Below are 56,374 nucleotides of genomic sequence, written 5' to 3' on the forward strand. Positions count from 1 at the left end.
CCACCCGAGACTCAGTGAAATCGAATTCGCCGTGAAGATGCGGTGTACCCGCGGCTAGACGGAAAGACCCCGTGAACCTTTACTACAGCTTGGCACTGAACATTGAACCTACATGTGTAGGATAGGTGGGAGGCTTTGAAGGCGTGACGCCAGTTGCGCTGGAGCCGTCCTTGAAATACCACCCTTGTATGTTTGATGTTCTAACGCAGGCCCCTGAATCGGGGTCGCGGACAGTGCCTGGTGGGTAGTTTGACTGGGGCGGTCTCCTCCCAAAGAGTAACGGAGGAGCACGAAGGTTGGCTAATCCTGGTCGGACATCAGGAGGTTAGTGCAATGGCATAAGCCAGCTTAACTGCGAGACGGACAGGTCGAGCAGGTACGAAAGTAGGTCATAGTGATCCGGTGGTTCTGAATGGAAGGGCCATCGCTCAACGGATAAAAGGTACTCCGGGGATAACAGGCTGATACCGCCCAAGAGTTCATATCGACGGCGGTGTTTGGCACCTCGATGTCGGCTCATCACATCCTGGGGCTGAAGTCGGTCCCAAGGGTATGGCTGTTCGCCATTTAAAGTGGTACGCGAGCTGGGTTCAGAACGTCGTGAGACAGTTCGGTCCCTATCTGCCGTGGGCGTTGGATGATTGAAGGGAGTTGCTCCTAGTACGAGAGGACCGGAGTGAACGAACCTCTGGTGTTCGGGTTGTCACGCCAGTGGCACTGCCCGGTAGCTAAGTTCGGAATCGATAACCGCTGAAAGCATCTAAGCGGGAAGCGAGCCCTGAGATGAGTCATCCCTGACCCCTTGAGGGTCCTGAAGGGCCGTTGGAGACCACAACGTTGATAGGCGGGGTGTGTAAGTGCAGCGATGCATTGAGCTAACCCGTACTAATTACCCGTGAGGCTTAACCATACAACACCCAAGAAGTGTTTCTGGCCTTGTAGCAAGTGCATGAACTACTTATAAATTCAGTGATAATGACAAAGCAAACTAGCTAGGTCGTTATTCACGTCAGCTTTCTGGATTGAAGAATTTGCCTGGCGGCCATAGCGTCGTGGAACCACCTGATCCCATGCCGAACTCAGAAGTGAAACGCGGTAGCGCCGATGGTAGTGTGGCATTCGCCATGCGAGAGTAGGACACTGCCAGGCACCCAATTAAACAGTGATGTGCAAAATCACGTTACTGGCTGCGAGGATGACACCTCATCAAGAAGCAGCAAAAGATTTAGCGAAAGCTAACCGAATGCGGAGCGGTAGTTCAGTCGGTTAGAATACCGGCCTGTCACGCCGGGGGTCGCGGGTTCGAGTCCCGTCCGCTCCGCCACTAACAAGAAGCCCAGTCTAACGACTGGGCTTTTTTTTTGTTTTTAAGGCCTTCCCTGATGGGAAGGCTTTTTTGCTTTCTGGCATTTGCGAACGGGAATAAGGCGGGAATAAGGAAAGAAGAGACAACGGCAGGGCTGCGACTTGCTACTGGCAACACCGTCCCGACCTGCAGTCTCTTATGCTTGAGCCGGACGGTGTCCGTCCAGTCAGAGAGTTGCTTGCCGCTGGCTTCTCAAACCCTGACCTCAGGGAGGCATCGACTTTTCCCTATTCCTCTGCAGCCGTAAAAAAGCCTTCCCGATGGAAGGCTTTTTATCTTCATTTTGTACTGGTTAATACAGATATTCTGTTCTTTCAGGCTTTCTCTTTCTTGCCAAAGCTCAGGCCCAGCTTGATGGAAAGGGCGGCCAATAGCAGCAACATCATGATCAGAGAGAAGAAATTGCTGCCCATTTCCGGGTATTGCACCTTGAGCAGGGCGGAATGACCAAATACACCGATAAAGAAGCAAAGCAGGGTGCATACCGGGGTATTGCCCACCATGGGCTCCTGTCGATAGTGCAGGAACAGTTGGTAAGCCGCCAGGAAGAAGGCGATGAGAGGATAGAGGGAGAAGGGGACTTGCGAGTTGGTCAGCACAGCCAGCGATGCATCTCCGCAGATGCCAGTGAGCAGCGCCAGTATGAGAGGCTTTTTCGGGATCATTAGCTGTTCATGCATATCGTTCTCCATCCAATGGTTATGAGTGAGGGGCATGGCGTTTCTGGTTTTGAACCTCGGCACCCATGGCGATCATTCGCAGCTGGCGAATCGTACGCTCGGAGAGCGCACGGCACTCTTCGCTGGTCATGTCGAGGGCATCTGCCCCGGCGCTGAATACGATGGTGACCATGGCTTCGGCCTGAATATAGGCGTCTTCTCGCGGGGCCTGAGTGGTGGCCTCAAGGTAGTCGGTCAGCTCGGCAATGAAGTGCTGGATCTCGCGTGCTACGGCTTGGCGAAATGCGGCCGAGGTGCCTGAGCGTTCCCGCAACAGTAGCCGGAAAATGTTGGGGTTGTTCTCGACGAACTCCATAAAGGTCTGCACCGAGGTGCTGATGACGCTGCCGCCACCGGCAATGCGTTGACGGGCCTGGCGCATCAGCTGACGCAGAGTCAGGCCTCCTTCGTCCACCAGGGTCAATCCCAGCTCCTCCATATCACGGAAGTGGCGATAAAAAGAGGTCGGGGCTATGCCGGCCTCTCGGGCGACCTCCCGCAGGCTGAGATTGGAGAAACTACGGTTGGCGCACAGTTGGCTGAATGCAGCATCGATCAATGTACGCCGGGTTTTTTCTTTTTGTTGAGCGCGAATACCCACGAAATCTGTCACCTTCAGCTTGTCGAGGCCAGATGATAACCCGAAGGCGCCTCAGGATCAGGTTTGTATCCTATTTTTTTGCCAGCGAGCGTATCCTCTTGTTGGCGTCGGGGAGTATGAGTCATGGTCGCCGCGATGAGGGATTCGGTGCGGCATTTTCTGGCGAAACTTGCCCTTGAGCCTGATATGTCCGTTCTGGCAGGGCTTGGTTGCAAGAGGCAATCAGTAAAAGAGAAAGCCACCAGTTCGGCGGCTTTCTCTTTACGTGATATGTGCCGTTTACCTTGCCTGAAGGTGGATTATTCCGGCATATCCTGCTCTTGCAGTGCGCTCAGGGTCTGTTGTTCCAGCTGGCTGAGGCCCAGTTGCTCACAAGCCTGCTCAAAACTGATCCCCAAATGGCACATCATGATATCGATCGCAGGCAGATAGTTTTTCATAGCTTCTTCCATGGTGATCCTCCGAACCCGTCTCTTATGCCCTGAGTGACTCGGGGCTGCAATTAGACTTTAGGCTTAGTCCGCTCGTTTGATAACCCCCTGCCACAGCGGACGACTATTTGTTAATCTACTCAATGAGATAGAATGGTTTCCGTATGGCAGCGAGCATCAGGTAAGGGGCAGGGCATGTTATTGAGTTTCTTGATCATCGCATCCGGTTGGTGGCATATCCGCGCCGCCTATGGTGCTGATTATCGCCAGTTTTATCTCAGCAAGCCGCTGACCATGCTGTTTATCATCGCGCTGGCATTCGGTTATCAGGGTTATGATCACGATGGATCCCACGCCTGGATCCTGCTTGGGCTCTGTCTCTCGCTGGCGGGTGATGTGTTGCTGATGCTACCGGCAGACCGTTTTATCGCCGGGTTGGCGGCATTTCTTGTCGCGCATCTCTGTTACATCGTCGGTTTTGCCCAGGGTCCCTTGTTGCTCAATCTGGTAGATGGGCTTTTGCTGTTGTTGGTCGCCGGCATGGTATTTGGCGTCTTGTGGAGCAAGCTGGGGGAGATGCGGATCCCTGTCTTCTGCTACATGTTGGTGATCATCTGCATGGCCTGGGTGGCAGCCGGTGCCTGGCATGCTTCTCTGACAGCAGGCAGTGCCGCAGCTCTGGTGGGGGCACTGATGTTCCTCTTCTCAGATACTATGCTGGCACTCGATCGTTTTCGTCGTCCCTTCCCCCAGGCCCGCGCCTGGATCATGAGCAGCTATTTTGCGGCGCAATTCCTGATAGCCGGGTCGTTGGCGGGCTGAGTATTACCGCTAACACAAAACGGGCCCTTGGGCCCGTTTCTGATTAGGGCATCATGCTTCTATCGGTTCGGCGTCAGCTTCCCTGGTGGCTGGTTGCTTGAGTAGCAACATCAGGCCGCTGGCGATCAGCAGGAAGATGCCCATCACATAGAACACCTGGTTGTAGGCCATGATGGCCGCCTCGCGGCTGATGGTATTCGACAGCATGGTCTGGGCTTGTTGCCTGGCCAGCTCCGGGCCAGAACCTTGTACCATCATGCTCTGGGTCAGCTGCAGCAGGTAGTTCTGTCCCTCTATGCTGCTGGCGGCCAGGGTGCTGCTGATCTGGCTGACATGGACCCGGGTATCGTTGTCGATCATGGTCGCTATAATGGCGATGCCAAAGGCACCCCCCAGGTTGCGCAATACGTTGAGCAGGGTAGAAGAGGAGGGGATTTCGTCATGGGTCAGGCTGGCGGTCGCCACCAGCGAGAGCGGCACCATGATGAAGGGCTGGCCCAGCGCCCGCACGATGAGCGACTGGATCAGCTGGGGGCCGGCATAGTCGGCGCTCATGTTGACGTTCATAAAGCAACTGGCGGCGAACACCAGAAAGCCGAAGCTCACCAGATAGCGCGGGTCTATCTTGTGGGTCAGCCTGGGCACCAGCGGCAGCACCAGCAGTTGTGGCAGGCCCATCCACATTAACACTTCCCCTATCTCCAGCGCGTTGTAGTTGTGGATCTGGGTCATGTAGAGCGGCAGCACATAGATGGAGCCCATCAGTGCCATGCCAAGCACCAGATAGGCAAAGCAGGCCAGGGCGAAACGCGGGTTGTGCAGCAGTCTCAGGTTGACCAGCGGATGTCGTCTGAGTAGTTGACTGATGACGAAGAACACCAGAGCGACCACAGAGATGACGGTGAGCCGCACGATGAAGCTGGAACCGAACCAGTCCTCCCTGTTGCCCTCTTCCAGCACCACTTCCAGCAGACCCAGCCCCACCGCCATGGTGACGATGCCGACGAGATCCACTCGCTTGATCACCCCCCAGTCCACCGGCTGCTTGTCCAGTCCGTGAGCCAGCATGGCCAGCACCAGCAGTCCGGGCGGCACGTTGAGGTAGAAGATGTAGTGCCAGGACATCTGTTCCGTCAGCCAGCCACCCAGGGTCGGGCCGATGGCGGGGGCGAAGGTGGCGCACAGGCCGAACAGCGCCATGCCGGTGGCTCTCTTCTGCAGGGGCAGCAGAGTCACGATGAGCGAGAAGGCCATGGGGATCAGCGCCCCTCCGGTGAAGCCCTGCAGCGCACGGAAGACGATCATGCTGGTGAGGTTCCAGCTGAACGAGCAGAGCACGGAGGCGACGATGAAGGCCCCCGTGGTCCACAGCAGGTAGCGCCGCACGCTCAGCCCCCGGCTCAGCCAGCCGCTCAGGGGAATGGCGATCATCTCCGCCACCAGGTAGGAGGTGGAGATCCAGGAACTCTCGCTCAGGGTGGCCGACAGGGCCCCCTGAATGTCTTTCAAAGAGGCATTGGTGATCTGGATGTCGAGGATGGCCATGAAGGCACCGATAAGGCCCCCCATGACCGCGATCCAGTGGCGGCGTGGAATGGGTTCCATCAGTTGGCCGCAACCAGAGGCTCGGGAGTGCGGGTATCCACTATGACCTCGGTGGAGAGGCCCGGGCGCAGCTTGCCTGCTAAGGGGCCCGGCTCGGGGATGCGGATCTTGACCGGCACCCGCTGCACGATTTTGGTGAAGTTGCCGGTGGCGTTTTCCGGCGGCAGCAGCGCGAACTTGGCGCCGGTAGCGGGTGCCAGGCTGTCGATGATCCCCTCGACCGGCTGATCCGGATAGGCATCCAGGATCACTTCCACTTTTTGTCCGGGTTGCATGTGAGCGAGCTGGGTCTCCTTGAAGTTGGCCTCGACCCACACTTGCTGCAGCGGCACCAGGCTGGCTACCTGCATGCCGGACTGGACGTAGAGCCCTTCCCGCAGGCTGCGTTTGCCGATGATGCCGTCGGCAGGGGCACGCAGTTCGGTGTAGCCAAGCTCCAGTCTGGCTTGTGCCAGTTTGGCTTCGCTCAGGGCCAGCTTGGCCTGATTTTGTTTGGCTTCAGCATCCAGCACCAGCAGCCGCTCCCGAGCCGCCTGCAGAACGGCCTTGGCTTCCTGCATCTGTGCCTGCGTGACCTGCAGGCTGGCGCGCACTTCGTCCAGACTATCTTGCGAGCTGTAGTGGCGCTGGTTGAGCTGACCTATTCGCTGTACTTGCTGCCGGGCACGCAGTTGCTCGGCTTCGGCGGAGGCGACCCTGGCTTCGGCCTGCTGGATCAGGCTCAACTGTTGGACACGGGTCGCGGCCAGGTTCTCGATCGTGGCCTGAATAAGGTGAAGATCGGCCTGCGCCTCTGCTACCTGGCTTTGGAACTCGCGATCATCGAGGCGGGCGATCAGCTGACCCGCCTTGACCGACTGGTTGTCGGTCACCAGCACCTCGCTGATGTAACCGGACAACTTGGAGCTGATCCCGGTCACTTCACTTTGCAAATAGGCGTTGTCGGTGCTTTCGAAATAGCGGCCATGAAGATACCAGTAACCGGCAAACAGCAGGCCAAGCAGGGCCAGCACCATGGCGGCCAGCAGGGGAATTTTCTTGTGTTGACTCATCGGGGGGGATTCCTGAACTTAAGAGACGCAGGCTAACACCGGCCAACTGTTTCGATTAGTATCAGGTTATGAGAATAACTGTCTCATTGGTGAAACAATGGATCTCAATGCTGCATTAATCCTGGTTCGTATCGTCGACAAGGGATCTTTTACTGCCGCTGCCCAGGAGCTGGGGATGACCAAGGCGATGGTAAGCCGACGCATTGCCGAGCTGGAGCGTCGGCTCGGCGTGCGCCTGCTCTATCGCTCTACCCGCCAGCTCACGCTGACGGAAGAGGGAGAGCAATATTACCAGCGCTGCAGCAAGGCGGTGGATGCCCTGACGGAGGCCGAGCTGATGCTGAGCGCTCGCCAACAGGAGGTGACCGGCACCCTCAAGCTGGCCGTGCCCATCGAGACCGGGCAACTGGTAGTCGGCCGCATGGTCGCCAAATTTCTGCAGCGCTATCCCGCCATGCAGGTGGAGCTGGAGCTGACCAACCGGATCCTGGACCCCATCAGCGAGGGACTCGACGCCGTGGTGCGGGTGGGGGACATGAGCAATTCTAACCTGGCAGCGCGTCGGCTCTGGAGTACCGAGCGGCTGCTCTGTGCCAGTCCGGACTATCTGGCTCGCAGTCCGGCGATCGCCCGGCCGGAGGACTTGCTCCGCCATGAGCGGGTGGCAGTCAGCAGCGGTTTTCTGGCGTCCCACTGGTGTTTTGAACAGGATGGCAGAGAGGTTCTGGTTGACCCCCCATCCCGTTTTCGGGTTAATAATATTACCTGCGCCAGGGAGGCCGCAAAGGCGGGACTGGGGCTCGCTTCGTTACCCGCTATGCTCTGTCTGGAGGAGCTGAAACGCGGTGAACTGGTCTCCCTGCTGCCTGAGTGGCAACAGCCGAGAGTACCCATCTATCTGTTGTTTCCGGAGCGGCGCCTGATGCCGCGCAAGTTGCGGGCGTTTATCGATTTCATGGTGGAGAACGGTGTCGAGTTCGGCATCGACAAGCTGCTGTAAGGGGGACCTATGGAAAACTGGATCAACCTCTATCGCGCCTCTCATTCGCTGGAAGCCCATGCGCTCAAGGGGGCGCTGGAAGTGGAGGGGGTCATGGTGCGCCTCAGTGGCGAGGGGCTGTCAGGAATATTGGGCGAGTTGCCAGTCGATCTGCTTCAGGTCACCCTGATGGTGCGAGCCGAGGATCGCAGCAAGGCCGGCAGAGTCATCGAGCGTTACCAGCAGCGTCAGGGCAACGGCTGGCTCTGTGGCCAATGCGGGGAGGAAAACGGCGCCAACTTCGATGTCTGCTGGCGTTGTCATCACGATCCCCATGAGGGTTGAACGGGCTAGCGCAGGGGGAAGTCGATATCTTCCCCTGCGTGTTCGTCATGATAGGTCGCCATATCCAGTTCGTTCTCGCTGCGCGCAATCAGCACTGAAACCAGTATATCCCCCGAGACGTTGACGGCGGTGCGCGCCATGTCGAGGATCCTGTCGATCCCTGCGATGAGCGCCACTCCCTCCAGCGGCAGGCCGACGGCGGTCAGGGTCAGGGTCAGCAACATCAGGCCGGTGCCCGGGGTGCCAGCGGTGCCGATGCTGGCCAGGGTCGCGATGCTGATGATGGTCAGGTAATCCACTACGTGCAGATCGACACCAAAGGCCTGGGCCACGAACAGGGCGGTGACGCCCTGATAGAGAGCCGTACCATCCATGTTGATGGTGGCACCGATGGGCAGTACTTTGGCGGTGATGGCGGAAGAGACTCCCAGCCGTTTCTCGGCACAGGCCAGGCTGATGGGCAGGGTGCTTGAGCTGGAGCTGCTGGTGAAGGCCACGGCCTGGGCATCGACGATGCTCTTGAAGTAGTGCAGCGGATTGAGCCGCGCCAGCAGGATCAGCAGGGCGCTGTAAACCCCCAGCACATGCAGCAGGCAGCCGAGGTAGACGGCACCGATCACCTTGAACAGCGGCAACAGCAGGTCGATGCCATATTTGCCGATCATCCAGGCCATCAGGGCACAGACGCCGTAGGGCGCCAATGCCATCACCATCTGGGTCAGCTTGAACATCCCCTCCGACAACGAAGTAAAGAAGCGGATGGCGGGACGACCGCGGCGGCCGCTGGCGTTGAGTGCCACTGCGAGGGCCAGGGCGAAGACAAGCACCTGCAGGATCTTGCCATCAACCATGGCCTGGATGGGATTGCTGGGGACCAGCTGGCTGAGCACTGTGCCCAGGGTCGGTTGCTGCACCATCCCGACCCGTTCATAAGGGCCCATGTCGGCACCCATGCCGGGTTCCAGCAGCCAGCCCATCATCAGGCCGATGCAGATGGCGATGGCAGTGGAGCCCAGATAGAGGCCGATAGCCTTGCTGCTGATGGCATCCAGTTTCTTGCCCTTGAGCAGGGCGGTGAGGCCGGCGATGACAGAGCAGAAGATGAGGGGCACCATCAGCATCTGGATGGTGTTGACGAACAGCACGCCGATGGGCTTGAGCAGCAGGGCCTGCTCCTTGAAGCCAACGCCGAGGGTGACCCCCAACAGCATGCCGATCAGGGTCTTGAGCCAGAGTGGGCGGCGGGTCCAGATCTGCCAGGGCTTGAAAGCCTCTCCATGGAACAGCATGACGCCAATATCCTTATTAATTTGTCTGCAATGGCAAAAGGGGCGCCAGTGTAGCGATCCCCGATGCGGGTTGCCACATTATCGACAAAGGAGTCGCCACGACCAGTCTCTTGACCGGGTAATGCGTGATTTATTGGTCTACATCAAGATCCCCGGTGCCCTGACAGGATTTAATGAGCATTAAATATGTTCATTAATGAGGTGCAAAATGTCGCAATCGGTACACGGTCATGAAGTAATGGAGATGATGCTGGAGCTGGGCGGACAGTTTACCCGTGCCAGCCTCAAGCAGGCGATGGCCGAGCGTTTTGGCGAACAGGCGCGTTTTCATACCTGCAGCGCCAGCGAGATGGATGCCGAGGCCCTGATCGACTTCCTGGCTGCCCGCGGCAAGTTCATCGAGTCCGCCGACGGTTTCCAGACCCACGCCGACAAGATCTGCAACCACGGTTGACCCTCTGCGAGCGCATCATGGCGCTCGCTGAATACCTCCCATTTTGCTATATTTCGCCCCTTCTCTTTTTGCTATTCAAGGCGTAGCCAGGGCGTTGTATGGATACCTTCTCTGCCGCAGTCATGCTGTTTCTGATCATGGACCCGCTGGGCAACCTGCCGGTCTTTCTCTCCATTCTGCGTCACATCGATCCCAAGCGGCGACGCAAGGTGATGATCCGCGAGCTGCTCTTCTCCCTGGCGATCATGATGCTGTTCCTGTTCGTCGGCCAGCAGATCCTGAGCTTTCTCAACCTGCGTCAGGAGGCGGTGAGCATTGCCGGCGGTATCATCCTCTTCCTCATCGCCATCAAGATGATCTTCCCGGGAGAGGGCGGTGTGACCGGGCTTGCTGCGGGTGAAGAACCCTTCCTGGTGCCGATGGCGATCCCGATGATCGCCGGCCCCTCCATCCTCGCCTCCCTGCTGTTGCTCGCCAACCAGGAGCCGACCCGGATGGTCGACTGGTCGCTGGCCCTCTTCATGGCCTGGGGAGCCAGCGCAGTGATCCTGATGTTCTACGAGGTGTTCAACAAGTTGCTGGGTGAGCGTGGACTCACTGCGGTGGAGCGGCTGATGGGCATGCTGCTGGTGATGATCTCGGTGCAGATGCTGCTCGATGGTGTGCACCACTACCTGCAGGTGACGGCCCAGTCCTGATCGTCGACATGGGCGTGAGGCTCAAGCTGGCTCATGATCTGGGTCAGCAGGGTCTCGCGCAACCAGCGATGGCCCGGATCCTCGTCATGGCGCTGATGCCAGATCAGCAGGTGGGAGATGCTGTCCAGCTCGATGGGCAGAGGTAGCTGCATCAGGGGATAGACCTGGGTCGCATGGCGGGCATAGAGACTTGAGAGCGTCACTATCATGTCGGAGTGCATCCCCATCCGCAGCGCCGCCTCGAACGAGGGGACGGTTGCCTCGATCCGCCGGTAGAGATCCTGTTCCGCCAGCTTGTAGTCCAGCATCCAGCGATCCCGTCCCTCGCAGTAGGTCTGTACATGGGGGTAGCGCAGATAGTGGTCCAGATCCCAGCCTGGTTCCCGCAACGCGGGGTGATGCTTTTGCACCAGGCAGGTCAATCCGTCGATGGCCAGCAGCCGCTGGCAGATGCTGCTTGGCAGGGTATCGAGCCGGTAATCCGAGTTGATGCAGTTCTCCCGCACAGTGAAGGCGATGTCCACCTGTCCCTGGCTCATCTCGGTCAGGCTGTTCTCGGTCCACTCTTCATAGCGCAGGCGGATCCGCGGCGCCTGGCGCTTCAGCTCGCTCAAGTAGAGTGGGGCGAACAGGGTGAAGGCGCTGTCCATGCTGGCGATGACGAACTCCCGCTCCGAACTGGCGGGATCGAACGCGGGGGGCTGGATCAGGTTGTCCAGCGACAGCAGTATGGGTTGCAACTGCTGTTGCAGTGTCTGGGCACGGGCGGTGGGTTCCAGCCCGTAGGCGGAACGGATGAAGAGCGGGTCGTCGAAAGTCTCGCGTAGCCGTCCCAGGGCCTTGCTGACGGCAGACTGGCTCAGGTGAAGGCGACGGGCCGCCTTGCTGCCGTTGCGCTCTTCCAGCAGCACCTGCAGGATGATGAGCAGATTGAGGTCAATGCGGGCCAGTTGTTCCAGTAGCATGATATGAATCCTGTTCAATACAAGGATGAATTTATACCATTAGTATTCATATCTTGGCGATCTTATCCTCTAGAGGTCTCGGGCCCGCCAGGGCCGCTGGTACAGGATGTAGCGGTTGAGGGGACAAAGTAGCACAAGCAATATGGCGGCCCCGGGCCGCCATATTTTTTGGGCGATTTATTTGCCAACTTGCACCCGTCTTGATTTTACCCAACAATCCTTGCGCGTTAATTTGATACAACCAGCAGATATCTCTGGATGAGAGGTTTCCCTATGGGACTCGGTGGAATTCATATCTGGCATTTGTTGATCCTCTTGCTGGTGGTCGTGCTGGTGTTTGGCAGCAAACGCCTGACCAGCGCCGGCGAGGATCTGGGTACCGCCATCAGGGATTTTCGTAAAGCCTTGCGTGACGATGCAAATCATCCGAAATGAGTAGGAGTGGAAGTATGTCTGTAGACGATAAAGTTGAATTGAACGAAACCTGCGACAGCTGTGGTTGCTTTGCCGAGATTGGCACCATTATCGGCGAAGGTGATGACGTGATGGATCTGGTGATCGAGGCCGCTGAAGAGGAGGCTGCCCGCGCCAAACTGGCTGCCTATGAAGCGCTGGCCAAGCAGGTCACCGAAGAGGCCAAGGTGAGCAGCGAGCTGACCCAGGGCGCCGATGGGGTGATCCTGAAAGCCCGTCTGCAGTTCACCTGCACCGCCGAAAAACTGATTTTCGAGATGCGGGCTCGCGCCATCTGAGCACTGTAATGATGCGGCAGGTACGCCTGCCGCGTTGACCCTTCTGCCGTGGGTCGAGTTCTATAGTTAGTCTATTCCACCGTCGGTATTGACCGGCGCGAGTGGCCAACAAAAGGCGAACACATGCGGCAATGGATCTGGGGCCTGCTGGCTCTATGGTGTCTTCCTCTGCTGGCGGCCGATCTCAAGCCGCAGCGTCTTCCCCAGCCCGGGGACCTAGACAGTATCCTGCAAAAGCGTGAACTCAGGGCCCTGGTGGTCTATGAGCGCGGCTTCTACTTCCTCGACAAGGGGGCCCAATACGGCATCCTGGTCAACCAGCTGCAAGGGTTCGAGCGCTGGCTGAACAAGACCTATCTCGCCAAGGAGAAGGTCAAGCTCAAGGTGGTTTACATCCCGGTCAGGCAGGACAAGCTGCTGGATTATCTGACGGAGGGGCGTGGCGATCTGGTGGCGGCCACCATGACGGTCACCCCGACCCGAAGGGAGCAGGTCAGCTTCTCCAGGCCGCTCATCTCTTCCATTGAGGAGTGGGTGGTGAGCCAACATAGCCTGCCCTCCTTCAACCGCATCACCCAGCTCTCCGGCCGACGGGTCTGGGTGCGGGCCAGCTCCAGTTACTATGAAAGCCTGCGTCAGCTCAACTGGCTGTTTCGCGAACTGGGACTGCCCCCCGTCTACATAGAGACGGTGCCCGAATATCTGCAGGATGGCGATTTGCTGGAGATGGTGGCGGCCGGGATTATCCCCCTCACGGTGACTGACAGCTACAAGGGGCGGATCTGGCTCGGGATGATCGATGGTCTCAAGGCGCACAAGCTGGTGCCCCTGCGCAGCAATGGCACCAGTGCCTGGGCGCTGCGCAAAAACAGCCCCGAGCTGCTCAAGGCGGTCAACGGTTATCTGGCCAGCGTCAGCCAGCACAGCCTGTTCAGCGATCTGACCCTGCGGCGCTTGCTGGCCCACAGCGAGCGGATGAGCAACATATTGGCACCGGATCCCTTGGGGCGACTGGCAAAGATCCGTAAGGTGCTTGAAAAATATGCGGAAAAATATGACATCGACTGGTTGATGCTGGCAGCGCTGGGATACAAGGAGTCTGGTCTCAATCCCAACGTGCGCTCCCCAAAAGGGGCGGTTGGCATCATGCAGCTGCTGCCTGCCACCGGGCGGGAAGTGGGGATCTCGGGAGCCAGGCTGGCGAGTCTGGAGGGCAACGTGGAGGCCGCCTGCCGTTATATGCGGTTGATCCTCGACACCTATTTCAACGATCCCGGTCTGGATCGGCTCAATCGTCACCTGTTTGCCCTGGCTGCTTACAATGCAGGGCCCAACCGGGTGCAGGCATTGCGCAACAAGGCCCGCTCACTGGGGCTGGATCCCGATGTCTGGTTTGGCAACGTGGATCAGCTGGTGGCCAACGAGGTGGGGCAGGGGCCGATCAACTATGTGGGGACCATCTACAAGTACTATGTCGCCTACCGTTTCAGCCTGCTCCAGATTGAAGGCAAGGCTGCCGCAATCGAGGCGGTGCAGCCCTGAGCTCCTGGCCGGATTGGGCCGGCAGGGTCACCGGAAGCTGCCAGCCGCCATCCCTGTGCTGCAAAAACCAGTGCACGGGGTCGGTGGTCGGGACGACATCTGGCTGGCCTGACTGGTCGAGATAGCGCACCATCGGGGTATCGTGCAGTTCCATCAGCAGCTCCTTGCTTGCTATTCAGAGAGGCTTGCCAGCGTTATGACACTCCCCGATGACAACAGGATGACAGCATGATCCCGGGATCCTTCGCCCTGATCGCGGATCCCCTGCTGGCACTCAAGGTGCGTTGCCAGTGGATCCGCACTGCCCACGAGCGGATCCAGGCCCAGTACTACAGCTGGGAAGAGGACAGCAGCGGCAAGCTACTGCTCAGCGAGCTGCTCCATGCCGCCAGGCGCGGTGTCAGGGTCGAGCTGCTGGTGGATGATCTCTATGCTGGCGACAACCGCTTTCTGGAGATGGTAGCCCACGAGCCGGGGATCGAGGTACGCCTGTTCAACCCCTTCTGGTTGCGGGGCTGGCGGCCCCTGGCGCTGCTGCTGGAGGGGCTATTCAGCTTTCGCCGCATCAATCACCGCATGCACAACAAGCTGCTGCTGGTGGATGGCAGGCTGGCGCTGATTGGCGGTCGCAACATCGGCGATCGCTACTTCCATCTCGACGATCAGCCCCCCTTCGTTGATCTGGATCTCGCCTGCCGGGGAGCATTATGTCAGGAGATGGCGCAGGGATTTGACCAGTTCTGGCACAGCCGCTGGAGCCATCCCATTCGCCACCTGTTGCGACGACCCCCGCTGCCCGCCGAGATCCGGGTGGTCAATGACTTCCTGCTCACCATGACGGATCCGGCCGTTGCCGCCGTCTATTCATTGCCAGCCAGCCTGTTTGTCGATGAACCCCTGGCGCTGCAGTGGCACGACGGCGTGGCGGAGGTATGGTTCGACCGGCCCGGCAAAGGATTGATCTCGCGACCTGCCACGGCCCGCCAGCTGTGGCAGCGACTGGCAGACAATCCGCACTCATTGTCGTTGGTGACCCCTTACCTCATCCTGACCCGTGGCTTTCGCCGCCGCCTGTTGCAGTTGCGTCAGCGGGGCGTGACCATCGATATCCTCACCAACTCCCTGGCCAGCACGGATGTGCCTCTGGTCTATGGCGCCTACCGACGCTATCACGGCTGGCTGCTGCGCCAGGGGATCCAGGTGCACGAGTTTGGCGATGACAGCCACAGCCTGCATGCCAAGCTGATCCTGCTGGGGCGGGAGCGGGCCCTGTTTGGCAGCCTTAACCTCGATCCCCGCTCGCTGTTTCTCAACACCGAGCTGATGCTGCACCTGTGTTGCCCGACTCTGTGCGAGCAGCTGAGGTCGTGGCTGATGCACTGGCAGGAGCAGGCCAGTAGCGCACCCCGCAAAATCGATGGCTGGCCCCGGCGACTGGTGGCCCGACTCAGTGACTGGTTGCCCCTGAAGCGCTGGCTGTGAGGCGGGTGTTTTTTGTGCGAGATCTCGCAAAGCCTTGTACGCCTTTGCTTATCCTCCGTGCGGGTGAATAGCTATTCATTTCCTTATCTTGCTGTTTTTAAATGAATTATTGTTAATGTGAAGGCGGTTTTTTGTATCAACACGGGAACTGCAGGGCATAAAAACGTTTTTTTATTTTATTTGTCTGCGTAATATTTCATTTGCAAGGACAAACACGGCGGCCCGTCTGCCGTGTGGATGAAGGCAACAAAGGGTGACCGGTCGACTGCATCGCTGCAATCGACACTGACTTCGGATGGGTAGCGGACTCTGGGGAAGTGGGGTAAGGCATCCGGCGTGGCCGGACTCCAATATGGAACATGCTATTTGCGAGGGGGTGACATGGAAATGTCACCCCACTTTTTTTGGGGCCGTTTTTCCTTTTGAGCCACCTTCGCCGCCATGGTCTATGCCGGACAAAAAAACAGGGCCGCATCACGCGGCCCTGTCAGGGATCAAGCAGGCTGTGGTACCAGGCGTCGGCGTTGCAGCCAGACAATGACGCCGAACAGCAGGAAACCCGGGAGCCACATCAGCTCCTTGCGCCAGCGATCGGTCGGAGCCTTGACGGCCAGGATCTCCTGGTCAAACTCCAGCCCCATGCCGGCGGCAGGGCTGCCGAAGGCCACGTTGTCGATCAGGGTCTTGCCATCCTGTTCATAGAGGCTCAGGCCCAGATTGGCCAGACGCTCTTCACCGTTGGCACCATCGGGCACGGCAACAAGCAGGGTGAACTTGCGGGGTTTGCCCACCGCATCTTCCCCTTGGACCCGCAGCCGCAAGGTGCTCTCCACCTCCAGTTCACCCATAGTCTGGGCCAGCTGGGCGGGTGGCGTCTCGCGATAGGGATCGTGCACCATGTCCATCCAGAAGCCGGGGCGGAACAGGGTAAAGGCGACCAGCAGCAACAACACGCTCTCGTACCAGCGGCTCTTCACCAGGAAGTAGCCCTGGGTCGCGGCGGCGAAGATCAGCATGGCGATGGTGGCTACGATGAAGATCATCACCCCGTGGGCAAAATCCACGTCGATCAGCAGCAGATCCGTGTTGAAGATGAACAGGAACGGCAGTGCAGCGGTACGCAGGCTGTAGTAGAACGCCGTGATACCGGTCTTGATGGGATCACCCTTGGAGACGGCGGCCGCGGCGAACGAAGCCAACCCCACCGGCGGGGTCACGTCCGCCATGATGCCGAAATAGAACACGAACAGGTGCACGGCGATGAGCGGCACAATGAGGCCGTTCTGCTGCCCCAGGGTGACCACCACGGGCGCCAGCAGGCTGGAGACCACAATGTAGTTGGCGGTGGTGGGCAGCCCCATGCCGAGGATCAGGCTCAGCAGGGCGGTCAGCAGCAGCATCAGCAGCAGATTGCCCATGGAGAGCATCTCCACCAGATCGGCCAGCACCAGGCCAACCCCGGTCTGGGAGACTGCACCGACTATGATGCCGGCAGTGGCAGTGGCGATACCGATGCCGATCATGTTGCGGGCACCGGCCACCAGACCTTCGCGCAGGTCGATGACGCCGTCGCGTACGGTGCCGTAGTCATGTTTGCCGTCGGTGCGCAGCCAGTTGAGCAGCGGACGCTGGGTCAGCAGGATGATGACCAGCATGACGGTGCCCCAGAAGGCGGACAGGCCGGGGGAGAGGCGCTCGATCATCAGACACCATACCAGTACCACCACCGGCAACAGGAAGTGCAGGCCGGAGAGCAGCACGGTGCGGGTGTCGGGCAGCTCGGTGAGCGGCTTGCCGGGATCTTCGGCTGCCAGCGGTTCATTGCTGGCGGCGATCTTCAGCAGGCCCACATAGGTGGCGGCCAGCAGCAGGGAGATCCCCGGCAGGGCATAGTCGCCCAAGGCCGGCTTGAGCCAGCCCAGACCGTAGTAGACCGCCATCGACAGCCCGCTGATGAGGGCGGCGCCGAAGGCAAAGCCGGTCAGGCGACGCAGCCAGGGCTTGGGCTGATGGCCACCGATGGGTTGCATGCCGAGCTTGAGCGCTTCCAGATGGACGATGTAGAGCAGGGCGATGTAGGAGATGGCCGCCGGCAGGAAGGCGTGCTTGATGATATCCACATAGGGAATGCCGACGTACTCCACCATCAGGAAGGCCGCAGCGCCCATTACGGGCGGCATAATCTGGCCGTTGACCGAGGAGGCCACTTCCACCGCCCCGGCTTTCTCCGAGCTGAAACCCACCTTCTTCATCATGGGGATGGTGAAGGTGCCTGTGGTGACCACGTTGGCGATGGAGGATCCGGAGATGAGGCCGGTGAGGCCGGAGGCGACTACCGCCGCCTTGGCCGGGCCGCCACGCAGGTGGCCGAGCAGGCTGAAGGCGAGCTGGATGAAGTAGTGACCGGCACCGGCCCGCTCGAGCAGGGCGCCGAACAGTACGAACAGGAACACGAAGCTGGTGGAGACCCCGAGGGCGATGCCGAACACCCCTTCGGTGGTGATCCACTGGTGATTGGCCAGCGCGGTAAAGCTGACCCCACGGTGTGCCAGCAGACCCGGCATCCAGGGGCCGGCCAGGCTGTAGACCAGGAAGACGATGGCGATCACCGCCAGAGCCGGGCCGAGAGCGCGGCGTGCCGCTTCCAGCAGCAGGGGAATGCCGATGCAGGCGGTGACCAGATCCGAGGTGGTCAGGTTGCCGGGACGCTGGGCCAGCGCCTCGTACATCACGAACAGATAGGATGCGGCACCGGCGGCGATCAGCCCCAGCGCGATATCGCTGAGGGGGACTCGATCCCGCGGGGAGGAGCGAAACGCGGGAAACACCAGATAGGCCAGCAACAGGGCGAAGGTGAGATGAATGGCGCGCGTTTCGGTGTCATTGAGTACGCCAACCCCGAAAATGAAGGGGAGCGGCGAGGCGATCCAGAGCTGGAACAGGGACCAGGCCAGTGCCAGGGCGGTAATGAGCCAGCCCATGGCTCCCAGCGGCAGGCGGGCGCCTACATCCTGGGCGATCAGTTCCTCGGTAGAGAGTTGTTTGTCTTGCATAGGGTCAACTTGTGCCATCGAGTACAACAAAAACGACACCCGCCGCCGCAAACCGCGCAGCCAACGGGTGTCGAAGGAGTGACAAAGGCCCTGGGGCCTTCAATCAGAGCCAGCCGCGCTCTTTGTAGTAGCGAGCAGCGCCTTCATGCAGCGGAGCGGAGAGCCCCACCTTGATCATGTCGGCTTCCTTCAGGTCGGCGAAGGCCGGGTGCAGGCGCTTGAAGCGGTCCAGGTTGTCAAACACGGATTTGACCAGCTGGTAGACCACTTCCGGATCGGTTTTGGCGCTGGTGGAGAGTACAGCCTTGCCACCGATGGACGGGGTCGGCTTGTCGCTGCCCTTGTAGAGGCCACCCGGGATCTCGGCCTTGGTGTAGTAGCTCTTCTCGGCCAGCAGCTTGTCGATGTCAGCGCCGGTGACCGGTACCAGTACCGCATCCGTGGTGGTGGAGGCTTCCTGGATGGCACCGTTCGGGTGACCGACGAAGTAGCTCATGGCGTCGATGTTGTTGTCACCCAGTGCGGAAGCCTGCTCGGCGGGTTTCAGCTCGGAGACCAGACCGAAGTCGCTCTTCTTCCAGCCCTTGACCGCCATGATCTCTTCCATGGTGTCACGCTGGCCGGAGCCCGGGTTGCCGATGTTGACGCGCTTGCCTTTCAGATCGTCGAAGCCGGCGATCTTGGCGTCCTTGCGGGCCAGGATGGTGAACACTTCGCTCTGCAGGGAGAAGACGGCACGGATGTCGTCCATGGCACCTTCGGCCTGGAACGGGGGCAGCCCTTTCATCGCCTTGTACTGGTGGTCGGACTGCATGATGCCGAAGTTGAATTCGCCGCTGCGAATGCCGTTGACGTTGGCGACACCGCCGCCGCTGGCCGGGGCGTTGCACTTGATCTCATGCTCGGTGGAACCACGATTAAGGAAGCGGCAGATAGACTGGCCTGCCACATAATAGACGCCGGTTTGACCGCCGGTGCCGATGGTCACGAAGCGCTCCTGCGCCTGTACCGGACCACCAAATGATACGCCGACCAGAGCAGCCGACAGTGCGCACGCCAAGGATAATCCTTTCATTTTTTCTCCCTTTTTCTTGGATTTGGTTTACCCGATCCGCGGGTAAATTGATGGTAAGCCCGTTCTGCGCCGGGTTTGCCATTGCTTCATGTGTGCTGCATGACATGGGCGGGATCCTGGGTGCCCTTGCCTGCGGTCATCGCGTCCTGCGGTGACTGTTGTGGCGTCCTGCCACCGGGGGTGTTTGGCCAATAGCAGGCCGGATAAAAAGTTGTAAGCACTCCGATTAAGCACATTTTGCCAACATAAATCAAACTAAATGGCAAACTAACGGAGTTAAATCTCGAGAAACATGACCGCGATCATTCATTTCCCTGTTGCAGATTAAGGGGTGTCGACGCGAAATGGAAGAGAGAAAAAGAGAGCCTGGATTCTTTTGTAGCCCTTGCGTGGCAAGGGCTACCGTGAAATGGACTCAGGGGGCAGGGTTGGCCAGGTCCAGAATAAAGGCGTACTCCAGGGCGATATCCTCATAGGCCTTGAAGCGGCCGGACTTGCCGCCGTGGCCGGCATCCATGTCGGTATTCAGCAACAACTTGTTATCATCCGTCTTCAGCTCCCGCAGCTTGGCCACCCACTTGGCAGGCTCCCAATACTGCACCTGGGAGTCATGCAGCCCGGTGGTGACCAGCAGATTGGGGTAGGCCTGGGCCTTGACCTGATCGTAGGGGCTGTAGGACTTCATGTAGTCGTAGTAGCGCTTCTGATTCGGGTTGCCCCACTCGTCGTATTCGCCAGTGGTGAGGGGGATGGACTCGTCCAGCATGGTGGTGACCACGTCGACGAACGGCACCTGGGCTACTACGCCCCGATAGAGCTGGGGCGCCTGATTGATGACGGCCCCCATCAGCAGGCCGCCGGCGCTGCCGCCCATGGCATAGACCTGATCTTTTGCGCCATAGCCCTGCGCTACCAGTGACTCGGTGACGTCGATGAAGTCGTTGAAGGTATTCTGTTTTTTCAACAGCTTGCCATCTTCGTACCAGTGGCGGCCTAGCTCCTCACCGCCACGGATGTGGGCGATGGCGTAGACGAAACCCCGATCCAGCAGGCTCAGGCGGGAACTGCTGAAGTCAGGATCCATGCTGGCGCCATAGGAGCCGTAGCCATAGACCAGCAGCGGGTTGTGGCCGTTTTTCTTGAACTTGTCCTTGCGATAGACCAGCGAGACCGGCACGGCCACGCCGTCCCGGGCGGTCACCCAGAGTCGCTCACTGGCGTACTGCTCCGCCTTGAAGCCCGTCACCGGCTGCTGCTTGAGCAGGGTGCGCTTGCCGCTGGCCATGTCGAGCTCATAGGTGGATGAGGGCGTGGTCATGGAGGAGTAGCCATAGCGCAGGGCACTGGTCTCCGGCTCCGGGTTGTAGGCGAGCCAGGTGACGTAGGCGGGGTCGTCAAAGGCGATCTCTTTCTGCTCGCCGCTCTGCCAGTGGATCTGGCGCAGCCGGGTCAGCCCCTGGTTGCGCTCTTCCACCACCAGCCAGTCCCGGAACAGGGCGTAGCTCTCCAGCAGCACGTCGGGATTGGGGGCGATCACCGGCTTCCAGCGCTCGACCGGGCTCTCTTTGGTCTCGTACAGGCCGAAGTTCTTGCCGTCCTTGTTGGAGCGCACATAGAAGTGGCCACGGTAGTGATCCAGGGTGTATTCGTGATCTACCTTGCGCGGCAGGAACAGACGGGGTGCCTGCTCCGGCGCGTTGGCGTCGATGAGGCGCGCCTCGCCGGTAGTGGTGCTGGAGAGATTGATGACGATGAAGTCTTCTGAGGTAGTGGCGTAGAGGCTGACGTAGAAGGTGTCGTCCTTCTCCTCATAGACCAGCTGATCCTTGGCCGGATCCGTGCCCAGGGTGTGGCGATAGACCTGATAGGGCAGCAGGGTCTTGGGGTGCTTGCGCACGTAGAACACCGTCTTGCTGTCGTTGGCCCACACCAGGTTGCCCGAGGTGTTCTCCAGGGTATCTGCGGCCCACTTGCCGCTCTCCAGATCGAGGAACTGGATTCGGTACTGGCGGCGGGAGAGGTAATCCTCCGCCACCGCCAGCCAGCGGTTGTTGCGGCTCACTTCCAGCGCCCCAAGGGCGTAAAATTCGTGTCCTTCGGCCCGCTGGTTGCTGTCGAGCAGCAGCTTGGACCCCTGCTCTCCCAGCTTGGTGCGCGAATAGATGCCGTACTCCTTGCCCGGCTCGTAACGGGTCTGGTAGCGGTAGCCGTTCTTCACGTAGGGGACGGACTCGTCCTGCTGGGGAATACGGGCCACCATCTCCTTGTAGAGGGTTTCACGCAGCGCCTTGGTCGGCTTGAGCATGGCCTCGGTGTAGGCATTTTCGGCCTTGAGGTAGGCCAGCACCTCGGGATCCTGACGATCGTCATCGCGCAGCCAGTAGTAGTTGTCGACCCGGGTATCCCCGTGTTTCTTCAGCGTATGCGGGTGTTTGGCGGCAACGGGGGGTTGGACAGGGATTTCGCTTCTCGGCATGGCAGACTCTTGGTTGGCATAGGAACAGGGAACGGCTGTCAGACAGGCTAGCAGCAGAATCCCTCGAGAAAAGGGGAACATGTCGCATCCTTTGCGCGTTAACAGGGTTGGCGAACCGGCGAACCGGCGTATCGGCTCCTTGAACTGGCCAACAATCTGCCCCTTGTCGCCGGTGGTTGCAAGCAGTCCCTTGTTATCGCAGGAAAAACCATCAAAAAAGGCCGCTATCTCGCGATAGCGGCCTCTTCTCTGGCCATGAGCGACAAGGGTCCGCTCAGGTGTGCCTCACATGATGGGGGAGTGCCGGTTCATGGCCAGTATTCGTCAGCCGGGATAGCTCGACCAGACCTTGGTCGTGCCCTCGTTGCTGATGCTCAGCACCTGGTAGGGTTGGCCCGGAATGTCCATACCGGGGGCGCTCTGTGGCATACCCGGAATGGTCAGGCCGCGGATCGCCGGCTTCTCTTTGAGCAGCTTCTTCACATCGGCGGCGGGCACGTGTCCCTCGATCACATAGCCGTTGACCACCCCGGTGTGGCAGGAGGCCAGTTGCGGGGCGATGCCGTATTTCTGTTTGACCGGTTCAAGCTGTTCGGTTTCGATGACTTCGAGTTCGAAGCCATTCTCTTCCATGTGCTTGTTCCAGGCCTGGCAGCAGCCGCAATATTTGGATTTGTAGACGGTCATCTTCTCGGCCGCGAGAGCGGAAAAGCTGACGGTGCCGGCCAGCAGGGCCAGCAGCAGGGATTTGTACATAACTCACCTCAGATTGAATAAAACATGCCCAAAAACGGGGATTTTGACTCAAGTCCGGGTGCGGGGAGGGCGCTCCAGCCGTTCCGCCGGAGCGTCCGGCATGAACAGGGAAGGGGGGAGGAAATCCGGGGTATCGGGTTCCAGCATGGCCACTGTCAGGCTGTCGTTGCCGAGCACCGTCATGGAGAGCGCCGAGGTAAAGCTGCCGCACGGCATGGCTTTCTCCAGGGTGCGCTCGCTCTGGCTGCAGTGGCTGCTCAGGGTACAGAGGTTGGTCGCGGCCCGGCTGCCAAACGACATCAATACCAGCACCAGACTCCACAGGGGGAGCCAGCGACGGGCATGAGCGAGTTGGCAACGAGTGAGAACCATGGAACGACTCTGACGAAATTGGGGCGTTATGGTAACCCTGTGCCAGGGGGGAGGGTCAAGCCCTCCCCGCCGTTCCGGTCAGGCTGGATTAAGGTTGCTGACGAGTTGCCGCCAGCACGATTTCACGCACGCAGACGTTGGCAGGCTGGTTCCAGGCATAGAGCACAGCCTCGGCGATCACCTCGGGTGCGATCACGCCGCCCATCTGCTCTTTCCAGTCGTGGTAACCGGCCTTGATGCTCTCGTCCGTGGTGTGGCTGAGCAGCTCGGTCTCCACCGCTCCCGGGGCGATAGTCACCATCCGTACCCCCAGATCGGCCACCTCTTCCCGGATGTTCTCGGTCAGGGCGTGAACCGCGAACTTGGTGGCACAGTAGGCGGCATGGTTCGGGAAGGTCTTGCGACCGGCGATAGAGCTGATGTTGATAATGGTGCCGCTGCGGCGTGCCTTCATCCCGGCCAGCACCCCATGGATGCCGTTCAGCACACCCATCACGTTGATGTTGAGCATCTGCTGCCATTCGGCGGGAGCCTGCACGTCGGCCTGGCCCAGCAACATGACACCGGCGTTGTTGACCAGGCAGCCAACCGGACCGAATTGTGCCTCGGCCTGCTGAATGGCCGCCTTCATGGCGTTTGTATCTGTGACGTCGACGCCGATGCAGAGCGTATCGGGCAAGCCCAGGGCTTGCATGGGCTCGACCCGGCGGGCCAGCAGCAGTAGCGGGTGGCCGGTGGCGGAGAAGGCGCGGGCGATGGCGGCACCGATCCCGGCGGAGGCACCGGTGATCACGACGAGGGACTTGGACATGATGTTTCCTTCTGATTCGATGGTCGGTTTGGGCAAACAGACGGCTGGCCAGCACGCAGTGGAGTCACTATAGTCTCCGCATCCATCAGTGATAAATATTGTTTTCCGCTGGTTATCATCTGAAAAAACTATGGTTGGGCCTATGCTGGATTTGAGATTGCTGCGTTTCTTCATCGCCATCTATGAAGAGAAGAACATTACGGCGGCGGCGGAGCGTTGCCACGTCAGCCAGCCCTCCCTCTCGGCGGGGCTGCGCCAGCTGGAAGAGGTGCTCGGTGACAGCCTCTTTATCCGGGGCAAGAAGGGGGTGGAGGCGAAGGAGCCTGCCCACTATCTCTATCCCCACGCGGTCAAGCTGGTGGAGGAGGCGCGCCGTCTGCCCGAGCTGTTTCGCCAGAAAGCGACGCGGGCGAGACTCAATATTGCCATCATGCCGGATCTGAGCCGGCGCCGGGTGGCGGCTCTGCTGCAGCGGGTGCAGGGGGTATTGCCGGAGCTGGATCTCACCCTCTCCGACCAGGATAGCCCTGCCGATTGTCGTCTGACCCTGGATGCCCTGCGCCGGGAAGACGAGATCTTCCTGCCGCTGTGGGAAGAGGATTATGTACTGTGCGTACCCACCGGCCACCCGCTGGCCAGCCGTCCGCGCATCGAGCTGACAGAGCTGCAACACCATGATTTTATTGAGTGCCCTCCCTGCGAGGCCCATCAGCAGACCATAGGCCTGCTGGCCTGTGACCGGCTCACCCTCAATCTGGTGGCCAAGGCCGAAAGCAAGGGGCTGGTGATGTCGTTGGTGCTGGCGGGGGTGGGGATCAGTTTTCTGCCCGATGGCCTGGTGGAGGATGAACCCGGGTTGCAGACCCTGCCGGTGAATGGGCCGCGGATGTTTCGCCGGATTGGGCTCTGTTATCCTGCCCACCAGACCCTGAACCCGGCGATGCGTGAACTGATCCCCGAGTTGGCAGGGTATGGCGCTTCCTGATAAGGTCGCTTTCCCATGCATCTTCAGGATGCACCTTGTCGTCGCGCCCCTTTTTATCGATCGCGCCATGCGCAGTGAGGCTTCTGTCCCGGTGGGCTTGTCATGAAACGCATTCTGGTCATTTTTTCACATCCGGCCCTGCAAAGTTCCAGGGCCAACAAGCAGTTGCTGCAGGCCATCGACGGTCTGGATGGCGTGACCCTGCACGACCTCTATCACCACTATCCCGACATGTTCATCAATGTGAAACGGGAGCAGGCACTGCTGTCGGAGCACGACATTATCGTTTTCCAGCACCCCTTCTACTGGTACTCCTGCCCGGCCATCATGAAGGAGTGGATGGATCTGGTGCTGGAGTATGGCTACGCCTATGGCCCCGAGGCTCACGCCCTCAAGGGCAAGCAGTGGCTCAGCGCCATCACCACGGGTGGTGCCCCCGAATCCTACTGCAGCGAGGGCTACAACAGCCGTCCGCTGCTCGATTTCCTGCTGCCCTTCCAGCAGACCGCCACCCTGTGCGGCATGCACTGGCTGCCCCCCTTCGTGCTCCACTCTTTTCACAAGATCCGGGATCAGGAGGCGTTGCGCCGCTGCGGCCAGGATTATCGTCAACTCCTGTGCGCCCTGCGCGATGAGCTGCTGACCCCGGAGCAGCTGGCCGGGCGGCCCTATCTGCGGGATCTGCTGGAGGAGCTCTCATGACACGAATTCGATCCGGTCGTTGCCCCGGCATGCCCTCTCTGGGATCTGCCATCGCGTGGAGGATTTGCTGATGGGACAAGGCTTGCTGTTTGATGCCTTTATCTATCTCTCGGCGGCGGTGATCGCCGTGCCGCTGGCCAAGCGCTGGGGGCTGGGATCCGTGCTCGGCTACCTGCTGGCGGGGATCATCATAGGCCCCTTCCTGCTTGGGTTGGTGGGTGAGCAAAAAGACGTGATGCACTTCGCCGAGTTCGGCGTAGTGCTGATGTTGTTTCTGGTCGGGCTGGAGCTGCGCCCGGCCCTCTTGTGGCAGCTGAAGGGGCCGATCCTTGGCACCGGTGGCCTGCAGGTACTGCTCACCACCGGCGCCCTGACCGGCGTGGCTTATCTTATCGGTCTGCCGCTGCAGCAGGGGCTGGCTATTGGTCTCATACTGGCGCTCTCTTCCACCGCCATCGTGCTGCAGAGCCTGCAGGAGCGAAAACTGATGCAGAGCGAGAGCGGCCGCTCCGCTTTTGCCGTATTGCTGTTCCAGGATATCGCCGTCATTCCCATCCTGGCGATTTTGCCGCTGCTGGCTATCGCGCCCGTAGCCAGCAACGGTGGCACCGAGCTGGCCGGTTGGCAGCATGGCCTGCTGGTAGTGGCCGCTATCTCCGGCATAGTGCTGGGTGGCCACTACCTGATGCGGCCGGTATTTCGCGCCATCGCCCAGTCCCATATGCGGGAGATCTTCGTCGCCGCGGCCCTGTTGCTGGTGATCGCCATCGCCGTGCTGATGGAGTCGGTGGGGCTTTCGCCTGCGCTGGGCTCCTTCCTCGCCGGCGTAGTATTGGCGGACAGCGAATATCGCCACGAGCTGGAGGCGGATATTGAGCCCTTCAAAGGCTTGCTGCTTGGCCTCTTCTTCATGTCGGTGGGAGCGGGGATCGACTTCGGTCTGTTTGCCGAACACCCCTTCCTGATCCCGACCCTGGTGATCGGGCTGATGGTGCTCAAATGGCTGGTGCTGATGACCCTTGGCTTCGCCATCCGCATCTCGCCGGGTCAGCGCTGGACCTTCGCGCTGGCACTGGCCCAGGGCGGGGAATTTGCCTTCGTGCTGTTTTCGTTCGCGGCCCAGAACAGGGTACTGCCCGGTGACACCATCTCATTGCTGACCCTGGTGGTGGCGCTCTCCATGGCACTGACTCCGCTGCTGTTGATCCTCAATGATCGGGTGATCCAGCCCTGGTTCGACTATCGCAACCAAGGGGATGTGCCGCAACACGAGCAGCCCGAGCTGGTGGAGCACCCGGTGATCATCGCGGGCTTCGGTCGCTTCGGCCAGATAGTGGGGCGCCTGCTGCACGGTCACGGCATAGGCACCACCATCCTCGAGCAGGATGCCAGCCAGATCGAGATGCTGCGAAAATATGGCTATCAGGTCTTCTATGGCGACGCCAGCCGGATCGATTTGCTCCATGCCGCCGGCGCCCACAAGGCGAAGCTGCTGGTGCTCTCCATCAACGATACCGCCACCTCGCTGGCGGTGATCGAGATGGCCAGGAAACACTTCCCGCACCTCAAGATCCTCGCTCGTGCCCAGGATCGTCCCCATGCCCACGAGATCCTGCGCCACGGGGTCGACAGCGTCTATCGGGAAACTCTGGGATCTGCGGTGGATCTGGGGGTGGAAGCTCTTACCCAGCTCGGCTTTCGGGCCAACCAGGCCTGGCGGGCGGGGCAGACCTTCAAGCAGCATGACAACTGGTTGCTGCGGGAGCAGGTGAACTACCTGGACGATGAACACACCTATATCAACAAGAGCCTGCAATACCGGGAGATCCTCTCCGATCTGTTGCAAGACGACGAGGAGGGGCAGGAGCGCATCCATGCCCACAACTGGAACAGCGGGCTACCCAACGACGACAAGGAAGCAAGATGATTGCCTATTACCCCATGCTCAAACACCTGCATATGACGCTGGCGCTGGTCAGCCTGCTGCTGTTCCTCTACCGCTGGGGCCTGGCCCTGGCGGGCAGTGCGCGGCTGCAACAGAAGTGGCTCAAGGTGCTGCCCCATATCAACGACACCTTTCTGCTGCTGTTCGGGGTGTTGCTGGCGGTTGCCCTGCAGATGAGCCCGGGCCAGCAGCCCTGGCTGATGGCCAAGCTGGTGGCGCTGGTGGTCTACATCGGGCTCGGTGTCATGGCGCTCAAACGGCCGGCGCAGGGCCAGAAGCTGGTGGCCGGTGTCGCCGCCCTGGCGGTATTTGGTTATATGGTCGGTGCCGCCATCACCAAGTCTCCCTGGTCCTGGCTGTTTTGATCGGAGAAATGGAGGGGAGGCAGGCCTCCTCTCCATGTAATCTGCTTTAAAAATCGATAATTTCTCTCTTTTATCCTTCCTGCGACCTTGTTTGTGACATGTCAAATTTATCTTTTTTATTATCAAAAAAGCCTCAATTGCCACCTTTCTGGTTTGTTTTTTTCTTATAAATCATGTTGATAAGTCTGACTGTATGAAAATGGAGACAGTTGTCTCGGCAAAACTTGCGTCATAGACTGTCGCAGGTCACGACTAGCATTCAGTCAACACTAACCCAGTGAAGGCATGCACCATGAGTAAGAAGCTGTTACGACAACTGACCTTGGCGCGTTGCATCCCGCACCGCCCTTACAAGCTGACCGCCAGCCAACTCCAGGTAAAACTGGAAGAGGAAGGCATTCATGTCAGTCTGCGTACCGTGCAACGGGACCTGGAAGAGATGTCCGGCATGGGACTGTTCGACCTCACCTCGGACGAGCGCAGCAAGCCCCATGGCTGGTGCTTCGAGCGCCACGGGCTTAACGATTTTGCCAATATCATGCCGCTCTCCCTGGCGGTGGCCCTGAAAACCTGGAGTGATCAGGCGAGCCAACTGTTGCCGGCGAGCGTGCTGACCGAACTGAACCCGCTGGTCGACAAGGCCAGCCAGGTGATCCGCGACAGCCAGAGCGAACTGGCCGAGCGCTGGCTCGAGAGCGTGCATCAGTCGCCGCGTCCGTTTGCCGGCAACCCGGAGATCCGCCGCAGCACCCTGATCCGCGACGCTCTGTGGCGTGGCCGCAAGTTCAGTGCCGAGATCCAGCGGGTGATCAAAGAGCGAACCGTGTGGCTCTGTTATGACCGCATCAATCCGCTCGGGATCCTCAACCAGCCGGAAGGACCGGTTTTGCTCTGCACTCTGTCCGAGCTGGATCCCAAGGTGTATGGCATCCCGTTCGATCACATCAAGAGCGTGGAGCTGACCAATTTCAGCGCGACCCAGCCGAAGGATTTCAATATCCAGAAGCTGATCCGCGATCAGGGCTATCAGGATGTGAGCGGTCCGATCCGCTTTGTTGGCCGCATCGATGCCAACAGCCAGTCGCTGGTGGACAACCAGATCCCCGGCAACAACCCCCGCATGACGCGTTATGACAAGCGCAGTGTGGTGGTCGAGACCGAGGTGCAGGATACCCCCGAGTTTCGCAGCTGGCTGAACAACATTGGTGGCGAGCTGGAAGTGCTGGCGCCGGAATCCTTGCGCAAGGCCTACCTCAACCCGTCCAACCGGGTGAGTTGATGGTACAAGGCTGATAACAGCAAACGGATAGCATCACAAAGAGTCGAGCCTGGTCTCGACTCTTTTTTTGTCTCTTTTTTGAGCATATTTATTCAACAAATTTTTAAGCTTTATTCGCTGGATTGAACCGTTTTCGCGGGCCGTTTCGGGGCGAGGAAAGCATGTAAGAGATCTGCCATAGGGTATGTGCGACGCTAGCGCTTTAAGCCGTACGCGAAGCCATGCCAGAAAAGGTGACCTTTCTAATGAAACTAACTAATTGATTGTTTTTAAAGGAATAGTTTTTAAGGTTGTTTTTTGTCATCTATATGGCAGCGGATATTTCTCCACGGATGGCCCTTGCTCGGAGAGTCCATTGCCTTAGTATGGGTCTCACAAGGACGAAGCTGGTTCGGCAGGATGCAGAGCAGCGAATAGAGCAGCGAATAAAGATGGAATAGTCCACAGGATGTGGGCAAGGACACCTCAGGATGAGCACGATAGTCAGGATGATTATCGTCATGGATGAACAGGGAACACCGCGGGATGCGGCAGGACACTCTCGGGACGAGAGCAGAACGAACCGGATATCGTTCTTCAGGATGAACAGGACCTCGCGGGATGCGAGAAGGACGCTTCAGGACGAAGCGAGATAACCCGGATGGTTATCGGTCAGGAAGACGCAAGGACCCCCACAGGACGTGGTAATGGACACCTCCAGGATGGAGACAGTGAAGCGGTTCAGGATGAATTGCCAAGCCAGGAAGGCTGCTGGACACGCCAATGGATTGGAAAGGGGATATTCCAAGGGATTAGGATAACGTCAGGGATTGCAGGGAGCATTGCAGTTCTAGGGACAGGACGACATGACTCTAGGGGACGGCCACCGCCGTCCCCTTTTCTTTTATTGTTTGTCCGGATTGTTTGCGCGTTGGGCTGCTTCAACGATCCCTTGCAGGCGCTGGCGAATGTCTACCATGCCAAAGACGCCGAAGATGAGCACACCGATGAACTCGCCGCGGGTCACCTCAAAGTAGCGTTTGCAGGCTGCCTTGATCATGCTGGCTTGCACCCAGTGCAGCAGGGCGACGATCACGCCACAGACCGGCAAAAAGCCGTTCAGTTTGCCTGGCAGGGGCAGGATCAGGCTCATCACTACGCCGAACCAGAAGAACAGAATGAGCCCCATCGCCAACAGATTAAATATCCGCTTCATCGTTTACCTCCCGCACATAGAGTTGATAGCAGACCTGACCGGCCTGTTTGTCCTTGAGTAATTGCCAGCTGGCAGGCAGAGGAAGATCTGCCATCTCCTTCTCCCGCTCCAGATAGATGAGAGCATCCGGAGTCAGCCAACCTCGCTGCTCCAGCAGATCGCACACCTGGGGCAGCAGTTCGCGGCGAAAGGGGGGGTCGAGGAACACCAGATCGAACGGGGTGGCCGGGCCTTGCAGCCAGTTCACCGCATCGGCCTGGATCACCTGGCCCTGGTTGCTGCCGAGGGTGGTCAGGTTCTGTCTGAGCTGCTCGGCGGCGCCCCTGTCCATCTCTATCAGGGTGACCTGTTCGGCATAGCGCGACAGCGCTTCCAGACCCAGACCGCCGCTGCCGGCGAACAGATCGAGGCAGCGGGTACCGCGGATGTGGGGGGCCAGCCAGTTGAAGATGGTCTCCTTGACGCGATCCGTGGTGGGCCTGAGCCCTTCTACATCCCTGACCGGCAATTTACGGCCACGCCACTGGCCGCTGATGATTCTTACAAAGCCCGATTTTCCTTGCTGGGCTGGGCGTTTATTGGGGTTGCTACGGCTGGATTTCACTCTGGGCATCGCGTTTCATCGTCAGAAAATAAAGTGGTAGTATAAGGCAGTTCATTTTTATGCTGGCCCTCCCGGGACGGCTATCTTAGCAGTCAGCCAACGATGTGAGTATTTTTTAGATGGCAAAAGGTTTGTTTTCCTGGCTGGGTTTCGGCCGCAAGAAAGAAGAGGCTGAGGCTGTCCAACCACAGACACCGCAAGCCACCCCTGTTACCGCTGAACCTGAGGTTCCTGCTACCCCAGCCGCCGACACAGTGCCGGCAGTCTCTCCCGAGGTGCCCACCAGCGAGCCTTCCTCTGCCGGGCATGATGAATGCTGCCAACCCGCCGAACCCGATGCCAAAGGGCCGTTGGTGGTGGAGGAGTGCGCCTCCGATCTGGAACCGGTGATCGTCAATGAATCACTGATGACAGATGAAGCCCGGGCGGCCGAAGAGGCCCGCATCGCCGCCGAAGCGAAGGCTGCGGAAGAAGCCCGCATCGCCGCCGAAGCGAAGACTGCCGAAGAGGCGCGTATCGCCGCTGAAGCGAAGGCCGCGGAAGAGGCCCGCATCGCCGCCGAAGCGAAGGCCGCGGAAGAAGCCCGCATTGCCGCCGAAGCGAAGGCTGCGGAAGAAGCCCGCATCGGCGCTGAGGCGCAGGCTGCGGAAGAGGCCCGCATTGCTGCCGAAGCGCAGGCTGCGGAAGAGGCCCGTATCGCCGCCGAAGCGAAGGCTGCCGAAGCGCAGGCAGCGGAAGAAGCTCGTATCGCAGCCGAGGCGCAGGCAGCGGAAGAAGCCCGCATCGCCGCCGAAGCGAAGGCTGCAGAAGAGGCGCGTATCGCCGCTGAGGCGCAGGCTGCGGAAGAAGCGCGTATTGCCGCCGAGGCTGAAGCCGCCGCGCTGGCAACCTTGCCACTGGCCGCTGCCGTAGAGGATGACACCCAGGAAAAACCGCAGCGCGAAGGCTTCTTTGCCCGTCTCAAGCGCAGCCTGGTGCGCACCAAGGAAAACATTGGTTCCGGCTTCTTCGGCCTGTTCCGTGGCAAGAAGATCGATGACGATCTGTTTGAAGAGCTGGAGACCCAGCTGCTGACCGCCGATCTTGGCGTGGATACTACGACCCGTATTATCGAAGGGCTGGTGCAGCATGCGGATCGCAAGCAGTTGAAGGATGCCGAGGCGCTCTACGGTCTGCTCAAGCAGGACATGGGCGCCATGCTGGCCAAGGTCGAGCAGCCGCTGGTGATCGATACCGGCAAGAAGCCCTACGTCATCCTGATGGTTGGTGTGAACGGGGTGGGCAAGACCACTACCATCGGCAAACTGGCCAAGCAGTTCCAGGCCGAGGGCAAGAGCGTCATGCTGGCCGCCGGTGATACCTTCCGGGCCGCTGCCGTCGAGCAGCTGCAGGTGTGGGGTCAGCGCAACAATATCCCGGTGATCGCCCAGCATACCGGTGCCGATTCTGCCTCCGTCATCTTTGATGCCATCGAGGCCGCGCGCTCCCGTGGTGCCGACGTGTTGATCGCCGATACTGCCGGTCGCCTGCAAAACAAGAGCAACCTGATGGAAGAGCTCAAGAAGGTGGTGCGGGTGATGAAGAAGCTCGACGAGGAGGCCCCTCACGAGATCATGCTGACCCTGGACGCAGGCACCGGCCAGAATGCCCTGAGCCAGGCCAAGCTGTTCAGCGAGGCGGTGGGCCTGACCGGTATCACCCTCACCAAGCTTGACGGCACCGCCAAAGGGGGCGTCATCTTCGCGGTGGCGGACAAATTCCAGATCCCGATCCGCTATATCGGGGTCGGCGAAGGGATTGACGACCTGCGCCCCTTCGTGGCCAACGATTTTATCGAGGCGCTCTTCAGTCGCGATGAGTAACCGCAGCATGCCCCGGCCCAGGTCGGGGCTTGTCAATGTCAGGGAACCGTTATGATTCGTTTTGACAAGGTCAGCAAGGTATACAGCGGCGGTCATCAGGCGCTGCAGAAGGTCAGCTTTCACCTGCGCAAGGGGGAGATGGCTTTCCTGACCGGGCACTCGGGAGCGGGCAAGAGCACCCTCCTGAAACTGATCAGTGTGATGGAGCGACCGACCGATGGTCGCGTTTTCTTTCATGGCGACGATGTCAGCCACATCCAGCGCAGCCAGATCCCCTATGTGCGCCGCCAGATCGGCATGATCTTCCAGGATCACCGCCTGCTGATGGACAGAACCGTGTTCGACAACGTGGCCCTGCCGCTGGTGATCGATGGCTACAGCCACGCCGATATCAACAAGCGGGTCGCTGCAGCCCTCGACAAGGTGGGGCTGCTCGGCAAGGAGCGTTACCAGCCGCGCATGCTGTCCGGTGGTGAGCAGCAGCGGGTGGGGATCGCCCGCGCCATCGTCAACAAGCCACCACTGCTGCTGGCGGACGAGCCGACCGGCAACCTGGATCCCCAGCTCTCCATGGACATCATGCGGCTGTTCGAGGAGTTCAACCGCTTCGGGGTGTCGGTGCTGATTGCCACTCACGATCTCGGCCTCATCGCCCGCATGCGCTACCGCACCCTGACCCTCAAGGCGGGTCGCATGTATTCGCAAGGGGAGGAGCTCTGATATGGCTATCGTTCGTCATAAACAGCCACCGCTGCGCCGCCTGATGATGTATGGCGTGGATCATGTGCGCCAGGCTTTCGCCAGCCTGGGGGAGCTGTGGCGCAATCCGCTCGCTTCCCTGATGACGCTGGCAGTGCTGGGGGTCAGCCTGGCGCTGCCTTCCTGCTTCCACGTGCTGCTGAAAAACGCCGAGATAGTAGAGGGAAGCTGGCAGAACAGCTCCCAGATCTCCCTCTATTTGCGCAAGGACCTGCCTGAGCAGAGCATCCTCGATCTGCAGCAGCGGATCCTGCTCTATCCCGAGGTGGACTCGGTGACCTATCTGAGCCGGGACGATGCGCTCAGGGAGTTTCGCGAGATCTCCGGTTTCGGCGATGCGCTTGATTACCTCGACAGCAACCCGCTGCCGCCGGTGCTGAGCGTGATCCCGGATCCCCGCTGGCAGAATCCGGAAGGGGCCGCCGAGCTACTCGGCAAGCTCAACAACGAAAACGGGGTGGAGCAGGGCAAGCTGGATCTGCAGTGGCTGACCCGGCTACAGGGGATCATGAACCTGCTGCGCCACACCATCACCGGCATTGCCGTGCTGCTGCTCTCAGCCGTGCTGCTGATCGTCGGCAACACCCTGCGCCTCAATATCCTCAACCAGCGATCCGAGATCGAGGTGCTCAAGCTGGTGGGGGCGACTGACTCCTTTATTCATCGTCCCTTCCTTTATACCGGCATCTGGTTTGGCGTCATCGGTGGCATGCTGGCCTGGTGGCTGACCGAGGTGATGGTGATCTGGAGCGAAGGGGTGGTGAAGGAGCTGGCGGGGCTTTACAACAGCAACTTCCGGCTGGTGGGAATGGGGGCGTTTGACGGTTTCAACCTCATACTGCTCGGGGCTTTGCTGGGGCTGATCGCCTCCTGGTTTTCGGTTCATCGCCACATTCGCGACATAGAACCGTCCTGATTAATTTATCATCAAAGTAAATCACTGGATTTTGCGAACTGGATCAAGTAAAAGAGTGGCCTTTTCTAGCTCGGACCGCATTGTCAGAGTATTCTGGGTAATAATGATCCCCGGGATCTTCGCGGGATCCAGTGAACCTTCTGCACTATAAACGGTCTATCAAGCTGAAGCATTTATACGGGTATGGCCCCTATGCCTTGCTCGTCTGACTTGGCAAGCATGTGAAGGTTGCGAGCTCCGCAACAATGGACTTAGCATGCTACTTTTCGGGGGTCCTTGATTGTGACCCCCTTTTTTTGACTGTTCATTCATGATTCATCCTGCCGGCCTAAGATAACCCAGTCTGAAACTGGGTTTGATGTATGATGCAAGCCGCAGAATGACGTCCGGTCAGTAGACAGACCCTCTCAGGGTGTTAGACTGATTTGATTGAAAAGTAAGAGGTAACAGATGGGAACTTCATTGCAGCGCACTATGGCTTTGATTCCGCAAGGTAGTCTGGAAGGCTATATCCAGGCAGTTAACTCGATTCCGGTGCTGAGCGCAGAGGAAGAGCGTGAGCTGGCTGAGCGTTTGCAGCAGGATGGCGATCTCGAGGCTGCTCGTCAGCTGGTTATGTCGCACCTGCGTTTTGTCGTTCACGTGGCCAAGAGTTATGCCGGTTACGGCCTGCCCCAGGCTGACCTGGTTCAGGAAGGCAATATCGGTCTGATGAAGGCGGTCAAGCGCTTCGACCCGAGCGTGGGTGTGCGTCTGGTCTCCTTCGCCGTGCACTGGATCAAGGCCGAAATTCACGAGTATGTTCTGCGCAACTGGCGCATGGTCAAGGTGGCTACCACCAAGGCCCAGCGCAAGCTCTTCTTCAACCTGCGCAAGTCCAAGAAACGTCTGGGCTGGCTGAACCACGAAGAGGTGCAGGCCGTGGCCGCCGATCTTGGCGTCTCCGCCAGCGACGTGACCGAGATGGAAGCGCGCATGAGCAACTATGATCAGGCGTTCGATCTGGTCGGCGATGATGACGAAGAGGGTGGCTTCGCTCCCGTCCACTATCTGGAGGACAAATCCTCCGATCTGGCCGCCACCATCGAGAACGACAACTGGGACGATCACGCGATCCGTCGCCTGAGTTCCGCCCTCGCCACTCTGGACGAGCGCAGCCAGCACATCATCCGCGCCCGCTGGCTGGACGACGAGAGCAAAACCACGCTGCAGGAGCTGGCCGATACCTACGGCGTCTCCGCCGAGCGCGTGCGTCAGCTTGAGAAGAACGCCCTCAAGAAATTGAAGGATGCCATGGAGGCCTGATGCCTCCGTCATTGAAAACAGGGCCTAATGGCCCTGTTTTTGTATCAGGCCGGATCTGTTGAGGCTTGCCCAGGTTACCCATGGGTGTGTTATGTTGCCGCCACTGCCAAATAATGGAGAGCAGAAGTGAAACTGTTGAACGATCTGTTTACCAATAACCGCGAGTGGGCCGAGCGGATCAAGGCCGAAGATCCCGATTTCTTCGCCACACTCTCCGCCCAGCAGGCGCCGGAATACCTCTGGATCGGCTGCTCCGACAGCCGGGTGCCGGCGAACCAGCTGATGGGACTGTTGCCGGGGGATGTGTTCGTCCATCGCAACGTCGCCAACCTGGTGGTGCACACCGACTTCAACTGTCTGTCCGTGCTGCAATACGCGGTCGAGGTGCTCAAGGTGAAGCACATCATCGTCTGCGGCCACTACGGCTGTGGTGGCGTCAAGGCGGCGATGCAGAACCAGGAGCTGGGGCTCATCGACAACTGGCTGCGCAACATCAAGGACGTCTACTTCAAATACAGCGAACAGCTCGATGCCATCGAAGACGAGCATGAGCGCTTCGACTATCTGTGCGAGCTGAACGTGGCCGAGCAGGTGGCCAACGTCTGTCATACCACCATCATCCAGAACGCCTGGCGCAAGGGTCAGGAGCTGGCGGTACATGGCTGGATCTACGGCATCAAGGACGGTTTGCTGCACGATCTCGATCTCTGCATCAGCGGTCCCGAGCAGATCCCGGACGTCTACCGCGCTTGGCCGGACATGCGTCCGCCGCATCGCCGCCGCTGAGGATCCGACCTTGGCTCCAGCTCTCTACCTGCAGATAAAGCAACATATCCTGGACGGGATCCGCGAACGCCACTATCAGGCGGGAGACAAGATTCCGACCGAGGCGGCCCTGTGCGATCAGTTCGGCGTCAGCAGGATGACGGTCAACAAGGCCCTGCGTGAGCTGACGGCCGAGGGTTGGCTGGTGCGCACCGCGGGATCCGGCAGCTTTGTGGCGGACAGGCGCACCGAGTCGCCACTGCTCGAGATCCGCAACATCGCGGACGAGATCACCGAGCGTGGTGCCCGCCACGGCAGCCGGGTGATCCGGCTGGAGCGGCAGAAGGCGGATGAGAAGGTGGCGGTGCAGCTTGGCCTTCGGGTCGGCGCCCCCATCTTCCACAGCCTGATCGTCCATCAGGCCGACGACGAGCCGCTGCAGCTCGAGGAGCGCTTCGTCGACGCCGAACGCCTGCCGGGCTACGGGGAGCAGGACTTCACCACCCTGACCCCCAACCATTACCTGATGCAGGTCTGCCCCCTCTCCGAGATGGAGCACGTGGTCGAGGCGGTGCAGCCGAGCGCCGGCGAGGCCGCCCTGTTGCAGGTGCGGGTCGATACTCCCTGCCTGCTGCTGCACCGGCGTACCTGGTCGGACGGCGTGCTGGTCTCCTACGCCCGCCTGCTGTCGCCGGGATCCCGCTACAAACTGAGATCCAAGACACGGATCGGATAGAAGTTGTAACACAAAAGTAACTTTTCATTTCCTTCCTGCCATCGGGCGTTATAAATGTATATACATTTTGGCGTCCGGAGGACGCCCGTTCACTCAGGGAGGAAATCATGGAACCGGAACACACTCTCGACTCGACCGCGCGTGGCGGCGCCGGTCTCAAGCTGTTGCTCACCAGCGTGCTCGGCATCGGCGCCTTCTTCGTGCCGTTCGAGCTGGCGGGACGCAGCACCATACTGGTGGATCACCTGGCCGGCGCCCTGATGGGGCAGCGACCCCTGGCCGTTGGTCTGATCCTGGCGTTGATCGCCTATGGCGCCGCTCGCCCCTTTTTTGACGGCCGCTGGCGTGGCCGCCTCATCGACCGGCTGCTGACCCTGTTCAAGCTGCTCGGCCTCGCGCTGGCGCTGCTCTACGTGACAGGCACGGGGCCCGCCTGGCTGATGACGCCGGATCGTCTGCCCTTCCTGTTTGACAAGCTGGCCCTGTCGGTTGGCCTCATAGTGCCGCTCGGCGCCATGTTGCTCACCTTCCTGCTCGGTTTCGGCCTGCTCGAGTTCATCGGAGTGCTGATGCAGCCGGTGATGCGCCCCCTGTGGCGCACCCCGGGCCACTCGGCCATTGACGCGGTGGCCTCCTTTGTCGGCAGCTACTCGGTGGGCCTGCTCATCACGGATCGGGTGTTTGCCGCCGGCAAGTACTCGGTGCGCGAGGCGGCCATCGTCGCCACCGGTTTCTCCACCGTCTCGGCCGCCTTCATGATCATTGTGGCCAAGACGCTCGGCCTGATGGAACACTGGAACTTCTACTTCTGGTCGACCCTGGTCATCACCTTCCTCATCACCGCCATCCTGGCCCGGGTGCCGCCCATCAGCCGGCTGGATGACGCGGGGGAGGCCGAGGTGCCCCTGCCGGATGGCGTCAATCGCTGGCAGATGGCGCTTGCCACCGGGCTGGCCCAGACCCGCGGTGCCGACCCCATCGGCCGCCAGCTGCTCGACAACCTGCGCGACGGCATCCGGATGGCGGCGGCCGTGGTGCCCACCATCCTCTCGGTGGGGCTGCTTGGCCTGCTGCTCGCCAAGTACACCCCCCTGTTCGACGTCATCGGCTGGCTGCTCTGGCCGCTGACCTGGCTGCTGCAGCTGGGGGAGCCCCTGGAGACGGCGCGGGCCCTCGCCGCCGGCCTGGCCGAGATGTTCCTGCCGGCCATCCTGCTCAAGGAGGCAGATCTGCTGACCCGCTATGTGGCCGCCGTGGTGTCGGTGAGCACTGTATTGTTCTTCTCCGCCTCCATCCCCTGCATCCTGGCCACTCGCATCCCCATCGGAGTGGGGCAGTTGCTGGTCATTTGGTTGCAGCGCACTCTGCTCGGCATCCTGCTGGCTGCGCTGGCCGGCCGACTTGGCCTTGCTCTGGGCTGGATAGGTTAATTGTATATACAAAATAGCACGCTCGTTTTGCCCGCCTTACGCGGGCTTTTTTCTTTTAAGGCCTTGTGTTAAGCCTGTTACAGAAATGTGATGAGGGATCTTCCCTTTTCACCCACGATCGACTATACATATTTGTATATACATTTGGAGTCTGGCATGAACAAGGAACTGTTGGCCTGCGATCGGGTCTGGATCAACCTCATCCCCGCTACCATGAGCGATGGCTATGGCCTCCTGGCCTCCCACGCCCTCGGCGTGAAAGCGGGCCGGATCCACGCCCTGATCCCCATGAGCGAGCTGACCGGGCCCTTCCCCGAGAGCTGGCAGGATATGAAGGGCCGCCTGGCGACCCCGGGTCTTATCGACTGCCACACCCACCTCATCTATGCCGGCAGCCGCGCCGCCGAGTTCGAGCAGCGGCTGCAGGGGGTCCCCTACAGTGAGATCGCCCGCCAGGGTGGCGGCATCCTCAGCACGGTGCGTGCCACCCGTGCGGCCAGCGAGGAGGAGCTGTTCACGCTTGCTGCCGCCCGGCTCAAGAGCCTGCTGCGCGAAGGGGTCACCACGGTCGAGATCAAGTCCGGCTATGGCCTGACCCTGGAAGACGAGCTCAAGATGTTACGGGTCGCGCGCCGCCTTGGCCGCGCCCTGCCGGTGCGGGTACGCACCACCTTGCTGGCGGCCCACGCCGTGCCGCCCGAGTTCGACGCGGATGGCTGGGTCGATCTCATCTGCGACCAGCTGATCCCGATCGCCGCCGCCGAGGGGTTGGCCGACGCGGTCGACGTCTTCTGCGAGGGGATCGCCTTCAACTTGGCCCAGTGCGAGCGAGTCTTCTCCGCCGCCCGTGCCCACGGCCTGCCGGTCAAGGGGCACATGGAGCAGCTCTCCAACCTGGGCGGCAGCGCGCTCGCCGCCCGCTACCGCGCTCTCTCGGTGGATCACCTGGAACACCTGGATGCCGCCGGCATCGCCGCCCTGGCCGAGAGCGGCACGGTGGCGGTACTGCTGCCTGGCGCCTTCTACTTCCTGCGCGACACCACACTGCCGCCGGTACAGGCGCTGCGCGAGGCCGGCGTGCCCATCGCGGTCGCCTCCGACATCAACCCCGGCACCTCGCCGCTGGTCTCCCTGCGTCTGGCCATGAACATGGCCTGCACCCTGTTTCGTCTCACCCCGGAGGAGGCGCTGTGCGGCGTCACCCGTCACGGCGCCACGGCGCTTGGCGATGCAGGGCTGGGTCAGCTCAAGGTAGGCATGGAGGCCGACTTCCTGGTTTGGTCGTGCGCCCACCCGGCCGAGCTGGCCTATCAGGTCGGCGTCGACCAGCTGGTGGCGCGGGTCGTGAAAGGACAGGAAACCCTGGGAGGTCTGGCATGAGCGAGATGCTGGTATGGCAGGGTCGTCAGGATCCGGAAGACGGCGCGCTGGCCCTGCGCTGGCACGACAAAGTTCTGCCTTGGCAAGAGGCGCAGCCCTGGCAGGCGCAGGACGAGGCGCCCGGCGTGGTGCTGCTCGGCTTTGCCTGTGACGAGGGGGTGCGCCGCAACAAGGGGCGGGTCGGCGCCGCCGGCGCGCCGCTGGCGATCCGCAAGCTGCTCGCCAACACCGCCTGGCACCTGAGTCAGCCCGTCTACGACGGTGGCGACGTGTGCTGCGAGGACGGGGATCTCGACGCCGCCCACGGTCGGCTGGCCGAGCGGGTCGCAGCGGCCCTCGAACAGGGCCACTTCCCGCTGGTGCTGGGGGGCGGCCACGAGGTGGCCTTCGGCAGCTGGAGTGGCCTCAACCGCCATCTCAACGGCAAGGGTCGTGTGGGCATCATCAACCTGGACGCCCACTTCGACCTGCGCATGAAACAGGAGCAGGCGAGCTCCGGCACCCCCTTCTTCCAGATCGCCGAGCAGTGCGCGGCGCAAGGCTCGCCCTTTATCTATGCCTGCCTCGGGGTGGCCGAGACCGCCAATACTCAGGCCCTGTTCGCCCGTGCCGAGGCGCTAGGGGTGTGGCACGTGCTGGATGAGGCCATGACCCAGAGCGAGCTGCCTGCCCTGCTGGCGGGGCTGGATGCCTTCATCGCCCGCTGCGATCACCTCTATCTCACCATCGATCTCGACGTGCTGCCCGCTGCCGTGATGCCCGGGGTCAGTGCGCCGGCCGCCCGCGGCGTGGAGTTGGCGGTCATCGAACCACTCATCGCCCATATCCGGGCCAGCGGCAAGCTCAGGCTCGCCGATCTGGCCGAGTACAACCCGCACCTGGATCTCGACAGCCGCAGCGCCCGCGTGGCGGCCCGTCTGGTCCACCAGTTAACCAAGTAGTGACCGAATCCATAAACAAGGAGTGTCTATGTCCCTGCAAAACCAGGAGCCCCGCTCTGATTCCAGAACGGACCCGAGCCGCGTGATACGCGCCCCGCACGGCAGCAAACTGACCGCCAAGAGCTGGCTCACCGAAGCGCCCCTGCGCATGTTGATGAACAACCTGGATCCTGACGTGGCGGAGCATCCCCAGTCCCTGGTGGTGTACGGTGGCATCGGCCGTGCCGCCCGTAACTGGGCCTGCTACGACAAGATCGTCGAGGTGCTGACCCGTCTCGAGGACGACCAGACTCTGCTGGTGCAGTCCGGCAAGCCGGCGGGTGTGTTCCAGACCCACAAGGACGCCCCGCGGGTGCTGATCGCCAACTCCAACCTGGTGCCCCACTGGGCCAACTGGGAACATTTCAACGAGCTCGATAAGAAGGGCCTGATGATGTACGGCCAGATGACCGCCGGCTCCTGGATCTACATCGGCACTCAGGGCATAGTGCAGGGCACCTACGAGACCTTCTTCGCGGTGGCCAACCAGCACTTCAACGGCGAGCCCAAGGGGCGCTGGATCCTGACCGGGGGCCTCGGCGGCATGGGCGGCGCCCAGCCCCTGGCCGCCACCATGGCCGGCTTCTCCATGATCGCCGTGGAGTGCGACGAGACCCGCATCGATTTTCGCCTGCGCACCCGCTACGTCGACAAGAAGGCCCACACCCTGGATGAGGCGCTGGCCATGGTCGAAGAGGCGAAGCAGAGCGGCAGCGCCGTCTCGGTCGGCCTGCTCGGCAACGCCGCCGACGTGTTCGCCGAGCTGGTGGCCCGTGGCATCACCCCGGACGTGGTCACCGACCAGACCTCCGCCCACGACCCGATCCACGGTTACCTGCCCCAGGGCTGGAGCGTAGAGCAGTGGCGCGAGCTGCAACAGAGCGCGCCGCAAGAGGTCAACGTGGCGGCCCGCCGCTCCATGGCGCGCCAGGTCGAGGCCATGCTGGCCCTGCAGGCCCGCGGAGCCGCCACGCTCGACTATGGGAATAACATCCGCCAGATGGCGCTGGAAGAGGGAGTCAAGAATGCCTTCGATTTCCCCGGCTTCGTCCCGGCCTATATCCGTCCGCTGTTCTGCCAGGGAATCGGCCCGTTCCGCTGGGTGGCCCTCTCCGGCGACCCGGAAGACATCTACAAGACCGATCAGAAGGTCAAGGAGCTGATCCCCGATGATCCCCACCTGCACAACTGGCTCGACATGGCCCGTGAGCGCATCGCCTTCCAGGGCCTGCCGGCACGGATCTGTTGGGTTGGCCTAAAGGATCGGGTACGCCTGGGACTGGCCTTCAACGAGATGGTGAGAAACGGTGAGCTGAAAGCCCCCATTGTCATCGGCCGCGACCACCTGGATTCGGGCTCGGTGGCGAGCCCGAACCGCGAGACCGAGTCCATGATGGACGGCTCCGACGCCGTCTCCGACTGGCCGCTGCTCAACGCCCTGCTCAACACAGCCGGCGGGGCGACCTGGGTCTCCCTGCACCACGGTGGCGGGGTCGGCATGGGCTTCTCCCAGCACTCCGGTGTGGTGATCGTCTGTGATGGCAGCGACGATGCGGCCCGCCGCGTCGGCCGGGTGCTGCGCAACGACCCGGGCACCGGGGTGATGCGTCACGCCGACGCCGGTTACGAGATTGCCATCGAATGTGCCCGCGAGCAGGGGCTGGATCTGCCGATGATCGACGGCGCCGACGGCGTCAAGAAGGTGAACCAAGATGTTTGAACTGACCATTACCCCGGGCGAGCTGGATCTCGCCACCCTGCGCCGCGTCAGCCGTGAGCCGGTCCACCTCTCCCTGAACCCGGCCGCCCTGCCGGCGATCCAGGCCTCCGCCGACACCGTCTCCCGGGTGATCGAGCAGGGCCGCGTGGTGTACGGCATCAACACCGGCTTTGGCCTGTTGGCCAACACCCGGATCCCGGTGGATCAGCTCGACGAGCTGCAGCGCTCCATCGTGCTCTCCCACGCCGCCGGCATCGGCGAGTACATGTCCGACGCCACCGTGCGCCTGATGATGGTGCTCAAACTCAATTCCTTGTCCCGCGGCTTCTCCGGCATCCGCCCCCTGGTGCTCGAGGCCCTGATGAAGCTGGTCAACGCCGGCGTCTATCCCCTGGTGCCGAAGAAGGGCTCCGTGGGTGCCTCCGGCGACCTGGCGCCCCTGGCCCATATGAGCTGCCTGTTGATCGGTGAGGGCAAGGCTCGCCACGACGGGCGCGAGATCGCCGCTGCAGAGGCTCTGCGCATCGCCGGGCTCGAGCCCATTGCCCTGGCGCCGAAAGAGGGGCTGGCCCTGCTCAACGGCACCCAGGCGAGCACCGCCTTTGCCCTGGAGGGGCTGTTCCACGCCGAGGATCTGTTCGCCGGCGCCATCACCATAGGCGCCATGAGCGTCGAGGCGGCGCTGGGCAGCCGCCGTCCGTTCGATGCCCGCATCCACGCGGTGCGCGGCCAGCGCGGGCAAATCGACGCGGCCACCTGCTACCGCCACCTGCTCGGGGATCTCAGCGAGATCGGCATGTCCCACCACAACTGCGAGAAGGTGCAGGATCCCTACTCCCTGCGCTGCCAGCCCCAGGTGATGGGCGCCTGCCTGACCCAGATCCGCCAGGCCGCCGAGGTACTGGTGTGTGAGGCCAACTCGGTCTCCGACAACCCGCTGGTGTTTGCCGATGACGAGGAGATCATCTCCGGTGGCAACTTCCACGCAGAACCCGTGGCCTTCGCCGCCGACAACCTGGCGCTGGCCATCGCCGAGATCGGCTCCCTGTCCGAGCGTCGCATGGCCCTGCTCATCGACTCGCGCATGTCGGGCCTGCCTCCCTTCCTGGTCAACAATGGGGGCGTGAATTCCGGCTTTATGATCGCCCAGGTCACCTCGGCGGCGCTCGCCTCCGAGAACAAGACCCTGGCCCACCCGGCCTCGGTGGACAGCCTGCCCACCTCCGCCAACCAGGAAGATCACGTCTCCATGGCCACCTTCGCCGGTCGCCGTCTGGCGGACATGGCCGAGAACACCCGTGGCATCCTGGCGGTCGAGCTGCTGGCGGCTGCCCAGGGGCTGGATTTCCGTGCCCCGCTGCGCGCCAGCGAAGGGGTGGAAGCGGCCAAGGGACGCCTGCGCGCCCACGTGCCCTTCTACGACAAGGACAGGTACTTCGCCCCGGACATCGAGGCGGCGGCGAGCCTGCTTGGCACCGCCAGCTACAACGATCTGCTGCCGGCCGGCATGCTGCCCAGCCTCTAAGCGGTCACTCCGCTCATAACAAAAGACCGCCCATCGGGCGGTCTTTTTCATATCCCAGGCACGGTGTCAGCCGTGCTCGAACATCAGAAACAGATAAACCACGAACAGCACCAGGTGGGTCGCCCCGTGCAGGGCGTGGGTGCGGCCGCTGCTGAAGGTGACCTTGCACACCATCAGGGTGGTGACCAGCAGCACCATGTCGGCAGGGGCGAGCCCCAGGCGCACCTCCTGTCCCATCAGGGAGCCGATAAAGAGCACGGCCGGCACCGTGAGGGCGATGGTGGCCAGCACGGAGCCGAAATAGAGGTTCATGGCCCGTTGCAGCTGGTTGTTGAAGGCCGCCTTGATGGCGCCCACCGCCTCGGGGGCCAGCACGATACAGGCGACGATGAAGCCGCCCAATGCCGCCGGGGCCTCCATCACCTGTACCCCGTGGTTGATGGGGATGGCCAGCGTCTTGGCCAGCAGGATCACCACCACCAGGTAGGCCAGCAGCAGCAGGGTGTGGTAGACGTTGCTCTTCAGCGGGCCATGGTGCTCCTCGTGATCCGCGTGGTCGCCATCGACGAAGAAGTGGCTGTGGCTGCGGGTCTGGATCAGCAGAAAGACCCCGTAGAGCAGCACGGAGACGATGATCAGCATCCAGGACATGGCGCGTGACAGGCTGCCGGCGTTGCCTCCCTCGGTGAAGTTGGGCAGCACCAGGCAGAGCAGGGCCAGAGGAATGATGGCCACCAGATAGGATTTGATCCCGTCCAGATTGAAGTTCTGGGTGTGGTAACGCCAGCCGCCAAACAGCAGGGTGAAGCCCACCAGACCGTTGGTCACCAGCATCACCACCGCAAACATGGTGTCGCGGGCCATGGTGGGGTTGGGTTCACCGGTCAGCATCACCGAGGAGATCATCACCACTTCCAGCGAGATGACCGACAGAGTCAGGATCAGGGTACCGAAGGGCTCGCCAAGCTTGATGGCGAGGGCATCGGAGTGGCGCACCACGGAGAAGATGGCCCAGGTGACGACGGCCAGCAGCCCCAGTGACACCGGCAGATAGAGCCCGAGCGGCGTTGTTTCTGTCAGCAGGTCGCTGCCTGCCGTCTTGAAAAAGAGCAGGGTCAGCAGGCCAACGGGCAAGGCAATCTCTTGCCGGATAAATGACTTCATGGGCAAGGGTCCTCTTGCGGGGGGGTCGTATGACCGGGGAAACAGGCGCGCAACGGCCGGTTGCGCGTGAGTTGGCCCGGTATGATAAAGGCTGTCCGTCACTGGAGCGGGATCATTTTGTTGCGAAATGTAACTGTGTGGAGTGAAGAGGGAAGAATGGCTCGCGGTGCGGGGGCCACGAGCCGACGAAGAAGGGTCAGGCTGCATGTTCCCCTTCCTGGGGATGATCAAGCAGCCACTCCTCCTGCCAGCGCAGCAGGGCCGACAGGGGAATGGGTTTGGCGAACAGATATCCCTGCAGCAGATAGACGCCTCTCTGGCTCAGGTAATCGGCCTGAAGCTGGGTTTCCACCCCTTCCGCAATCATCTCCATGCCGGACTCCCGGCCCGAGGCGATGATGGCATCCAGCACGCTGCGCTTGAGGTCGTGGGTGCCTATGGTATCGACGAACATCTTGTCGATCTTGATCTGGCGGATCCCCAGTCGTTGCAGATAGGCAAAGCCGCCGTAGCCGGTACCGAAGTCGTCCAGCTTGAAGCGATAACCCATCTGATGCAGCGCGGTGATCTCGTGGGTTGCCGCCTGGATATTGGTGATGGGTTTGCGTTCGGTCAGCTCGAAGAGCAGGCGGTCGGGAAAGGGGGTATCGTGCTGTAGCAGCAGGTTGCGCAGCAGGGGGCGTTCGATATGGGCCGCCACCAGGTTGACGCTGACCCACTGCCCCTCGGCCAGCTGTGGCAGATCGCGGAGCACCTGCTCCAGCAGTTGTTCGGTCATCGGCAGGATCAGCCCCTGGGCCTCCGCATAGTCGATGAAGGTACCTGGTGGCAGCAACTCTCCCCTGTGTTGCCAGCGCAGCAGCGCCTCGAAGCCGACCACCTGCTGGCTGCGACTGTCCACTATGGGTTGGTAGAAGGGGATGAACTCCCGCCGTGTCACACCGTTTTGCAGCATCCCCTTCAGAGAGTGGCGGTAGCTGCGCAGCAACCAGTAGGTGGCGTTGAACAGGAGGCCCAGTGCGCAACCGAGCCAGAGGGCATATTGCCGGGTCTGGAGCAGGGCGTAGTGGGCGAGGGTTTTTCCAGCCCAGACGGTCTGCTTGGTGAGAGCGCCCGTTTCCTGGAAGCTCAGGCTGCGGTTGTCCGGTTCCGCCTTGATGGACTTGTCGCCGCGGGGGAGGATCATGGGTGGTGCGGCGGGGTCTCGCTGGCTGAACTCGAGGTAGAAACACTGGGGGCAGGGGTGTTGCAGCAGATCGTGGCTCCAGCTGTTGTCCAGCACCCAGTAAACGATGTTGTCTTTGACATGGTAATAGGCGATCAGCTCCTGTTCCGTGTCGTCATAGGCCGCAGTGACGGTCAGGCCCGCTTTGCCTGGCAGCTTGCCGCTGCGCTTTGCCTCGCTGATGAGGGAGAGGCCAGGCCCCAGGCTGGAGCAGCTGATACCGGACGCCAGCTCCAGTCCCTGCAGGCGCAGGTGGGTACTGTAAAAGCGGGGATCCCGCAGCAGGGCCATGTCTTGCTTGCCGCAATCGAAGTGGAATTGCTGCAACTGGGCACTGAGCGCAGTATCCAGAACCTGGTGGCGTGCCCTTATCGCTTCCCTGATCTCCCCGGCTTTTTGCTCGAGCAGGTGGCGTGCCACGAGATCGCTGAACCAGGGGCTGAGGGGTTGGCTGATCATGAGGGGGGTGGCAAACAGCAGCATGCTGATCCAGAGGGGAGAAATGCGTAACACGGGTTACCTGCCAGATTGGACGAGACGCAAATGGGTTGCGTCATCTTAGCGCATTAGCAGAATCAACTTGAGACTGATGTATCAGATTTGAGGTTGCCGTTTGTAACTCACTGTAAGAAAACGGTTTTTAGGACTTGATTGAGTTTGATTTAATCGATGACCTGTCATAAGTGACAATTGCCTGGCTTATCCGAAACGCATTAAAGTAGCCCTGCGGTTTGACTCACCGTGTGTTCAATACTCCTGTATCTGTTTTTTGTCAGTAGCACAGAGTGTTAGTTTTGATATTTTGATATGAGTGTTCCTTTTGGTCCCTTTTCAGGGACCATTTTTCTCTCTGTCACTTCTCCTTTCTCCGGGCCTGCAGCCCACCATCTTTGGTATTCTTCCGGCACCTTGGTTATGCTCCCTGCGGCGTAAATTGCAGAAGCGGGATCTTCATCCATAGCTGCGGCGTGATCCCCACTGCTACCATGAGGCCACAAGGATGGTCCGGGCATACGGAAAAGCACATGAAACTGACTACACAGCTTGTCTCATTCATCACCCTGTGCGTGATCGCCGCCATGGCGACCGTGCTCATCGGCGGGGTCTTCAGCTTTCGTGAACTGGGCATGGAGCTGCAACAGAAGAAGGTCGACGCCCTGGTCGAGGTGATCGACGAGCAGCTGGATGTCAGCCAGAACGTGGATGCGATGAGCAACTGGCTGCCTACCCTGCTGCGGGCCGCCCATGTGGTCGAGCTGGAAGTGCGCCAGAACGATCAGCGGGTCTACTGGTTCCGCGATGTGCAACGCCCGGTCGATGAACAGCTGCTGCTCTCCTACAGCCATTCGCTTCCTCACCAGGCCGGCATGCAGGTCAATTTCCGGCTCGAGCGTCCCTTCAAGGAGGTGGAGTACTCCATCGAGGCGATGTCGGGCATCTCGTTTGGCATCTTCATCGTGGTGTTCGGTCTCTGGTACTCCATCCGCTGGTTGCGCCAGCAGTTGCGGGGGGCCGAGTTGCTGGGGATTCGTGCCCAGCTGATCCTGGATGACAAGCTCTCCAAGCTGGCTCACGACCCGTCCGAGGAGTGGCCGGTGGCCGCCAGTCAGGCCCTCGATCATCTGCTGGCCGAGCTGGCCGATGCCCGCAAGGAGCGCAGCCGTTTCGACAACTTCATTCGCAGCAACGCCTTTGTCGACAAGATGACCGGCATCGGCAATCGCCTGTTTTTCGACAACCGGCTGGAGAGCGCCATCATGGAGGCGAGCGTGATGAGCGGCGGCGTGCTGCTTATCGATCTCGCCTGTCTGGAGGAGCTGGAGGCCGAACAGTACGAGCAGCTTGGCCCCGACCTACTGGCTCAGGCGAGCGCAACCATAGGCGCCTTCGTGCGCAAGCACAGCGGCGCCCTGCAGGCGCGTTACGCCGGCCAGGTGTTTGCCGTACTGCTGCCCAACATGTCCGAGAGCGAGATGGTGGATAGTGCCAGCCAGCTGCTCAAGAGCCTGCAGCGCCTGCATTGGCCGGACGAGGTCAACCCCGAGACCGCCGTCTATCTCGGCGCCGTCTGCTACCGCTCCCAGGACAGCCTGCTCAAGGTGCAGGAGGAGGCCGAGCTGGCGCTCAAGAGCGCCCGCCTGCAGGGGCACAACGGCTGGTTCCTCTACGAGAAGCAGTTGGAGGAGGAGCAGAGCAGCAAGGGTTCGGTGCGCTGGCGCACCCTGATTGGTCGTCGCCTCGAGGAACATGGCATCGACTTCTACACCCAGGCGATCCAGCAGGATCGCGGCCAGGTGGTATTGCAGCAGGAGCTGCTCACCTATCTCCACGATGAGCAGGGGCGCGCCCTGCCAGCCGGGGTCTTCATGCCGATGGCGGAGAAGGTGGGGATGCTGCTGCAACTGGATCGGCTGGTGGCGGAGCAGACCTTGCAGCTCCTGCGCCAGCGCGCCGAGCACAGCTGCCCCATCAGCCTGACCCTGAGCGCCCAGAGCCTGCTTCATCGTGAATTCCAGCGCTGGCTCTTCTTCGCCCTGTTCCAGCTGCCCCGCAGCACCAACGAACGGCTGGTGCTGCAGCTGTCGGAAGCCCAGGTCACCCGTCATTACGAGGCGCTCAAGCGGCCGCTGCGCTCCCTGCGCATGCTTGGCTGCCGCTTGGCCATCGACCACGCCGGCCAAGATGTGGTGAGCACCCAGTACATCAAGGAGTTCGAGATCAACTTCCTCAAGCTGCATCCCAGCCTGGTGCGGGAGATCCACACCCGCCAGGTCAACCAGATGGCGGTGCGCAGCCTGGTGGGGGGCTGCGCCAACACCCCGACCCGGGTGCTGGCAGTGGGAGTGGAGAGCGAAGAGGAGTGGAAGATGCTGCGCCACCTCGGGGTACACGCCGGTCAGGGGCCCTGGTTCGCCGCGCCGGAGCGGCTGCTGATAGAACCGGTCGGCGTCTGAGTCGGGCGGCGCGAGCCGCCGTCAGAGACGCCCCTGCTCCTTGAGCCCCGCCAGCCCCTGCAGGCCGCCGGTGTGGATGAAGACGATCCGGCTGCCGGCCGGGATGCGGCCCGCTGCCAACTCGCGAAACAGTCCCCACATCGCCTTGCCGCTGTAGATGGGCTCGAGCGGCAGGCCGGTCTCGGCGCTGAAGGCCTGCACCCATTGCCAGAGCGCCGGGCTGAATCTGGCGTAGCCGCCGTCATGGTGATCCAGCGCGATCCGCCAGCCGGGAATCGTGGCCGCGGCCGGGTAGAGCCGGCACACCTCGTCGGCGATGAAGCTGCCCCCCTTGAGCACGGCGATGGCAAGGATCTGTTCCGGATCCCGCTTGCCCGCGATGAGGCCGGCCAGGGTGCCGCCGCTGGCACAGGGCAGCACCCAGAGATCCGGCGAGAAGGGGACTTCGTCGACCAGCTCGGCAACCCCCGGGATGGCGAGGGGGCTGCTGCCCCCCTCCGGCACTATCAGGGTGTCTGCGGCCGCAAACCGGGCCAGCCACTCGGGGTCATGTCGCCTGCGGTAGGTCTGCCGGTCGACAAAGCGCAGGGCCATGCCCCAGCGGCTGGCATCCGTCAGGGTGGGGTTGCCGATGGCCTCCGGTTCGCCCCGGATGATGCCGGTGGTGCGCAGCCCGTAGTGGTGGCCCGCCGCCGCCAGGGCATGGATGTGGTTGGAGTAGGCGCCGCCAAAGGAAAGCAGGTGCTGCTTGCCCTGTTCGCTGGCATGCTGCAGGTGATATTTCAGCTTGCGCCACTTGTTGCCCGAGATGGTCGGGTGGATCAGATCGTCCCGCTTGCACCAGAGTTCCACCCCGTAGTGGGCGAGCAGGGGATGCCGGATGGGTTGCAGTGGCGATGGCAGGGGGCTGTCCCCCTCCGTTGCCAGAGGTGTAAGGCTGTCTTGCAAGGGTGAGTCCGTCTTTTGCTGGAGGCTAATTCTCTGTTTATGTTAAGATTTCATGCTTTTTGCCAATTAATGACGGGGCGGTTTACATGAAACAACTGTTCAAACGGTCAACGCCAAGTCGCCAGGTGGGGCTCCTGCTGGCCAATGACAGGATCATGCTGGCTGCTGTCGCCAATCCCCCCGTCTTCGCCACCCGGACCATCAACGGACCGCACGAGTGGGGCCAGGCCGTCAATGAACTGTTCAGCCGTCATGGCCTCGCCAAGTCTAAAGTGCGTGTCGCCCTGGCCGCCAGCCTTTATCAGCAGATCCAGATCGACAAGCCCGCCGTACCCGAGGCCGAGATGGCCGGCGCCCTGCCCTGGGCTATCAAGGATTACGTCAGCGAACCCGTGCTGCAGCTCGCCATGGATTATGTCGACCTGCCCACGCCCCCTGCCGGTCAGCCGCGGATCAATGTGATCTGCCTGCCCAAGAGCCGGGTACAGCAGGTGGCGGAGGCCATCAACGGCGTCGCCACTCTGGATGCCATCGTCAGCGACGAGCTGGCACTCACCTCCCTCTACGAGGCCGACAAGGCGGTGCGCATGCTGCTGTGGCAACCCAGGGGGCAGGATCTGCAACTGCTGGTGTTCCATCAGGGCGGACTCTGCTTCTCCCGCCAGCTGCGCGGCTTTGGGGCGCTGACCGGAGAACAGGAGGAGCCGGATGCCCTGCTGCTCGATACCCTGGCGCTGGAGATCCAGCGCTCCCTCGACTATCTGACCGGTCAGCTCAAGCTGCCGGAGCTGGGCCAGATGCAGCTGGCCATCGCCTCCTCCTTCATCGGTACCCTGGTGCGCCACATGGAACAGACCTTCGGCATGGCCGTCTCCGCCATGGCCAACAAGGCGGTGCTGGCGGGGGTCGAGTATCTGTCTGCCTATGCCGCCGCCATCGGGGAGGATGCGTGATGAAACGCCAGATCAACCTCTACGGCGCCGAGTTTCGTCCCAAACGCCAGTGGGCCAGCCTCAACCAGATGGCGCTGGCCTGGGGCGCCGGCCTGCTGCTGATCCTGCTGATGGCTGCCGGCTATGGCTGGCAGCAGCAACAGGTCAGTCGGGCGTTGGCACTGGTCAATACCGAGCTGGCGCACAAACGTAGCGAGGCTCAGAGGCTCGATGCCGAGCTGGCCCGCCATCAGGCCGATCCCCGCTTGCAACAGCGGCTCACCGGTCTGCAGGAGGAGTTGACTGCCAAGCAGGGGCTGATGCGCCAGCTGGGCAGCCTGAGCCTGCAAAAATCCCTGGGGTATGCCAGCGTGATGGCGGATCTGTCGCGGATCCGCAGCAGCAACCTCTCACTGCAACGCATTGAAATCAACGAAGGGCGGTTCAATCTCTCCGGTTTTGCCGGGCGCAGCCAGGATGTGCCCGCCTGGGTCAATCGCTTCAAGCAGACTCCCAGTCTGGCGGGCCAGGAGTTTGGTGAACTGACCCTGAGCCGTGACAAGCAGGGTCGCCTGACCTTCCAACTCAGCGGCATAGCGCGGGAGAAACCCTGATGACCCTGAAAGAACAGTGGCAGGACTGGGGCCAGCGCATTGCCGCCCTGAGCCAGCGTGAACGGGTGCTGATCCTGCTGACCGGGCTGGTGGTGTTGGGGGCGGTTGGCTTCTATGGCTGGCTCGATGGCGCCGCGACCCGACTGCAGCAGGACCGCATGGCGCTGAACGCCGCTGAACGGGATCGCGAGATCATGGATCTGGAGAATCTCGGCAAGCAGGCTCGCCTCAAGCGAGATCCCGATCAGAGCGTTCGGGAACAGCTGGCGCGCACCGAGGATGAGCTGGCCCGGCTCGACGAGCGGCTCAAGGCCCAGACCGTGGATCTGATCCCGGCCCGCGAGATGCCGCAGGTGCTGGAGGCGCTGCTCTCCCGCTCTGCCAACCTGCACATGCTGGCCCTTAGTTCCCTGGAGCCGACCCCATTGATGGCTGGCGAGCAGAAGATCAATCTCTACAAGCACGGCATCCGGCTGCAGCTGGAAGGGGGCTATTTCGACGTGTATCAGTATCTCAAGGCACTCGAGGCCCTGCCGCGCCACTTTTACTGGAAGCGGTTCGACTACCAGGTGAAAGATTACCCGGGGGCCCAGGTGGAGATGGAGATCTACACCCTGAGCACCAGTAAGGAGTTCATTCGTGGCTAGATGGTTCCTATTGTGTTGCTGCCTGTTCGGTGCCCAGATCATGGCGCAGCCGACCGAGGTGTTGCAGGATCCCACGGCACCGCTGGCGGAGATGGCCGGTGGCTCCGCGGCCAGTAGCCAGGGGAGTGCCGGGTTGCCGAAATTGCAGAGCATAGTGCTGGGCAACGGTCCGGCACTGGCGGTGCTCAACGGCAAGAGTTACCGGATAGGACAGCAGATCGAAGGATATACGCTGGTGGCCATCCAGGCCGATGGTGTCGTGCTCGAGAAGGCGGGAAAACGCCACGCGCTGACACTGTTTGCCAGCAAGGTTCGGGTTTAATCCTGGCGGCCCCACAGGGGCGCCGGGTTTATCGCATTTAATTGCAAGTCAGGGTGCATTGATTACATGAAAACACACCGTCTCTGTCTGATCGCCGTGGCCATGATGGCCGCCGGCTGTACCACGTATCGACACCCTGAGCCCACCCAGGCCAAGGACGCCCTCAAGCAGGCCATGAGCGAACAGCAGAAGCAGGCCGCCCCCCTGACCACCTTGCCCGAATCGGTGCAAAGCGAATTGCTGCAGCTGAACCGGCCGCAGACCCCCGTGCCCATGCCGGAAAAACGGCTGCGCATCGCCGCCCACGACGTGGAGGCAGTCGAGTTTTTCGGCTCCCTGTTCAAGGGATCCCGCTACAGCGTGGCGGTGCACCCCGGAGTCTCCGGGCTGGTCTCCGTTGAGCTCAAGGACGTCACCCTGCAGGAGGTGCTGGCGGTGGTGGGGGACATGTACGGCTTCGACGTGCAGCGCAAGGGCAATGTGTTTCACATCTACCCGGCCGGCCTGCGGACCGAGACCATTCCGGTCAACTATCTGATGATGTCCCGGCGCGGCCTCTCCCGCACCTCGGTCAGTACCGGCGGGGTCACCTCCAACGACAATAACAACAGCAATAACAACAGTTTCGACAGCGCCAACAGCAACAACACCAGCACCAGCAACTCGTCCGGCAGCAACGGCAACTCGGACAACAGCAACGGCACCCGCATCGAGACCGACACCAACAGTGACTACTGGACCGATCTGCGTACCTCTCTGGAGATGCTGATCGGCACCGGCGACGGCCGCGCCGTCATCACCAGCCCGCAGGCGGGTCTGGTGACTATTCGTGCCTATCCGAAGGAGCTCAAGGCGGTGCGCGAGTTCCTCAACCAGTCCGAGAGCCACCTCAAGCGCCAGGTGGTGCTGGAGGCGCGGATCCTGGAAGTAGCCCTCAGCGAGGGTTATGAACAGGGGGTGGACTGGAGCGGTCTGACCGCCAGCTGGGGTGGCAACAAGGGCATTCCGACGGTGGCCCAGCCTATCCTGACTGCGCCGGGCAGTACCCCTGCTTACAACTTGCTGAATGGTGCCGGTTCGCTGGGAAGCAGCCTGGTTGGCGCGGCGAACCCCATATTCAAGGCGATTGGCGGTGGCGCCGGTTTCACCATCACGGATGGCAACTTCAACGTGGCGGTCAACCTGCTCAAGACCCAGGGGGATGTGAATACCCTCTCGAGCCCGCGGGTGACGGCGACCAACAACCAGAAAGCGGTGATCAAGGTGGGGACGGACGAGTATTTCGTCACCAACGCCTCGACCACCATCACCACCAACTCCTCCGGCGTTTCCGACAAGACCCCGAACGTGGAGCTGACCCCCTTCTTTTCCGGTATCGCGCTGGATGTGACGCCCCAGATCGACGAAGAGGGCAAGGTGCTGTTGCACATCCACCCCTCCGTCATCGATACCGAGGAGCAGAATAAGGTGATCGACATGGGGACCACGGGTGGCAAGCTGGAGCTGCCGCTGGCCAGAAGCTCCATTCGGGAGTCCGATACCGTGGTGCAGGCCAACAATGGCGACATCATCGTCATCGGCGGCCTGATGAAGACCGACAAGCAGGAGATCGTCAGCAAGGTGCCCCTGCTCGGCGATATTCCCTGGGTTGGCGAGGCCTTCACCAACCGCCGCGAAAGCACCAAGAAGGTGGAGCTGGTGATCCTGCTCAAGCCAACCGTGGTGGAGAAAGAGACCTGGCAGAACGAACTGCAGCGCTCCGCCGACCTGCTCGACAAATGGTATCCCCCCAAGGGGTGATGGCATGAGCGCGGATCCGGCTCTGTCCCATGATCTGGTGCTGGCGGGTGGTCTGTTGCAGGCCGCCCGGCCCGGGCGCGGGAGCTGACGGCATGTACCTGGAACATTTCGGGCTGCAGGAGGCGCCGTTCGGCCTCACCCCCAATACCGGTTTTTACTACGGCCTGCCTCCGCACGAGGAGGCGCTGCAGGTGCTCAACTGGGCGCTGTCGCAGGGGGAGGGCTTCATCAAGGTGACCGGCGAGGTGGGCACCGGCAAGACACTGCTGTGCCGCAAGCTGCTGGGGGAGCTAGGCTCGGAGGCGCATCCGGTGCGCATCGCCTGGTTGCCCAACCCGCATCTCTCTCCGGCCGAGCTGCGCATCGCCCTGGCGCTGGAGCTGGGTCTGTCGGTGCACGATGGCAGCGAGCTGGATATCACGGATCGCATCCATCGCCACCTCATCGCCCTGCATCAGCAGGGGAGCCGGGTGGTGGTGCTGATCGACGAGGCCCAGGCCCTGCCGGACGAGACCCTGGAGGCGATCCGGCTGTTTGGCAACCTCGAGACCGAATCGAGCAAGTTGCTGCAGATAGTGCTGTTTGGCCAGCCCGAGCTGGATAGCCGGCTCGGTAAGCCCCATCTGCGCCAGCTGCGCCAGCGGATCGGTTTCTCCTACTGCCTGCGGCCCCTGAGCCGGGACGAGACCCGCGCCTATCTGGAACACAGGTTGCAAGTCTCCGGCTATCGCGGCGCGCCGCTGTTCAGTCGCCGCGCCCTGACGCTCCTGTGGCGCGCTTCGCGCGGCGTGCCCCGACTTATCAACGTACTGGCGCAGAAGTGCCTGATGCTGGCCTATGGTCAGGGGGCGCGGCAGATAGCGCCGCGTCTGGTGCGCCTCGCCATCCGCGATACCGATGATGCGCGCAAGGGCGCCCCGGGTCGCTGGTGGCCCCTGTTACTGCTGCTGGGGTGCGCCCTGGCTTATGGAGTCTGGCAATGAGCGTGATCAACCAGATGCTTAAGGATCTGGAACAGCGTCAGCAAGGATCCGCGGGAGCTGCCGTCTATGTCGCACCGGCCCGCAAACTGGGCTGGTGGATGTTGCTGTTGACCCTGCTGTGCGGTCTGGCCCTCGGGATCCTCGGTTGGCGCACCTGGATCTACTGGCAGCAGACCCGGGCTATGAGTGTGGTCAGTGAACCCGTGGCGGCCGATGTGGTGGCCCGGGTGGCACCGTCACCAATGCTCGCGCCCGTCGAGCCGGAGCCCGCCGAGGTGGCGGCGACGCTGCCGTTGCCGCGTTCGGTCGCCGATGAGAATAGGGATGAAGAGTCGTATACCTTGTCCGAGCCCGCGTTTGATGAGGCTGATGAGGCCGGGGAAGGCGATGAGCCCATGCCCAGCGATGAGGAGTTGCAGCCGGATCTGCATGCCGAGCTGGCCGCGGAGCAGCAGGCGCTCGTCGAGCCACCGCGCAAACCGGGCGTGCTGAAGATCGAAACCGTCGAGCTCTCCCCGCAGGAGCTGGCGGTGCTGGCCGAGCGCAAGGCGACCGTCGCCATGGCCAAGGGCAACCTGAGGGATGCCCAGGACAATTACTATCAGGTGCTGGAACACGATCCCCACAACCAGGGGGCGCGGGAGCAGCTGGCGGGTCTCCTCTATGGCGAGGGTCGGCTGGCCGAAG

Annotated in this window: 52 protein-coding genes, 1 tRNA gene and 2 rRNA genes (2 of these 55 running past the window's edge); 36 read left to right on the plus strand and 19 right to left on the minus strand. The window is 61.2% G+C overall.

The genetic code is table 11. The features are described 5' to 3' along the window. The 3 genes from LA321_RS07945 to LA321_RS07955 form a co-directional block, all read left to right on the plus strand. A 23S ribosomal RNA gene (locus LA321_RS07945) occupies nt 1–910 on the plus strand; it begins 1,979 nt to the left of the window's first position. Between the two features lie 124 nt (nt 911–1,034). Next, nucleotides 1,035–1,149 (plus strand): 5S ribosomal RNA (gene rrf / locus LA321_RS07950). 98 nt (nt 1,150–1,247) lie between these two features. Beyond that, nucleotides 1,248–1,324: transfer RNA gene (locus tag LA321_RS07955), tRNA-Asp, on the plus strand. 356 nt (nt 1,325–1,680) lie between these two features. On the opposite strand, the gene LA321_RS07960 is transcribed toward LA321_RS07955, so the two are convergent. The 3 genes from LA321_RS07960 to LA321_RS07970 all read right to left on the minus strand — a co-directional run bounded on the left by LA321_RS07960 (nt 1,681) and on the right by LA321_RS07970 (nt 3,126). Further along, nucleotides 1,681–2,046: a YijD family membrane protein gene (locus tag LA321_RS07960; RefSeq protein ID WP_042070243.1), complete on the minus strand. Its 366-nt coding sequence runs from the start codon at nt 2,044–2,046 to the stop codon at nt 1,681–1,683. A 19-nt stretch (nt 2,047–2,065) separates the two neighbouring features. Next, nucleotides 2,066–2,686: an HTH-type transcriptional repressor FabR gene (gene fabR / locus LA321_RS07965; protein WP_026455969.1), complete on the minus strand. Its 621-nt coding sequence runs from the start codon at nt 2,684–2,686 to the stop codon at nt 2,066–2,068. 299 nt (nt 2,687–2,985) lie between these two features. Continuing rightward, complete coding sequence (locus tag LA321_RS07970; RefSeq protein WP_167335320.1) at nt 2,986–3,126, minus strand: hypothetical protein; 141 nt, start codon at nt 3,124–3,126, stop codon at nt 2,986–2,988. Between the two features lie 186 nt (nt 3,127–3,312). Here LA321_RS07970 and LA321_RS07975 point away from each other — a divergent pair, with 186 nt between their 5' ends. Beyond that, the gene (locus tag LA321_RS07975; RefSeq protein ID WP_026455970.1) at nt 3,313–3,939 is read left to right on the plus strand and encodes a lysoplasmalogenase; all 627 of its coding nucleotides are present in this window, start codon (nt 3,313–3,315) and stop codon (nt 3,937–3,939) included. Nucleotides 3,940–3,990: 51 nt separating this feature from the next. Here the strand turns inward: LA321_RS07975 and LA321_RS07980 are convergent, their stop codons facing one another. Both LA321_RS07980 and LA321_RS07985 read right to left on the minus strand, forming a co-directional pair. Further along, nucleotides 3,991–5,544 (minus strand): DHA2 family efflux MFS transporter permease subunit, encoded by a 1,554-nt coding sequence (locus LA321_RS07980; protein ID WP_042070245.1) that lies wholly within the window; start codon nt 5,542–5,544, stop codon nt 3,991–3,993. Further along, nucleotides 5,544–6,596 carry an HlyD family secretion protein gene (locus LA321_RS07985; RefSeq protein WP_042070246.1) on the minus strand — a complete coding sequence of 351 codons (1,053 nt, stop codon included), beginning with the start codon at nt 6,594–6,596 and terminating at the stop codon, nt 5,544–5,546. The genes LA321_RS07980 and LA321_RS07985 overlap by 1 nt, the downstream gene beginning before the upstream one ends. Before the next feature lie 97 nt (nt 6,597–6,693). Between LA321_RS07985 and LA321_RS07990 the strand changes: the two genes are divergently transcribed. Both LA321_RS07990 and LA321_RS07995 read left to right on the plus strand, forming a co-directional pair. Then, a complete protein-coding gene (locus LA321_RS07990; RefSeq protein ID WP_042070248.1) occupies nt 6,694–7,596 on the plus strand; it encodes a LysR family transcriptional regulator in 903 nt (300 codons plus the stop codon). Between the two features lie 9 nt (nt 7,597–7,605). Next, nucleotides 7,606–7,920 carry a putative signal transducing protein gene (locus LA321_RS07995; protein ID WP_042070249.1) on the plus strand — a complete coding sequence of 105 codons (315 nt, stop codon included), beginning with the start codon at nt 7,606–7,608 and terminating at the stop codon, nt 7,918–7,920. 5 nt (nt 7,921–7,925) lie between these two features. Here the strand turns inward: LA321_RS07995 and LA321_RS08000 are convergent, their stop codons facing one another. Further along, on the minus strand, nt 7,926–9,209 hold the full coding sequence (locus tag LA321_RS08000; protein WP_042070250.1) for a dicarboxylate/amino acid:cation symporter: 1,284 nt from the start codon (nt 9,207–9,209) through the stop codon (nt 7,926–7,928). A gap of 208 nt (nt 9,210–9,417) precedes the next feature. Between LA321_RS08000 and LA321_RS08005 the strand changes: the two genes are divergently transcribed. Further along, on the plus strand, nt 9,418–9,663 hold the full coding sequence (locus LA321_RS08005; protein ID WP_042070251.1) for a YecH family metal-binding protein: 246 nt from the start codon (nt 9,418–9,420) through the stop codon (nt 9,661–9,663). 98 nt (nt 9,664–9,761) lie between these two features. Continuing rightward, nucleotides 9,762–10,361, plus strand: coding sequence for a YhgN family NAAT transporter (locus tag LA321_RS08010; protein ID WP_026455977.1), 600 nt, complete (start codon nt 9,762–9,764; stop codon nt 10,359–10,361). Here LA321_RS08010 and LA321_RS08015 read toward each other — a convergent pair. Beyond that, on the minus strand, nt 10,334–11,326 hold the full coding sequence (locus LA321_RS08015; RefSeq protein WP_042070252.1) for a LysR substrate-binding domain-containing protein: 993 nt from the start codon (nt 11,324–11,326) through the stop codon (nt 10,334–10,336). The genes LA321_RS08010 and LA321_RS08015 overlap by 28 nt on opposite strands. 273 nt (nt 11,327–11,599) lie before the next feature. Between LA321_RS08015 and tatA the strand changes: the two genes are divergently transcribed. From tatA to LA321_RS08035, 4 genes are all read left to right on the plus strand, one after another. Further along, complete coding sequence (gene tatA, locus LA321_RS08020; RefSeq protein ID WP_042028974.1) at nt 11,600–11,761, plus strand: twin-arginine translocase TatA/TatE family subunit; 162 nt, start codon at nt 11,600–11,602, stop codon at nt 11,759–11,761. Nucleotides 11,762–11,775: 14 nt separating this feature from the next. Next, nucleotides 11,776–12,078, plus strand: a complete 303-nt coding sequence (locus LA321_RS08025; RefSeq protein WP_026455980.1) for a DUF406 family protein — start codon at nt 11,776–11,778, stop codon at nt 12,076–12,078. A 123-nt stretch (nt 12,079–12,201) separates the two neighbouring features. After that, nucleotides 12,202–13,620 carry an MltF family protein gene (locus tag LA321_RS08030; RefSeq protein WP_042070253.1) on the plus strand — a complete coding sequence of 473 codons (1,419 nt, stop codon included), beginning with the start codon at nt 12,202–12,204 and terminating at the stop codon, nt 13,618–13,620. 228 nt (nt 13,621–13,848) lie between these two features. Beyond that, nucleotides 13,849–15,102: a phospholipase D family protein gene (locus LA321_RS08035; protein WP_042070254.1), complete on the plus strand. Its 1,254-nt coding sequence runs from the start codon at nt 13,849–13,851 to the stop codon at nt 15,100–15,102. 494 nt (nt 15,103–15,596) lie between these two features. On the opposite strand, the gene LA321_RS08040 is transcribed toward LA321_RS08035, so the two are convergent. From LA321_RS08040 to LA321_RS08065, 6 genes are all read right to left on the minus strand, one after another. Then, complete coding sequence (locus LA321_RS08040) at nt 15,597–18,155, minus strand: TRAP transporter permease (protein ID WP_042070256.1); 2,559 nt, start codon at nt 18,153–18,155, stop codon at nt 15,597–15,599. 103 nt (nt 18,156–18,258) lie between these two features. After that, nucleotides 18,259–19,230: a TAXI family TRAP transporter solute-binding subunit gene (locus LA321_RS08045; protein ID WP_026457441.1), complete on the minus strand. Its 972-nt coding sequence runs from the start codon at nt 19,228–19,230 to the stop codon at nt 18,259–18,261. 415 nt (nt 19,231–19,645) lie between these two features. Further along, nucleotides 19,646–21,787, minus strand: a complete 2,142-nt coding sequence (locus tag LA321_RS08050; protein ID WP_042070257.1) for a S9 family peptidase — start codon at nt 21,785–21,787, stop codon at nt 19,646–19,648. 243 nt (nt 21,788–22,030) lie between these two features. Further along, nucleotides 22,031–22,462 (minus strand): DUF411 domain-containing protein, encoded by a 432-nt coding sequence (locus LA321_RS08055; protein WP_042070258.1) that lies wholly within the window; start codon nt 22,460–22,462, stop codon nt 22,031–22,033. 48 nt (nt 22,463–22,510) lie between these two features. Continuing rightward, nucleotides 22,511–22,834, minus strand: a complete 324-nt coding sequence (locus tag LA321_RS08060) for a hypothetical protein (RefSeq protein WP_042070260.1) — start codon at nt 22,832–22,834, stop codon at nt 22,511–22,513. A gap of 88 nt (nt 22,835–22,922) precedes the next feature. Then, nucleotides 22,923–23,645, minus strand: a complete 723-nt coding sequence (locus LA321_RS08065; RefSeq protein ID WP_042070261.1) for an SDR family oxidoreductase — start codon at nt 23,643–23,645, stop codon at nt 22,923–22,925. Nucleotides 23,646–23,787: 142 nt separating this feature from the next. On the opposite strand from LA321_RS08065, the gene LA321_RS08070 reads away from it, so the two are divergent. From LA321_RS08070 to LA321_RS08090, 5 genes are all read left to right on the plus strand, one after another. Further along, a complete protein-coding gene (locus LA321_RS08070; protein WP_042070263.1) occupies nt 23,788–24,630 on the plus strand; it encodes a LysR family transcriptional regulator in 843 nt (280 codons plus the stop codon). 102 nt (nt 24,631–24,732) lie between these two features. Continuing rightward, a complete protein-coding gene (gene kefF, locus LA321_RS08075) occupies nt 24,733–25,332 on the plus strand; it encodes a glutathione-regulated potassium-efflux system oxidoreductase KefF (RefSeq protein ID WP_042070264.1) in 600 nt (199 codons plus the stop codon). Nucleotides 25,333–25,402: 70 nt separating this feature from the next. Next, on the plus strand, nt 25,403–27,259 hold the full coding sequence (locus tag LA321_RS08080) for a monovalent cation:proton antiporter-2 (CPA2) family protein (RefSeq protein ID WP_042070266.1): 1,857 nt from the start codon (nt 25,403–25,405) through the stop codon (nt 27,257–27,259). Next, complete coding sequence (locus LA321_RS08085) at nt 27,256–27,642, plus strand: SirB2 family protein (RefSeq protein WP_042028995.1); 387 nt, start codon at nt 27,256–27,258, stop codon at nt 27,640–27,642. Before LA321_RS08080 ends, LA321_RS08085 begins: the two co-directional genes overlap by 4 nt. A gap of 292 nt (nt 27,643–27,934) precedes the next feature. Then, complete coding sequence (locus tag LA321_RS08090; protein ID WP_026456656.1) at nt 27,935–28,921, plus strand: helix-turn-helix transcriptional regulator; 987 nt, start codon at nt 27,935–27,937, stop codon at nt 28,919–28,921. Nucleotides 28,922–29,804: 883 nt separating this feature from the next. On the opposite strand, the gene LA321_RS08095 is transcribed toward LA321_RS08090, so the two are convergent. Next, nucleotides 29,805–30,116 (minus strand): DUF1145 domain-containing protein, encoded by a 312-nt coding sequence (locus tag LA321_RS08095; protein ID WP_026456657.1) that lies wholly within the window; start codon nt 30,114–30,116, stop codon nt 29,805–29,807. After that, entirely contained in the window at nt 30,100–30,729 is a 630-nt protein-coding gene (gene rsmD / locus LA321_RS08100; protein ID WP_042070267.1) for a 16S rRNA (guanine(966)-N(2))-methyltransferase RsmD, read from the minus strand. The genes LA321_RS08095 and rsmD overlap by 17 nt, the downstream gene beginning before the upstream one ends. Before the next feature lie 110 nt (nt 30,730–30,839). Here rsmD and ftsY point away from each other — a divergent pair, with 110 nt between their 5' ends. The 11 genes from ftsY (at nt 30,840) to hutH (ending at nt 44,098) form a co-directional block, all read left to right on the plus strand. Then, the gene (gene ftsY, locus LA321_RS08105) at nt 30,840–32,582 is read left to right on the plus strand and encodes a signal recognition particle-docking protein FtsY (protein ID WP_042070269.1); all 1,743 of its coding nucleotides are present in this window, start codon (nt 30,840–30,842) and stop codon (nt 32,580–32,582) included. Nucleotides 32,583–32,633: 51 nt separating this feature from the next. After that, on the plus strand, nt 32,634–33,302 hold the full coding sequence (ftsE, locus tag LA321_RS08110; protein WP_026457129.1) for a cell division ATP-binding protein FtsE: 669 nt from the start codon (nt 32,634–32,636) through the stop codon (nt 33,300–33,302). Nucleotide 33,303: 1 nt separating this feature from the next. Next, entirely contained in the window at nt 33,304–34,257 is a 954-nt protein-coding gene (gene ftsX / locus LA321_RS08115; RefSeq protein WP_026457130.1) for a permease-like cell division protein FtsX, read from the plus strand. Between the two features lie 450 nt (nt 34,258–34,707). Further along, nucleotides 34,708–35,562, plus strand: a complete 855-nt coding sequence (gene rpoH / locus LA321_RS08120) for an RNA polymerase sigma factor RpoH (RefSeq protein ID WP_042029003.1) — start codon at nt 34,708–34,710, stop codon at nt 35,560–35,562. A gap of 126 nt (nt 35,563–35,688) precedes the next feature. After that, entirely contained in the window at nt 35,689–36,348 is a 660-nt protein-coding gene (can, locus tag LA321_RS08125; RefSeq protein WP_042070270.1) for a carbonate dehydratase, read from the plus strand. Between the two features lie 10 nt (nt 36,349–36,358). After that, entirely contained in the window at nt 36,359–37,063 is a 705-nt protein-coding gene (gene hutC / locus LA321_RS08130) for a histidine utilization repressor (protein ID WP_026457133.1), read from the plus strand. Between the two features lie 107 nt (nt 37,064–37,170). Then, nucleotides 37,171–38,493 (plus strand): YjiH family protein, encoded by a 1,323-nt coding sequence (locus tag LA321_RS08135; RefSeq protein WP_042070272.1) that lies wholly within the window; start codon nt 37,171–37,173, stop codon nt 38,491–38,493. Between the two features lie 156 nt (nt 38,494–38,649). Then, nucleotides 38,650–39,873 (plus strand): imidazolonepropionase, encoded by a 1,224-nt coding sequence (hutI, locus tag LA321_RS08140; RefSeq protein WP_042070273.1) that lies wholly within the window; start codon nt 38,650–38,652, stop codon nt 39,871–39,873. Then, the gene (hutG, locus tag LA321_RS08145; protein WP_042070275.1) at nt 39,870–40,814 is read left to right on the plus strand and encodes a formimidoylglutamase; all 945 of its coding nucleotides are present in this window, start codon (nt 39,870–39,872) and stop codon (nt 40,812–40,814) included. The genes hutI and hutG overlap by 4 nt, the downstream gene beginning before the upstream one ends. Before the next feature lie 28 nt (nt 40,815–40,842). Further along, a complete protein-coding gene (gene hutU, locus LA321_RS08150; protein ID WP_042070277.1) occupies nt 40,843–42,573 on the plus strand; it encodes a urocanate hydratase in 1,731 nt (576 codons plus the stop codon). Then, complete coding sequence (gene hutH, locus LA321_RS08155; protein ID WP_042070279.1) at nt 42,566–44,098, plus strand: histidine ammonia-lyase; 1,533 nt, start codon at nt 42,566–42,568, stop codon at nt 44,096–44,098. Before hutU ends, hutH begins: the two co-directional genes overlap by 8 nt. A 66-nt stretch (nt 44,099–44,164) precedes the next feature. Here the strand turns inward: hutH and LA321_RS08160 are convergent, their stop codons facing one another. The 3 genes from LA321_RS08160 to LA321_RS08170 form a co-directional block, all read right to left on the minus strand. After that, nucleotides 44,165–45,262, minus strand: a complete 1,098-nt coding sequence (locus tag LA321_RS08160) for a calcium:proton antiporter (RefSeq protein WP_026455886.1) — start codon at nt 45,260–45,262, stop codon at nt 44,165–44,167. Nucleotides 45,263–45,458: 196 nt separating this feature from the next. Then, on the minus strand, nt 45,459–46,970 hold the full coding sequence (locus tag LA321_RS08165; RefSeq protein WP_042070280.1) for an EAL domain-containing protein: 1,512 nt from the start codon (nt 46,968–46,970) through the stop codon (nt 45,459–45,461). Nucleotides 46,971–47,275: 305 nt separating this feature from the next. After that, a complete protein-coding gene (locus LA321_RS08170) occupies nt 47,276–47,446 on the minus strand; it encodes a hypothetical protein (RefSeq protein ID WP_156130737.1) in 171 nt (56 codons plus the stop codon). Nucleotides 47,447–47,512: 66 nt separating this feature from the next. On the opposite strand from LA321_RS08170, the gene LA321_RS08175 reads away from it, so the two are divergent. Next, nucleotides 47,513–49,441, plus strand: coding sequence for an EAL domain-containing protein (locus LA321_RS08175; RefSeq protein ID WP_042070281.1), 1,929 nt, complete (start codon nt 47,513–47,515; stop codon nt 49,439–49,441). Nucleotides 49,442–49,462: 21 nt separating this feature from the next. On the opposite strand, the gene LA321_RS08180 is transcribed toward LA321_RS08175, so the two are convergent. After that, nucleotides 49,463–50,389 carry a 1-aminocyclopropane-1-carboxylate deaminase/D-cysteine desulfhydrase gene (locus LA321_RS08180; protein ID WP_042070283.1) on the minus strand — a complete coding sequence of 309 codons (927 nt, stop codon included), beginning with the start codon at nt 50,387–50,389 and terminating at the stop codon, nt 49,463–49,465. Nucleotides 50,390–50,475: 86 nt separating this feature from the next. On the opposite strand from LA321_RS08180, the gene LA321_RS08185 reads away from it, so the two are divergent. The 7 genes from LA321_RS08185 to LA321_RS08215 form a co-directional block, all read left to right on the plus strand. After that, nucleotides 50,476–51,342, plus strand: coding sequence for a type IV pilus biogenesis protein PilM (locus LA321_RS08185; RefSeq protein WP_042070284.1), 867 nt, complete (start codon nt 50,476–50,478; stop codon nt 51,340–51,342). Next, the gene (locus tag LA321_RS08190) at nt 51,342–51,935 is read left to right on the plus strand and encodes a PilN domain-containing protein (RefSeq protein WP_026455890.1); all 594 of its coding nucleotides are present in this window, start codon (nt 51,342–51,344) and stop codon (nt 51,933–51,935) included. Before LA321_RS08185 ends, LA321_RS08190 begins: the two co-directional genes overlap by 1 nt. Then, nucleotides 51,935–52,582, plus strand: a complete 648-nt coding sequence (gene pilO, locus LA321_RS08195) for a type 4a pilus biogenesis protein PilO (protein ID WP_042070285.1) — start codon at nt 51,935–51,937, stop codon at nt 52,580–52,582. Before LA321_RS08190 ends, pilO begins: the two co-directional genes overlap by 1 nt. Continuing rightward, nucleotides 52,575–52,904, plus strand: a complete 330-nt coding sequence (locus LA321_RS08200) for a SctD/MshK family protein (protein WP_042070286.1) — start codon at nt 52,575–52,577, stop codon at nt 52,902–52,904. Before pilO ends, LA321_RS08200 begins: the two co-directional genes overlap by 8 nt. A gap of 66 nt (nt 52,905–52,970) precedes the next feature. Further along, nucleotides 52,971–54,704, plus strand: coding sequence for a pilus (MSHA type) biogenesis protein MshL (gene mshL / locus LA321_RS08205; protein ID WP_026455893.1), 1,734 nt, complete (start codon nt 52,971–52,973; stop codon nt 54,702–54,704). A 92-nt stretch (nt 54,705–54,796) separates the two neighbouring features. After that, entirely contained in the window at nt 54,797–55,687 is an 891-nt protein-coding gene (locus LA321_RS08210; protein WP_042070287.1) for an ExeA family protein, read from the plus strand. Continuing rightward, nucleotides 55,684–56,374, plus strand: partial view of a tetratricopeptide repeat protein gene (locus LA321_RS08215; protein WP_042070288.1) — the 5' portion only. It continues 401 nt past the right edge of the window; 691 of the gene's 1,092 nt are visible here — the first part of the coding sequence; its start codon is at nt 55,684–55,686; its stop codon lies beyond the right edge, outside the window. The genes LA321_RS08210 and LA321_RS08215 overlap by 4 nt, the downstream gene beginning before the upstream one ends.

The sequence above is a fragment of the Aeromonas enteropelogenes genome, assembly GCF_020097295.1.
GTDB classification, from domain to species: domain Bacteria; phylum Pseudomonadota; class Gammaproteobacteria; order Enterobacterales; family Aeromonadaceae; genus Aeromonas; species Aeromonas enteropelogenes.

Bases quoted from the DNA above. Each gene is read 5' to 3' on its own strand.
- LA321_RS08065 (WP_042070261.1), bottom strand. From the start codon at position 23,645: ATGTCCAAGTCCCTCGTCGTGATCACCGGTGCCTCCGCCGGGATCGGT.
- LA321_RS07980 (WP_042070245.1), bottom strand. From the start codon at position 5,544: ATGGAACCCATTCCACGCCGCCACTGGATCGCGGTCATGGGGGGCCTT.
- LA321_RS08060 (WP_042070260.1), bottom strand. From the start codon at position 22,834: ATGGTTCTCACTCGTTGCCAACTCGCTCATGCCCGTCGCTGGCTCCCC.
- LA321_RS07975 (WP_026455970.1), top strand. From the start codon at position 3,313: ATGTTATTGAGTTTCTTGATCATCGCATCCGGTTGGTGGCATATCCGC.
- LA321_RS08185 (WP_042070284.1), top strand. From the start codon at position 50,476: ATGAAACAACTGTTCAAACGGTCAACGCCAAGTCGCCAGGTGGGGCTC.
- LA321_RS08030 (WP_042070253.1), top strand. From the start codon at position 12,202: ATGCGGCAATGGATCTGGGGCCTGCTGGCTCTATGGTGTCTTCCTCTG.
- rsmD (WP_042070267.1), bottom strand. From the start codon at position 30,729: ATGCCCAGAGTGAAATCCAGCCGTAGCAACCCCAATAAACGCCCAGCC.
- ftsE (WP_026457129.1), top strand. From the start codon at position 32,634: ATGATTCGTTTTGACAAGGTCAGCAAGGTATACAGCGGCGGTCATCAG.
- LA321_RS07960 (WP_042070243.1), bottom strand. From the start codon at position 2,046: ATGCATGAACAGCTAATGATCCCGAAAAAGCCTCTCATACTGGCGCTG.
- LA321_RS08085 (WP_042028995.1), top strand. From the start codon at position 27,256: ATGATTGCCTATTACCCCATGCTCAAACACCTGCATATGACGCTGGCG.
- LA321_RS08095 (WP_026456657.1), bottom strand. From the start codon at position 30,116: ATGAAGCGGATATTTAATCTGTTGGCGATGGGGCTCATTCTGTTCTTC.
- kefF (WP_042070264.1), top strand. From the start codon at position 24,733: ATGAAACGCATTCTGGTCATTTTTTCACATCCGGCCCTGCAAAGTTCC.
- LA321_RS08025 (WP_026455980.1), top strand. From the start codon at position 11,776: ATGTCTGTAGACGATAAAGTTGAATTGAACGAAACCTGCGACAGCTGT.
- LA321_RS07985 (WP_042070246.1), bottom strand. From the start codon at position 6,596: ATGAGTCAACACAAGAAAATTCCCCTGCTGGCCGCCATGGTGCTGGCC.
- hutH (WP_042070279.1), top strand. From the start codon at position 42,566: ATGTTTGAACTGACCATTACCCCGGGCGAGCTGGATCTCGCCACCCTG.
- LA321_RS08070 (WP_042070263.1), top strand. From the start codon at position 23,788: ATGCTGGATTTGAGATTGCTGCGTTTCTTCATCGCCATCTATGAAGAG.
- LA321_RS07990 (WP_042070248.1), top strand. From the start codon at position 6,694: ATGGATCTCAATGCTGCATTAATCCTGGTTCGTATCGTCGACAAGGGA.
- hutU (WP_042070277.1), top strand. From the start codon at position 40,843: ATGTCCCTGCAAAACCAGGAGCCCCGCTCTGATTCCAGAACGGACCCG.
- LA321_RS08135 (WP_042070272.1), top strand. From the start codon at position 37,171: ATGGAACCGGAACACACTCTCGACTCGACCGCGCGTGGCGGCGCCGGT.
- LA321_RS08190 (WP_026455890.1), top strand. From the start codon at position 51,342: ATGAAACGCCAGATCAACCTCTACGGCGCCGAGTTTCGTCCCAAACGC.
- LA321_RS08090 (WP_026456656.1), top strand. From the start codon at position 27,935: ATGAGTAAGAAGCTGTTACGACAACTGACCTTGGCGCGTTGCATCCCG.
- LA321_RS08045 (WP_026457441.1), bottom strand. From the start codon at position 19,230: ATGAAAGGATTATCCTTGGCGTGCGCACTGTCGGCTGCTCTGGTCGGC.
- LA321_RS08170 (WP_156130737.1), bottom strand. From the start codon at position 47,446: ATGGATGAAGATCCCGCTTCTGCAATTTACGCCGCAGGGAGCATAACC.
- rpoH (WP_042029003.1), top strand. From the start codon at position 34,708: ATGGGAACTTCATTGCAGCGCACTATGGCTTTGATTCCGCAAGGTAGT.
- LA321_RS07995 (WP_042070249.1), top strand. From the start codon at position 7,606: ATGGAAAACTGGATCAACCTCTATCGCGCCTCTCATTCGCTGGAAGCC.
- LA321_RS08035 (WP_042070254.1), top strand. From the start codon at position 13,849: ATGATCCCGGGATCCTTCGCCCTGATCGCGGATCCCCTGCTGGCACTC.
- LA321_RS07970 (WP_167335320.1), bottom strand. From the start codon at position 3,126: ATGAAAAACTATCTGCCTGCGATCGATATCATGATGTGCCATTTGGGG.
- pilO (WP_042070285.1), top strand. From the start codon at position 51,935: ATGACCCTGAAAGAACAGTGGCAGGACTGGGGCCAGCGCATTGCCGCC.
- hutG (WP_042070275.1), top strand. From the start codon at position 39,870: ATGAGCGAGATGCTGGTATGGCAGGGTCGTCAGGATCCGGAAGACGGC.
- LA321_RS08165 (WP_042070280.1), bottom strand. From the start codon at position 46,970: ATGCTGCTGTTTGCCACCCCCCTCATGATCAGCCAACCCCTCAGCCCC.
- mshL (WP_026455893.1), top strand. From the start codon at position 52,971: ATGAAAACACACCGTCTCTGTCTGATCGCCGTGGCCATGATGGCCGCC.
- ftsY (WP_042070269.1), top strand. From the start codon at position 30,840: ATGGCAAAAGGTTTGTTTTCCTGGCTGGGTTTCGGCCGCAAGAAAGAA.
- LA321_RS08080 (WP_042070266.1), top strand. From the start codon at position 25,403: ATGGGACAAGGCTTGCTGTTTGATGCCTTTATCTATCTCTCGGCGGCG.
- tatA (WP_042028974.1), top strand. From the start codon at position 11,600: ATGGGACTCGGTGGAATTCATATCTGGCATTTGTTGATCCTCTTGCTG.
- LA321_RS08210 (WP_042070287.1), top strand. From the start codon at position 54,797: ATGTACCTGGAACATTTCGGGCTGCAGGAGGCGCCGTTCGGCCTCACC.
- LA321_RS08040 (WP_042070256.1), bottom strand. From the start codon at position 18,155: ATGCAAGACAAACAACTCTCTACCGAGGAACTGATCGCCCAGGATGTA.
- LA321_RS08160 (WP_026455886.1), bottom strand. From the start codon at position 45,262: ATGAAGTCATTTATCCGGCAAGAGATTGCCTTGCCCGTTGGCCTGCTG.
- LA321_RS08175 (WP_042070281.1), top strand. From the start codon at position 47,513: ATGAAACTGACTACACAGCTTGTCTCATTCATCACCCTGTGCGTGATC.
- LA321_RS08005 (WP_042070251.1), top strand. From the start codon at position 9,418: ATGTCGCAATCGGTACACGGTCATGAAGTAATGGAGATGATGCTGGAG.
- LA321_RS08050 (WP_042070257.1), bottom strand. From the start codon at position 21,787: ATGTTCCCCTTTTCTCGAGGGATTCTGCTGCTAGCCTGTCTGACAGCC.
- LA321_RS08010 (WP_026455977.1), top strand. From the start codon at position 9,762: ATGGATACCTTCTCTGCCGCAGTCATGCTGTTTCTGATCATGGACCCG.
- LA321_RS08015 (WP_042070252.1), bottom strand. From the start codon at position 11,326: ATGCTACTGGAACAACTGGCCCGCATTGACCTCAATCTGCTCATCATC.
- LA321_RS08000 (WP_042070250.1), bottom strand. From the start codon at position 9,209: ATGCTGTTCCATGGAGAGGCTTTCAAGCCCTGGCAGATCTGGACCCGC.
- ftsX (WP_026457130.1), top strand. From the start codon at position 33,304: ATGGCTATCGTTCGTCATAAACAGCCACCGCTGCGCCGCCTGATGATG.
- hutI (WP_042070273.1), top strand. From the start codon at position 38,650: ATGAACAAGGAACTGTTGGCCTGCGATCGGGTCTGGATCAACCTCATC.
- LA321_RS08055 (WP_042070258.1), bottom strand. From the start codon at position 22,462: ATGTACAAATCCCTGCTGCTGGCCCTGCTGGCCGGCACCGTCAGCTTT.